Below are 57,671 nucleotides of genomic sequence, written 5' to 3'. Positions count from 1 at the left end.
ATCGAAACGGTGTTCGACACCCTGAATGCCAAAGCCGCGACCTTTGCGGTGGAGAGCGAATTCGAGGCGCTGGGCGTTGAACTGCCGGTGATGATCTCCGGCACCATTACCGATGCCTCCGGGCGCACGCTCTCAGGCCAGACCACCGAAGCGTTCTATAACTCCTTGCGCCATGTCCGGCCGCTCTCGTTTGGCCTGAACTGTGCGCTGGGGCCGGACGAGCTGCGCCAGTATGTGCAGGAGTTGTCGCGCATTGCCGAATGCTACGTGACGGCGCACCCCAACGCCGGGCTGCCCAACGCCTTTGGCGAGTACGATCTGGATGCCGGCGAGATGGCGGGCCAGATCGGTGAATGGGCGCGGTCGGGCTTCCTCAATATCGTCGGCGGCTGCTGCGGCACCACGCCCCAGCACATCGCCGCCATTGCCCGCGCGGTCGAAGGTGTTGCCCCGCGCCCGCTGCCGGTGATTCCGGTCGCCTGCCGCCTGGCGGGCCTGGAGCCGCTGACCATTGATGCCAACACCCTGTTTGTTAACGTCGGGGAACGTACCAACGTCACCGGTTCGGCGCGATTCAAGCGGCTGATCAAAGAAGAGAAGTATGCTGAGGCGCTGGAAGTGGCACGCCAGCAGGTGGAAAGCGGCGCGCAGATCATCGACATCAACATGGATGAAGGCATGCTGGATGCCGAAGCGGCGATGGTGCGTTTCCTCAACCTGATCGCCGGCGAGCCGGATATCGCCCGCGTGCCGATCATGATCGACTCCTCCAAGTGGGACGTGATTGAAAAAGGGCTGAAGTGCATCCAGGGCAAAGGCATCGTGAACTCCATCTCGATGAAAGAGGGCGAGGCCGCCTTTATCCACCATGCGAAGCTGGTGCGGCGCTATGGCGCGGCCGTCGTGGTGATGGCCTTTGATGAGGTCGGCCAGGCGGACACCCGCGCGCGCAAAATTGAGATCTGCCGCCGCGCCTACCACATCCTGACTGAGCAGGTCGGCTTCCCGCCGGAAGACATTATTTTCGACCCGAATATTTTCGCCGTAGCCACCGGCATTGAGGAGCACAACAACTACGCGGTGGATTTCATCGGTGCCTGTGGTGACATCAAAAACGAGCTGCCGCACGCGCTGATCTCCGGGGGCGTGTCTAACGTCTCCTTCTCGTTCCGCGGCAATGATCCGGTGCGCGAGGCGATTCACGCGGTGTTCCTCTACCACGCCATCCGCAACGGCATGGACATGGGCATCGTGAACGCCGGGCAACTGGCGATTTATGATGACCTCCCGGCCGAACTGCGGGACGCAGTGGAAGATGTGGTACTGAACCGCCGCGCTGACGGCACCGAACGGCTGCTCGATCTGGCGGAAAAATACCGCGGCAATAAAGAGGGCGGGGAAGCCACCAAAGTGCAGGCGGAGTGGCGCGCCTGGCCGGTGAACAAGCGCCTGGAGTATTCACTGGTCAAAGGTATTACCGAGTTTATAGAACTGGACACCGAAGAGGCGCGCCAGGCGGCAGATCGGCCGATTGAAGTCATCGAAGGCCCGCTGATGGACGGCATGAACGTGGTGGGTGACCTGTTCGGCGAGGGCAAAATGTTCCTGCCGCAGGTGGTGAAATCGGCGCGTGTGATGAAGCAGGCGGTGGCGTACCTCGAACCCTACATTGAAGCCAGCAAGCAGAAGGGCAGCACCAACGGCAAAATCCTGCTGGCGACAGTAAAAGGGGACGTGCACGACATCGGCAAAAACATCGTCGGCGTGGTGCTGCAGTGCAATAACTACGAAATTATCGATCTGGGCGTGATGGTGCCCACCGACAAGATCCTGAAAACCGCGATTGAACAGAAAGTGGATATCATCGGCCTCTCCGGGCTGATTACGCCGTCGCTGGATGAGATGGTCAATGTCGCCAAAGAGATGCAGCGTCAGGGCTTTACCCTGCCGCTGCTGATTGGCGGCGCGACCACCTCGAAAGCACATACGGCGGTGAAGATCGAACAGAACTACAGCGGCCCGACGGTCTATGTGCAGAACGCCTCACGTACCGTGGGCGTGGTATCGGCGCTGCTGTCTGAGACCCAGCATGATGATTTTGTGGCGCGCACCCGTAAAGAGTACGACACGGTGCGCATCCAGCACGGGCGCAAAAAGCCGCGCACCCCGCCGGTGACGCTGGCCGCGGCCCGTGAGAACGCGCTGGAGCTGGACTGGGAAGATTACACCCCGCCGGTGGCCCATCGCCTGGGCGTGCAGGAGGTCAGCGTGGGCATTGAGACCCTGCGCAACTACATCGACTGGACGCCATTCTTCATGACCTGGTCGCTGGCCGGCAAATACCCGCGCATCCTGGAAGATGAGGTAGTGGGGGAAGAGGCTAAGCGCCTGTTTGCAGACGCCAACGCGATGCTGGACAACCTGGCCGCCAATAAATCCCTGACGCCGCGTGGCGTGGTGGGCCTGTTCCCGGCCAACCGGGTGGGGGACGACGTCCACATCTACCAGGACGAGCGCCGCGATGAAGTGCTGCTGGTGAGCCATCATCTGCGCCAGCAAACCGAAAAGAACGATTTCCCGAATTACTGCCTGGCGGATTTCGTCGCGCCCAAATCAAGCGGCAAACGGGATTACCTCGGCGCGTTCGCGGTAACGGCCGGCCTTGAAGAGGATGCACTGGCCGCCGCCTATGACGCCCAACATGATGATTACAATAAAATCATGGTGAAAGCACTCTCTGACCGGCTGGCGGAGGCGTTCGCAGAATACCTGCATGAGCGGGTGCGTAAGGTGTACTGGGGCTATGCGCCGAATGAAAACCTGAGCAATGACGAGCTGATCCGGGAGAATTATCAGGGCATCCGCCCGGCACCGGGTTACCCGGCCTGCCCGGAGCACACGGAAAAGGGGCAGATCTGGCAACTGCTGGATGTTGAAAAACATACCGGCATGAAGCTCACCGAATCCTTCGCCATGTGGCCGGGGGCGGCGGTCTCCGGTTGGTACTTCAGCCACCCGGACAGCAAATATTTTGCCGTGGCTCAGCTTCAGCGCGATCAGGTCGAAGATTACGCCCGGCGTAAAGGGATGCCGGTGGCGGAGGTGGAGCGCTGGCTGGCGCCCAACCTCGGCTACGACGCAGATTGATCCTCATGCCCCCGGTTCGCGGGGGCATTTTTATCACTGAGCCATAATGAGAAAAATAATGCGGCCCGACGCACTGCCGCACCCGGTATGATTTTTCGCGACCCGCCCTGATTTCCCCGCCTCTGTCTTTTGTCTGATGCCCTTGCCGGGCATTAGCGGGATAACTGTTTATCACATTCTCTCACTGGGCCTGTGCCCTTGTGCGTTGCTGCGCATAATAGGTCACCAGAGCACCGGGAAAAGTCATCTTGGTCTACAGTTAAATGCGGATACCCTGCAACAGATGGCATATACCTTGCTTGTTTATCAAATAGATAGAAAAAGATGATGCTTCGCTATTGCCTGCGGGCGGCAAAAAGGGTGCCACTGCCCCCGGGTTGCCGGGCGTGCTCACCAGCAGGGCTGAACCCGTTATTTTGATTAATGCAACATTTACCGGGTTGGCGTGGGAAGGCGATCCCACGGCCACAATCCGGATGCCATCCTGCTCCGAACGTCAGGCAGGTGGGGTGGCCTGTTAATGCCTGGCGAAGGAGAACGTATTCCGTGTTAACCCTTCTTCATTTGCTTTCAGCCGTCTCCCTGCTGGTATGGGGGACGCATATTGTGCGTACCGGCATCATGCGGGTTTTTGGCGCTAACCTGCGCCAGATTCTCAGCAGCAGCGTGGAAAAGAAACCGCTGGCCTTTGTCTCCGGCATCGGCGTTACTGCGCTGGTGCAGAGCAGCAACGCCACGGCGCTGCTGGTTACCTCTTTTGTGGCACAAGGGCTGGTGGCGCTCTCCCCGGCGCTGGTGATCATGCTGGGGGCAGACGTCGGTACCGCGCTGATGGCGCGGATCCTGACCTTTGATCTCTCCTGGCTCTCACCGTTGCTGATCTTTGTCGGCGTGGCGATGTTCCTCAGCCGCAAACAGATGCGCGCCGGGCAGATAGGCCGGGTGGCGATCGGGCTGGGGCTGATTTTGCTGGCGCTGGAACTGATTGTCACCGCCGCAACGCCGATCACCCAGGCCTCGGGCGTGAAAGTGCTGTTCTCCTCGTTGACCGGGGATGTGCTGCTGGACGCCCTGACCGGCGCGCTGTTCGCCATCATCAGTTACTCCAGCCTGGCGGCCGTGCTGTTGACCGCCACGCTCACCGCCACCGGCGTGATCTCGCTTAAAGTCGCGCTCTGCCTGGTGATCGGTGCCAACTTCGGCAGCGGATTGCTGGCGATGATCAACGCCAGCAAACAGAATGCGGAAGCGCGGCGCGTGGCGCTCGGCAGCCTGCTGTTTAAGCTGATCGGCTGTGTGCTGGTGTTGCCGTTTGTCACCCTGCTGGCGAATGCCTTTGACCGGCTGCCGGTATCGGATGAGGAACTGGTGATCTATTTCCATGTCTTCTACAACCTGATCCGCTGTCTGGTGCTGGTACCGCTGACTGAGCCCATGGCGCGCCTCTGCCAGGTGCTGATCGTTGCCTCCCCGCAGGATGACCCGCGCCTCAGCCCGCGCCACCTTGATACCAGCGCGCTGGATACGCCGACGCTGGCGCTGGCCAACGCCGCACGCGAAACGCTGCGTATGGGCGACGTGGTGGAGCATATGCTGGTGCTGCACCATGAAGTGGTGCACGGCAATCTGACCCAGGAGCGTGAGGTGAGCCGGCTGGATGATGATGTGGATGTGCTCTATACCGCCATCAAACTTTATCTCGCCCAGATGCAGAAAGAGGATCTGGGGGAATCGGATTCACGCCGTTGGGCGGAAGTGATTGAGATGGCGCTCAACCTGGAACAGGCGGGCGATATTATTGAGCGGATGACCGGCGATGTGGCGGCGAAATCCCACGGTGCGCGCCGCGCCTTCTCCGCGGCCGGGCTGGCGGAACTGGATGAGCTGCATAAACGGCTGCTCGATAACCTGCGCCTCAGCATGTCGGTGTTTCTCTCCGGTGACATCACCAGTGCCCGCCGCCTGCGGCGTTCCAAACACCGTTTCCGCCTGATGGATCGCCGCTACGCCCACGCTCACGTTGACCGGCTGCACCAGCAGAATGTGCAGAGCATTGAAACCAGCTCCCTGCATCTGGGCCTGTTGGGTGACATGAAGCGCCTGAACTCGCTGTTCTGCGCGGTAGCCTACAGCGTGCTGGAGCAGGAGCTGGAAGATGATGAGCGTGACGAAGAGGAGCTGGTGACGCGCTGACGGCGGCAGCAGAAAAAACGAGGGCGCGGATGACCGCGCCCTTTTTTATGGCGAAGCCGCGGTTATTTATCCGTTTGCACGGTCGCCGCCGCATCAGGCTTCCCGACCGGTTTGCCCGACCAGTAACCGGCCAGCAGCGAGCCGGAAAGATTATGCCAGACTGAGAACAGCGCGCCGGGCAGGGCGGCCAGCGGCGAGAAGTAAAGTTTACCCAGTGTCGCAGCCAGCCCGGAGTTCTGCATCCCGACTTCCATCGCCAGCGTGCGGCAGGTGGTTTCATCAAAGCCGAACAGCTTACCGCCCCAGTAACCGCTCAGCAGCCCGATGCCGTTGTGCAGGATCACCGCCACAATCACCACCAGCCCCACCGACCCGATAAAGCCCTGGCTGCCCGCCACCACGGCACTGATGATCGCCAGGATACAGACCATGGAAAAGAGCGGCAGCACCGGTTCCAGCTTTTTCACCAGCCCGGTAAACAGGTGATGAATCACCAGCCCGGCGAAGATCGGGATCACCACAATTTTCAGGATGCTGAGCAGCATCCCTTCCACATCCACGCTAATGTGCGTATCCACATAGAGCCGCGTCAGCAGCGGGGTGGCAAACACCCCCACCAGCGTGGAGACGGCGGAGATGGTAACAGACAGCGCCACATCCCCTTTCGCCAGGTAGATCATCACGTTGGACGCGGTACCGCTGGCCACGCTGCCCACCAGCACCATGCCTGCTGACAGGTCAGGCGGCATCTGGAACAGCTTTGCCAGTACCCAGGCGGCCAGCGGCATGATCAGGTAGTGCAGGAAGGTGGCGGCGGCCACCGGGGCAGGGCGCGACAGCACCCGTTTGAAGTCGGCAAACTCCAGCGTAACGCCCATGCCGAACATAATCAGCATGAGCAGCGTGCTGACGTAGGGGCCGATGGGGGTAAAGGTGCCGGGCGTGTAATAGGCCGCGACGGAGAGCAGGACAGCCCATAACGGAAACAGGCGGGTGATTTTCGCTAACATGAGAGGTCGGTTCCTTCTTCTGGTTATGGCGGATGTTGTGTTTTTACAGATGTTGCATTTTTCTACAGGTCGTACATTTCCTTGCCGGTTTGCTGTGCGGCGGGCATAAAAAAGCCGGGCTTGCGCCCGGCTCCGCCCTGCGCGCCGCGGTATTACTCGAATAGGTTGCGGTGCAGGGTCTGCACCACCTGCTCGGCGTCATTGCCGGGCACCAGGAAGCAGAGGTTATAGCTGCTGGCACCGTAACAGATCATGCGGATGCTGAACGGGTCGAGCACGCCGAATACCTCTTTGCCGACGCCGCAGGCCTGCGACAGTTTGTTACCAATCAGCGCAATCAGCGCCAGGTTCTCCTCCACCTCGACCCGGCAAAGGGACGAGAGGTCGGTCAGCAGTGAAGTGGTCAGCAGGCTGTCACCGGTGGAGGTGGAACCGGTGGTGTCGAGCGTCAGCGCCACGCTCACTTCAGAGGTGGTGATCAGGTCAACCGAGATGTTGTGGCGCAGCAGGATGTTAAACACCTCAGACAGGAACCCGCGTGCGTGCAGCATGTTAAGGCTGTGCAGCGTCAGCAGCGTCTGTTTGCGGCGCAGTGCCAGCGCGCGGAACAGCGGCGGGTTTTTGGTGCTGTTGCACACCAGCGTGCCGCCGGCGGCCGGATCTTTACTGGAACCGACAAACACCGGGATGTCGCTGCGCACCGCCGGCAGCAGGGTGGCCGGGTGCAGCACTTTCGCGCCGAACGTCGCCATTTCAGCGGCTTCTTCGAAGGTGATTTTATCGATGCGTTTGGCCGTCGGCACCACGCGCGGGTCGGTGGTGTAAATCCCCGGTACATCCGTCCAGATATCAACGCGGCCGGCGTGCAGCGCTTCGCCCAGCAGGGCAGCGGTATAGTCACTGCCGCCGCGGCCCAGGGTGGTGGTGCGCCCCTTCTCTTCACTGCCGATAAAGCCCTGGGTAATCACCAGGGCGCGCTCCAGGCGCGGCAGCAGTTGCTGCGTGGTCAGTTCCGCCAGCTGCGCGGTGTCAGGTTCGGCGCGGCCGAAGCGGTCCGTGGTGCGCATTACTTTACGCACATCAAACCATTCCGCGGCCACATGGCGCTCACGCAGGATCTCAACAAACAGCAAGGTCGACATCAGTTCGCCATGGCTCACCAGCTCATCGGTCAGCGCCGCAGAGGTGGCCAGGCTGGCGCCTTCAGAGAGCATGGCGATGTTCTCCAGCAGGCGGTCAATCTCCTCGCGGATCACCTCAGGCTCCGTGAGCCGGTCTATGATGGCGTACTGAACCCGGCGGATTTCACCGAGTTTCACGTCACGCTGCTCCTGATCGCAGCCTTCCGCCAGGGCGACCAACAGGTTGGTAATGCCGGCGGAGGCAGACAGGATAACCAGGCGGTTGGCCGGGTTGGCCAGCACCACATCCGCGCTGCGGTTCATGGCATCAAAATCCGCGACGCTGGTGCCGCCGAATTTTGCCACGATCATCGGCTGACCGGCGGGCCAGGAGGAGGGAACTGCTTGATTCATGGTAAACCTCGTGTCAGGGGCCATTATTTTAATGGCAACAAATTCAAAACCTTGGCACAAGGGGAGAGCGATAGATAGGGGGCAGACGTAGGGGGCTACGATACTCCCAGAAGCGCTCCACCTTGCTGGCCGCCCGCGTTGGGCGATCCTGGTGACAACCCAGAGGATTCAGCCTCTGTAGCCGATACGGGGCATCCGCCTGCCCACGTACCTCGGCGTCGCTCCCCCTCAAGTGCCGTCAGTGGAATACGGTTCCTCTGACACCCTGCCTGGGCGACGCGCCTCTTCTGGCTCGCACACGGTTGCGCGAGTAGGGGGCTAGGATTACCGGTTCTGGCTGCGCTGTCAACGAAAGCATAAGGCTTTTCTATTTTTATTATTTACGGATGATGCGCATGTTCTGCCACACTTCATAACCGATTAATAAATAATCATTAACAGATGCGGCCTATTGCAAGAAAAGGGATATCATCGAAAGGATTACAGGCTACAATCGGCACCAGGCGGTACGTAAAGCGTATCCCAGCATGCCGTGTTTGCCCATTTTTCGCGCCTGCTGGGATAAGCTTTTAATCTCATTATGTGAAACTCAACCGAGAGCGTTACGATGAAAAATATCAATCCAAGTCAAACCGCTGCCTGGCAAGCCCTGCAGCAGCATTTTGAACAGATGAAAGATGTTCAGATCAGTGAGCTATTCGCCCAGGACAGCGCGCGATTCTCCTCCTTCTCCGCCACCTTTAACGATCAGATGCTGGTGGATTACTCCAAAAACCGCATCACCAAAGAAACGCTGGAGAAGTTGCAGGCCCTGGCCAAAGAGACTGACCTTCAGGGTGCCATCAAGGCAATGTTCTCCGGTGAGAAGATTAACCGCACTGAAGACCGCGCCGTGCTGCACGTGGCCCTGCGCAACCGCAGCAATACCCCGATTCTGGTGGACGGCAAAGATGTGATGCCGGAAGTGAACGCGGTGCTGGCGAAGATGAAGCAGTTCTGTGACCGCGTCATCGGCGGTGACTGGAAAGGCTACACCGGCAAACCGATTACCGACGTGGTGAACATCGGCATCGGCGGCTCTGACCTCGGCCCGTTCATGGTGACGGAGGCGCTGAAGCCGTACAAAAACCACCTCAACATGCATTTTGTCTCCAACGTTGACGGCACCCACATCGCGGAAACGCTGAAAACCCTCAGCCCGGAAACCACCCTGTTCCTGGTGGCCTCTAAAACCTTCACCACCCAGGAAACCATGACCAACGCCCACAGCGCGCGTGACTGGTTCCTGAATACCGCGGGCGATCAGCAGCACGTGGCCAAACACTTTGCGGCACTCTCCACCAACGCGAAAGCGGTGGGCGAGTTCGGCATCGACACCGACAACATGTTCGAATTCTGGGACTGGGTCGGCGGGCGTTACTCCCTGTGGTCAGCGATTGGCCTCTCCATCGCGCTCTCGCTGGGCTTTGAGAACTTCGAGAAGCTGCTGAGCGGCGCGCACGAGATGGACAAGCACTTCGCCAATACCCCGGCAGAACAGAACCTGCCGGTGCTGCTGGCGCTGATCGGCATCTGGTACAACAACTTCTTTGGTGCCGAAACCGAAGCGATCCTGCCGTATGACCAGTACATGCACCGCTTTGCCGCCTACTTCCAGCAGGGCAACATGGAATCCAACGGCAAATACGTTGACCGTAACGGCAACCCGGTGGACTACCAGACCGGCCCGATCATCTGGGGCGAGCCGGGTACCAACGGCCAGCACGCCTTCTACCAGCTGATCCACCAGGGCACCAAAATTGTCCCGTGTGATTTCATCGCGCCGGCCATCAGCCATAACCCGCTGAGCGACCACCACGCCAAGCTGCTCTCCAACTTCTTCGCCCAGACCGAAGCGCTGGCGTTCGGCAAATCCCTGGAGACGGTGGAAGAAGAGTTCGCGGCTCAGGGCAAAACCCCTGATGACGTGAAACACGTTGCGCCGTTTAAGGTGTTCGAAGGCAACCGCCCGACCAACTCCATCCTGCTGCGTGAAATCACCCCGGAAAGCCTCGGTGCGCTGATTGCGCTGTACGAGCACAAAATCTTTACCCAGGGCGTGATCCTCAACATCTTCACCTTTGACCAGTGGGGCGTTGAGCTGGGCAAACAGCTGGCAAACCGCATCCTGCCGGAACTGGCCGGGGATGAGGACGTCAGCAGCCATGACAGTTCCACCAACGCACTGATCAACCGCTTTAAAGCCTGGCGTTAATGTTGCCGGTGTGAGCAGAACCTTAACCTTTGGTTAAGGTTTGGTCACCAAAACGTAAAGGGCCCTGCAGGTTTTTGCCTGTCAGGGCCTTTTTATTGCCTGTCGCCGGCCGCCGGGCAGTAGGGTTTGTCTGAAAAACCGAAAATTCAGCCTTCGCTGAGTGTGCTTATAATTTCACCGCGCATTATCCGTTATTTTTCCTGAGATTAGCAAAACCAGCAGATATTATTCTTTTCATAAGTCGGGTTTCTGGCGTAAAAAACTGTTCGCCTGCTTTTTTGTTCACTTTCTGATGGTTTCTGAAAACGCGACAGCAAAGCGCCGGTGAAAAAGCGCTGAAGGCCGTTTAGCGAAAAATGCCTTAAATTCATTAAGTTAAGGCTACGGATAAAAACCGGGTTTCAGGGATGAAACCGCCCGCTGCCAGAACATTCACGCCATCAATGATGACACTCATTAACAGTTTATTGCATTATAAATAAGCAGCCCTTCCTGCCCGCCATACCTGAAAGACACCGGTATCCCTTTGAGGCAATGCATTAATTTGTCGCCGGGAACTCTCCAGTTTCTGGAATGTATGGCGCAGCTGAACGGCGCAATAAACTGGCCGCCTGACAAACGTGCCCCGCTTTTCGCATGGAATTCCAGCCCTTGTGCTGGCGAAAGGGGCCACCGGTGTTAACCGGTATACGTTTGCCCGCCGGGGTTCGCCCCGGTGAGGCCAATAATCATGCATCAGCCCGTCCTGTGCGCGGCTGGCTTCTGGGGGCCGCCTGACGTTGCCCCTGTTATGGGCCTGTTTATCCTGGGAAAAGAACGTGCGCTATTTTTCACTGTTATTGGCTTGTCTCCTGCTTTCGGCCTGTAGCCAGACGCAGCGGAGCATCGAGGATACGCTGGCGATCGCCACATTCGGCATGCCGGATGTCGAGCTGGATGCGCAGACGCTGCGCGATCTGCCGTACTCCAGCATTTATGCCCGGCTGAATGACGGCCCACAGATCTTTGTTGTGGCCGCCTTTGCAGAAGAGGGGCAGGTGAAATGGCTCTCCTCTGACCGTGTACTGCTGGTGACGCAAAACGGCCGCCTGACCAAAACCGTGGGCTACCGTGACAACCTGCTGGAAGTCACCGACCGCCGGCACGACCCGCTGCTCCACCCGCAAACCCTGAAAGACGGCGCAACCTGGACGCACACCCTGAGCTGGACAGAGGGGCAGCAGTTCCACAGCGCCACCGCCAACTCGGTATTCCACCTTGACGGCAGCGAGCCGCTGGAGATTGCGGGCACCACCCTGAATACGCTGCGCGTGGAGGAAGAGGTGACCGTGCCGTCGCTGGGCCGCCACTACCGCAACCACTTCTGGATCGACCCCGCCACCGGCATTGTCAGGAAAGCGGAGCAGTTCATCGGCCCGGATTTCATCCCCGTTAACATCACAATTTTGAAACCGTAAATACCATGAAAAAACGTCTCTTACTTGGAGTAAGCCTGAGCGTTGGCCTGGCTGCGTCCGCGTTCGCGGAGAGCCACGTCACGGTGTATTTACCGGAGCAGGCCGGCAGCGTCACGGTTGACGGCGCCCGGAACCTCAGTGAACTGGTGATGAATCCGGCGCTGTTTAACCGCACCTGGTGGCCGGGCACGGTGATCGCCGCGCCGCAGGCCACCGTGCAGCAGCAGGCGGTGAAACAGGCGGTGCTGGCTTCCTTAAGCGCGCTGGCCGCGGCGTTTCGGCAGGATGATGACGGCGACCTGGCCGCCGCTGCCGACAACCTGCATCAGCAGGTGTCGCAACTGACGGTGACCGGCCGCCAGTTTGTGCCGCTCGACCCGGACGACGTGCGTATTCATCCGGAGCATAACCGCCGCCTGGAAGGGGAGTACAGCGTCTATACCCTGCAACGGCCGACTACCGTGCGCCTGTTCGGGCTGGTGGAGAACAGCGGCCCGCAGCCGTTTGTCCCGGCGCAGGACGCAAAAACCTATCTCGATAACCACGCCCCGCTGGCGGGGTACGATAAAAACCAGGTCTGGCTGATTCAGCCCGACGGCACCACCCGGCAGGTGCCGGTCGCCTACTGGAACCACCGCCGCGCCGAACCGGCACCGGGCAGCACGCTCTTTGTGGGCTTCTCCGCCCAAGCCTTACCCAGCGCTTACCGCGATCTGAACCTGCGGATTCTGGCGCTGTTGACCAACCGGGTCCCTGACTAATGAAAAGATCCTATGTTATCAGCGCACTGGCGATGGCCGTGGCCGCAGGCGCGCAGGCTTCCCCTTATACCGAACCGCTGGGGCCGTCGCAGGGCGATTTCGGCGGCGTTGGCCTGATGCAGGTGCCGACCGGGCGGATGGCGAAAGAGGGCGAGTTCAGCCTTAACCTGCGCCACAACGACCAGTACCGCTTCTATTCGCTGGCGGTGCAGCCCTTCCCGTGGCTGGAAGCCACCATCCGCTACACCGACGTGCGCACCCGCAAATACAGCAGCGATGAGGCGTTCAGCGGTGACCAGACTTACAAAGACAAAGGCGTCGACCTGAAACTGCGGCTGTGGGAAGAGGGCTACTGGCTGCCGGAGACGTCAGTGGGTATCCGTGACTTCGGCGGTACCGGGCTGTTTGACAGCGAATTCATCGCCGCCAGCAAAGCCTGGGGGCCGCTCGACTTTACCCTCGGCCTCGGCTGGGGCTACCTCGGCAACAGCGGCAACGTGAAAAACCCGTTCTGTGAGGCCAAGGCGAGTTACTGCTACCGCAACAACGTGCAGGGCGACGCCGGGGAGTTCAACGGTAAAAACTTCTTCCATGGCCCGGCCTCGCTGTTTGGCGGCATCGAATACCAGACGCCGTGGCAGCCGCTGCGCCTGAAAGTGGAGTACGAAGGCAACGACTACCAGGGCGATTTCGCCGGCACCATCAAGCAGGATTCGAAAGTGAACGTCGGCGCGGTCTACCGCATGACCGACTGGGCCGACGTCAACCTGAGTTGGGAGCGCGGCAACACCCTGATGGCCGGCGTGACCCTGCGCACCAACTTCAACGAACTGTCGCAGCGCCATATTGACCCGCCGCCGCAGCCTTACCAGCCGCAACCGCAGGACGCCATCCTTGACCATCAGGTCATCGGCGGGCAACTGGCTGCCTTGCAGGACAACGCCGGCTACACCGCACCGCACATCCAGGTGAAAGACGGCACGCTCTACATGACCGGCGCACAGAACCGCTACCGCGACAATAACGCGGCAATTGAGCGTGCCAACCGCATCCTGATCAACCGGCTGCCGGACGGGGTGGATACCCTGAACGTCACCGATACCAGCATGAACATGCCGATCTCCAGCACCGTGACCAGCGTGGAGAGCCTGAAGCAGCAACTGGAAGGCTACCCGCTCGGGCAGGAGAAGCCGCTGTTGCAGCACCGCGCCGACCCGCACCTGCCTGAACGGGCAGAGCAGGGCTACTACGTGGAGAAAAGCACCTTCAGCGCCGGGCTGGCACCGGTGCTGAACCAGTCCATCGGCGGCCCGGAAGATTTCTACATGTATCAGGTCGGCATTCAGGGTAATGCCGACTGGTGGATGACCGAGCATCTGCTGGCGTCCGGCTCGCTGTTCCTGAACCTGTTCAACAACTATGACAAGTTCAACTACAAGGGGCCGCCGGCCGACAGCACCCTGCCGCGTGTGCGTACCCGCATCCGTGAGTATGTCGATAACAACGATCTCTACCTGAACAACGCGCAGCTGACCTATATGGATCGCCTGGGTGATGGCTGGTACGGCCAGATCTATGGCGGCTATCTGGAACAGATGTATGGCGGCGTAGGCGCGGAAGTGCTCTACCGCCCGCTGGACAGCCGCTGGGCATTCGGCGTGGACGGCAACTACGTGAAACAGCGTGACTGGGACAGCCCGCTGCATTTCACCAACTACAAAACCCAGACCGGCAACCTGACTGCCTACTGGCAGCCGCGTTTCCTGGACGGGGTGCTGGTCAAAGCCAGCGTCGGGCAGTATCTGGCGAAAGACAAAGGCGCCACGCTTGACGTCTCCAAACGTTTCGACAGCGGCGTGATTGTCGGGGCATTTGCCACCAAGACCAACGTCTCGGCAGAGGAGTATGGGGAAGGGGAGTTCACCAAAGGCTTCTACGTCTCGGTGCCGCTGGACATCCTGACCGTGCAGCCGAGCCGGACGCGCGCGCAGATCAACTGGGTGCCGCTGACCCGCGACGGCGGCCAGATGCTGGGCCGCAAATACCAGCTCTACAACATTACCGACAGCCGCTCGCCCTATTTCAACTAAGGGCACAGGCGTTCCCCATCAGACCCCGGCAATGCCGGGGTTTTTTATTGGCGTAAAAGGGAAAACGTGATGGGCTTAAGACGTTAATGAAACCCCAGAATGGCAGAAGCCCAGCGGTCAGGCTGGGCTTCGCAAGTCCCTCAAGGGGAGAAAATCTTAAAGGCCTCAATGGGCTACGACGATATTATCGCCGATAGAGTGAAGTGGGTCAACCGTCTCTTTTATCAGCCAGGAAGCATTTATTGCTTTGACTACAGCGCATTGAATTTCAGCAACAATTTCTCTTGAAAGGCATTGATCGAGATACCCTCTTTTCGTTCTTGCTTTATGCAGGCGATAACGGCTGACTTGCTGAACCAAATCGGCTTTTGCCCACCGGGTATGTTGAGAAAAGAAAGGAAGGTCTTCAATGATTTCTTCAGCAATTTCAACATGCAGACCTCGATTCAGCTTGTTTTGGTCGCGGGTAGTAGAAAGTGGAACAACAATACATGAACCACCGCTGATTTTTCCATTAAGCACCACCACTAACCGATTCTTAATCATTTCTGGTGGAAGATGACCATCATAAAAGTTTGTGACTACATGGCCATCCTGACCAACAGGATGTTTACCATAATTACATTCAAGGAGCGCGCCGACGTGGGGGCTGAAATTGATAGGCATCCAATTACCTTATGGCAGAAAAAGAGTTTTCATAAATTTTACGCCTGACAAAAATCCAGCGTAAGCCACACTTAATCTGTAAAATGTTGCGGGCAACGGGGTGTTATGACAAACCTGCTACATAGTCTTTCTATCATCCCTTGTCCCGCCCGGCCCGCATTCGGTATGCTGCTGAAACGATTTAATGACTAAAGAGAATCCTAATGGGTGGTTCACCACGCGGCATCATGATAGCCGTTATCATGCAGCGTATTTTGAATCTGTTTTTACTGGGGCTGGGTGCGATCCTGCTGCTGTTTCTGGGGAGGGAAACCTATCATCTGGCACTGGTACTGTTCGTGAACGGCGATGAGCCGTCCTCCTACCTGCTGATTGAAGGGATTGTGATCTACTTCCTCTATTTTGAGTTTATCGCGCTGATTGTGAAGTATTTCTCCTCCGGCTATCACTTCCCGTTACGCTATTTCATCTACATCGGCATTACGGCGATCGTCCGGCTGATCATCGTTGACCACAAAAACCCGCTGGATACGCTGATCTATTCCGGGGCCATTCTGGTGCTGGTGATCACGCTGTTCCTCGCCAATACCGACCGGTTAAAGCGCGAGTAAATGCCCTGACCCTGCCGGCACGCAGCCGGCAGGGGAACCCCCGGTTTTCCTCAGCGCAAAGGCGCGCCCATCAGCGCCAGCGCGCGTTCAAGAATGGCGTCGGCATTAATCCGGCCAAAATGCACCGGGTTGATCGCCTCCACCGGCAAACTGTGGTTAACCCGTTGCTGAATAGAGGCGGTGAGATAACCAATCTGCGGCCCGACCAAAATCACATCCGCCTCCTGATAACGGCCCTCCAGGGCGGATTCAGGAATGGCCCAGGCGCGCACGTCCAGCCCTTTTTCTTTCGCCACCGCATTCATTTTGTTGCATAAAAAACCTGTCGACATCCCTTCATTACAGACTAATAAAATACTTTTCATGGTTAACCGCCTTATTGTACATGGGGAGGAGGGGGCATGCCGGGTGCGGCCTGCTGCTCTGCGGTTGCCAGCACTTTTTCATACAGCAGCAAAAACGGCATATAGAGCAGCACGCCGATAACAATCAGCAGCGCCTGTAGGATCACGTTGCGGTAATCCCCGCCGCTGGCCAGGTAGCCTGACATCAACGGGGGCACTGACCAGGGCACATACACCACAATGCGTGACACCCACCCCCACGCGGTGGCGTACCAGGCCAGGGTGTAGAGCAGGGTGGGAATAAAGGTAAACGGAATCATCAGGATCGGGCTGAAGACAATCGGGAAACCGAAAATCACCGGCTCATTAATATTAAACAGCGTGGTGGGGATCACCGTTTTCGAGAAGGAGCGCAGATCGCTGCGGCGGCTTTTGATGAACACCGCCAGGATCAGGCAGAGCGTAATGCCGGTGCCGCCCATCCGCCCATACAGATCGCTGAACGGGCGCACAATGATGTTAGGGATCGCCCGCCCGGCGGCCCAGGCATCCATATTCTGCTGCATGGCGACCAGTAACGGCGGGTCAAGCACCGCGCCGGTGATACCGCCGGGGTTAATGCCGAGGGAAAACAGCGCATTGTTGATGATGTCGAGCAGCAGGAAACCGGGCAGGCTGGTGGTCAGCCCAAGCAGTGGGGCCTGGATCAGTACATTAATGGCCTCATGGAACTCATGGCCCGTCAGGGTTGTTATCAGATAAGAGCCGGTGGCAAACAGCAGAATCGTTATCATCACGGCAAACAGCGTATTGAAGGATTGCGTCACCGCCGGCGGCACATTGCCTTCAAGGCGGATCTGTAACCGCTGGTTTTTGCTTACCCAGACAAACAACTCCGTCGCCAGCGCCCCGCACATCAGCGCCACAAAGGTGCCGCTGGTGCCCAATAACGAATAGGCCGCCGCACCTGTGACCATCACGGCGCTGCCGCCGCTCACCGGCATAAACGGCAGCGCGACCGGCATCAGCACAAACAGGCAGGCGACCGTCACTAACGCAGACATTAAGGGGTTGCTGTACTGGCGGTTACGCGCCAGATTAAATGAAAAAAGAATGCCAATCAGCACCCCGAGTATATTCATCGTACCGTTAACCACTTTATCGCCCACGGTTTGCCAATCCGCCAGGCGGCCGGGGGCAATCAGGGAGGATAAAAAGCCGTCCGGGGCAATCACGACGTTATTAAATAAGATCATCATGCCTGACAACACAAGAAACGGAATCAAGGTGATAAAGGCGTCACGCATTGAACGTAAATGGATTTGTGACCCATTTTTTGGACGAGCCACATGATCTTCTGGAAGAGTTTCTCTTTCACCATGATCTCCGTGTTATTCAGCGAATGGCAAAACAGTGGCGGGGAGCGTTTCTGTATAAATAGGGCGAGGGTGAAATTCACCTGTAAATAAGTCAACTGTTTTTAGCGTAAACCGGGCGGCTTTTATGCTAAATGCGATATATTTATAATTTATCGCAATGATTTATCCGGCATGCCATACACACGGCGCAAAGTAACAGGTGACGATATATTAGGGCAGTGAATGTGATGATATAAAAACCATTGAATTTTATATAAAAGTAGATCTGCCGGCTGGGCCGGATAAATCAGTGTTTTTACGAAAAGTGTGATCACTATAGATTTAAATGAAAACTATAGGGTTTTAAATGGCTTGTTTATTACTTTTGGGTGGCAGGGAAAATAACGTCTTAATGATTTAAAGAAGTTATTTTCATTGCCTCGGTGTCGCGTTAATCAGGAAGTGTGATGATGAATATTGCCTATATTGCGTTTGGTAAAAGCACCACCCGTTATCATTTACCCTATGTGCTGACGCGCAAGGATAAATTTAACGTCAAATGGATTTATGCAAGAAGGCGCAAACCGCAGCTGGAATCCCAGCCCGCGTATCAGGGGATTCAGTTCACTGCTGAGCTTAATGATATTCTGCATGATGACACCATTACGTTAGTCACGGTCTGCACACCACCGGAAAGCCATTTCCATTACGCCCGGCTCTGCCTGGAGCACGGGAAACATGTGCTGGTCGAGAAGCCCTTTACCACCACCCTGGCGGAAGCGGAGGCGTTGTATGCGCTGGCGCGGGAAAAGGGGCTGACGGTGACGCCGTTTCAGAACCGCCGCTTTGACAGCTGTTTTCTCACCATGAAGCAGGCGATCGACAGCGGGAAACTCGGCGACATCGTGGAGATCGAAAGCCACTTTGACTATTTCCGGCCGGAGGCTGAAACCTGCCCCGGCAGCCCGGTTAACGGCGCGCTGTATGGCCTGGGCGTGCACACCCTCGATCAAATCATCGCTTTGCTGGGCAGGCCGCAAAAGGTGGGGTATGACCTGCGATCGGTACGCAATCCGGCCAACCCGGATGACACTTTTGAAGTACAGCTCTACTACCCGCGCACCAAAGCGATTGTGAAAACCAGCCATCTGGTCAAACTGGGTTACCCGAAATTTACCGTCCACGGCACCCGCGGCTCCTTTATCCGTTATGGCATCGACCAGCAGGAAACCAGCCTGAAAGCGGGCATCATGCCCGGCGACGCCGGGTTCGCAGAGGATAATGAAAAGGCGCTGCTTGAGTACCTGAACCCGCAGGGCGACTGCGTGCGGGAGGAGATTCCGGCAGTGCCGGGGGATTATGGCCGGGTTTACGATGCGCTGTATGAGACGCTGACCAGGGGCAAAGCCAGCTATGTCAGCGAGCAGGAAGCCCTGACCAACCTGGAGATTCTGGAGAAGGCGTTCCGCCAGCCATCTCCGGCGGTGGTGGCGCTGCGCTGAAAAGCCCTGATGCGGCTGTAGCCCATAAAAAAGGCGGCCCGCAACGGCCGCCCAAAATAGAAGTCAGTCAATAACGGCATAAAACGAGGGTTACCCCTTCACCCCCCCGGCAGTCAGGCCACCCACCAGCCAGCGTTGGGCCAGCAGGAAGATGGCGGTGATCGGGATGGCGGAGAGCACGGCAGAGGCGGCAAAATCGCCCCATAAATAGTTCTGCGGGTTGAGGTACTGTTGCATCCCCACGGCCAGGGTGTAGCTGTTCACATCCCGCAGCAGCAAGGAGGCCACCGGCACTTCAGTGATCGCGGCAATAAACGACAGAATAAACACCACTGCCAGAATCGGCACCGACAGCGGCAACAGCACCAGCCGGAACGCCTGCCACGGCGTGGCGCCGTCCAGGGAGGCGGCCTCCTCCAGCGAGTTATCAATCGTCTCGAAATAGCCCTTAATCGTCCACACATGCAGCGCGATGCCGCCCATATAGGCGAAGATCACGCCGCCGTGGGTATTCAGCCCGATAAACGGCAGATACTGGCCGATGCGGTCAAACAGCGCATACAGCGCCACCAGCGACAGCACCGCCGGGAACATCTGGAAAATCAGCATCCCTCTCAGCAAATTGCCTTTGCCGCGGAAACGCATCCGCGCAAAAGCGTAGGCGCAGGTGGTGGAGAGCGTGACAATGCCGATGGCGGTGATCACCGCAATCTTCACCGAGTTCCACAGCCACAGCAGCACCGGGAACGGCGGCGGTGTCACGCTGCCGTCGGCGTGGGTGACGCTGAAGCCCAGCGCCAGCCGCCAGTGGTCCCAGGAGATCTGATCGGGGATCAGGCTGCCGGTGGCGAAGTTGCCGGGGCGCAGCGAAATTGCCACCACCATCAGCAGCGGGAACATAATCATCGCCACAAACGCGATCAGCAGCAGGTGTGTCACCAGCAGGCGCACGCGCTGCGATTTTGGTTTTACCATGCCCATCGGCGGCTCTCCTTAGTCAAAGTTCATCTTGGTGGCTTTCAGGTTGAGGATCGCCAGCGCGCCCACCAGCAGGAAAATCAGCGTGGCAATCGCGGCCGCCAGCCCGAAGTCCTGCCCGCCGCCGCCTTCAAAGGCGATGCGGTAGGTGAAGCTCACCAGCAGGTCGGTATAGCCGGCCGGGGTGGTGGTGCCGAGCCGGTCAGGGCCGCCGTTGGTCAGCAGCTGGATCAGTACAAAGTTATTAAAGTTAAAGGCGAAGCTGGCGATCATCAGCGGCGTCAGCGGGGTGATCAGCAGCGGCAGCGTGATGCGGAAGAAGTTCTGGAACGGTGTTGCACCGTCCATCGCTGAGGCTTCATACAAATCTTCCGGAATCGCCTTCAGCAGCCCCATGCAGAGGATCATCATGTAGGGGTAGCCGAGCCAGGTGTTCACAATCAGGATCATCGCCTTGGCGGTGGTCGGGTCGCTGAACCAGGCGGGTTTAATGCCGAACAGCGTGCCGAGCATCAGGTTGATCTCACCAAAGCTCTGGTTAAACAGCCCCTTGAAGATCAGAATCGAAATAAACGACGGCACCGCGTAGGGCAGGATCAGCAGCACGCGGTAGAGCGCCTTGCCTTTCAGCGCTTCCCACTGCACCACACAGGCCAGCACCATGCCCACCGCCACGGTCAGCACCACCGTCAGCAGCGAGAACACAATCGTCCAGGCGAAAATCGACAGGAACGGTTTCTGGATGCCCTCATCCTGCATCACGCGCAGGAAGTTTTTCCAGCCGATGCCCACGGTAAAGCCGGGGCTAAGTTTCTCCGCCTGCCAGTTGCCCTGGGCGTCAACGGCCTGATAGAAGCCGGTCTCCGGGTTGGGTTTGTAGACCACCTGGGTCTGGTTGTTGGTCAGGGTGGCGGCATCATTCGCCAACGTATAGAGCGGCGCGGTGCCGGAGAACTGGCGCAGCGAGCTCATGCGCAGGTTAACGCCCTGCGGCAGGTGCGCCACCAGCGCGCTCATCACCTGCCGGTTCTGTGTAATCACGCGCAGGGTGGCTTTTTCCCCTTCCGGCGCGGTCTGTTGCGCCTGCATCTCCAGCGGCGGCGGGTTCGGCCCGAGGCTGAACGGCTGCGAAATCCACTGGGCATTTTTCGCCGGATCGGTGAGTTGCAGCCGCCACTTATCGCCCGCCGGGTAGAGCGCGAAGGCGTAGGTGTCGCCCGCCTGGTACTGGCGCTGCATCAGCACTGACTGCGCGCGCTCAAAGGTCAGCTGGTTGGTGCTGCTGTAGTTGGTAAAGGCGATGGCGATGGTCGCGACCAGCGGGAACAGCACAAACAGCCCCATCCCGGCCAGCCCAGGGTAAACGTAGCGCCAGGCGTAGGCGCGGCGGTTGGCAAACACATACAGCCCGGCGCTCAGCAGCACCAACGTAACAATGGCAAACAGGTATTCACCCTGGGCATACATCAGCACCACCAGATAAGCGGTGAACAGGGAGAACAGGCCAATAACCAACCACTTCAGCGGATCGCTCTGCCACCAGGCGGTGGGGCGGCGGTCGGCACGATCGGTACGGGTCAACTGCATAACGACGTTCCTTGCGATAAGACTGAGGGAGAGGGCACGCCCGCCGCCCGGCCGGGCGGCGGGACGGGGTATTACTTGGTGATGCGGGCCTGTACGTCATCCAGCGCCTGTTTCACGCTCTGGCGGCCGGAGACGGCGTTGATCACCGCGCTGCGTTCGGCATACCAGAAGGCGCTCATCTGCGGGATGTTCGGCATGATTTCGCCGTTTTTGGAGTTTTCCATGGTGGCGGCAATTTTCGGGTCCTTCTCCAGCTGCGCCTGATAAGACTTCAGCGCCACCGCGCCGAGCGGCTTGTCTTTGTTCACCTGCGCCAGCCCTTCGTCCGTCAGCAGGTAGTTCTCGAGGAACTCTGTCGCCAGCTCTTTGTTCGGGCTGGCGGCGTTGATCCCGGCGGTCAGCACGCCGACGAACGGTTTGGATGGCTTGCCTTTGAAGGTCGGCAGCACCGCCACGCCGTAGTTCACCTTGCTCTGCTCAATGTTGCCCCACGCCCACGGGCCGTTGATGGTCATCGCCGTCTGGCCTTTGTTAAAGGCCGCTTCCGCGATGGAGAAATCGGTGTCGGCGTTAATGTGCTTGTTCTTCACCAGATCGACGATGAATTGCAGCCCGGCCTGTGAGCCGGCGTTGTTCACCCCGACGTTTTTCACATCATATTTGCCGTTCTCCAGCTTGTAGGCGTAGCCGCCGTCCGCCGCGATGATAGGCCAGGTGAAGTAGGGCTCCTGAAGGTTCCACATGATGGCGCTCTTGCCTTTGGCGCGCAGTTCTTTGTCCAGCGCCGGGATCTCTTCCCAGGTTTTCGGCGGGGTTTTGATCAGATCTTTGTTGTAAATCAGTGACAGCGCTTCCACCGCCACCGGGTAGCCGATCACCTTGCCGTCAAATTTCACCGCGTCCCAGGTGAAGGGGAAAATCTTGTCCTGCGTCGCCTGGGACGGGTGGATCTCCGCCAGCAGGCCGGACTGGGCATAGCCGCCGAAACGGTCATGCGCCCAGAAGATGATGTCCGGGCCGTCGCCGGTGGCCGCCACCTGCGGGTATTTCTCTTCCAGCTTGTCCGGGTGCTCCACGGTGACCTTAATGCCGGTGTCTTTCTCAAAGCGTTTGCCCACCTCCGCCAGCCCGTTGTAGCCCTTGTCACCGTTGATCCAGATGACCAGTTTGCCCTCTTCAATTTTGGCCAGGGCCGGGGCAGAGAGCACCAGCGTTGCCAGCGCGGAGAGCGCCAGCGTACGGCTAAAGCGGGTGACGCCAGACTTGTTACGTGTGTGAGTCATAATCCTGTCCTGTTATCCGTGTCTGTAGGCAGCGACGCAGGCAGCCCTGAAAAGCTGATGCGGCCGGGGTGAGAGAGTTTCAGCGCCGTCATAGTCGTTCACAATCCGACATACACTCATCCTCCCCCCCTCTACGCCCCCGCAAACGGAGTTGTGACCGGCTTAACACTCCGGCCGGTTCTGTGGCATCCGGCACATAATCAACAGGCTATTTTTGTAAGCCAGATCACAAACTTGGCATTGGTGTGGAACTTTTGTACCCCGTGTATTCCTGCTCATCCTCCCGGCTCCTCCCCCATGAAAAACCTTGTTACGGATGATTACCGGCTGATTACAAACGCGCATCCTCACCACCAATTATTCACCACATAAATTATTGGCAGAAAGGAGTCTTGCATGGCGGGCGTTACGCTGCGGCACGTACATAAAGCCTACGGTGAAACCGTTATCTCCAAAGACATTAACCTCGCTATCGACGACGGGGAGTTTGTGGTGTTTGTCGGGCCGTCGGGCTGCGGGAAATCGACCCTGCTGCGGATGATTGCCGGGCTGGAGGAGATCACCTCCGGGGACCTGCTGATTGGTGAAAAACGCATGAATGAGGTGCCGCCCGCTGAGCGCGGCATCGGCATGGTGTTTCAGTCCTACGCCCTTTACCCCCACCTGTCGGTGGCAGACAACATGTCGTTTGGCCTGAAGCTGGCCGGCACCAAAAAAAGCCTGATCGGCCAGCGGGTCAATCAGGTGTCAGAAATCCTGCAACTGGCGCACCTGCTGGAGCGCCGCCCGAAAGCGCTCTCCGGCGGCCAGCGCCAGCGTGTCGCCATCGGCCGCACGCTGGTGGCAGAGCCGGACGTCTTCCTGCTGGATGAGCCGCTCTCCAACCTCGACGCCGCGCTGCGGGTGCAGATGCGCATTGAGATTTCACGCCTGCATAAGCGCCTGAAGCGCACGATGATTTACGTCACCCACGATCAGGTCGAGGCGATGACCCTGGCCGACAAAATCGTGGTGCTGGACGCCGGGCGCGTGGCGCAGGTGGGCAAGCCGCTGGCGCTTTACCACTACCCGGCCAACCGGTTTGTCGCCGGGTTTATCGGCTCGCCGAAGATGAACTTCCTGCCGGTGAAGGCGATTGCCGCCGAGGCGGAACGGGTACAGGTAGAACTGCCGAACCGCCAGCTGGTCTGGCTGCCGGTGGCCGGGCAGGGTGTGCAGCCCGGCAGCAACCTTTCGCTCGGCATCCGGCCGGAGCACCTGCTGCCGAGCGACGTCTCGGAAGTGACGCTCGCCGGTGAGGTGCAGGTAGTCGAGCAGCTGGGCAACGAGACCCAAATCCATATCCAAATCCCTGCGCTGCGTCAGAACCTGGTCTACCGCCAGAATGACGTCGTGCTGGTAGAAGAAGGTGCAACATTCGCTATCGGCCTGCCGCCGCATCGCTGTCATCTGTTCCGTGAGGATGGCTCGGCATGCCAACGGCTGCATGACGAGCCGGGCGTTTAAAGCACGCACATGCCATCAGGCAAATCCATAACAGGAGATTTTAGATGTCTACTCTGCGCATTGTACCTCTGGCACTGGCGGTTGCAGCCGGTGTGATCTCTACTCAGGCGGCGGCGGTTGATTTCACCGGCTACGCGCGTTCCGGCATTGGCTGGAGCGGCAGCGGCGGTGAGCAACAATGTTTTCAGGCGACCGGCGCCCAGAGCAAGTACCGTCTCGGTAACGAGTGCGAAACCTATGCTGAACTGAAACTCGGCCAGGAAGTGTGGAAAGAGGGCGACAAGAGCTTCTACTTCGACACCAACGTGGCCTACTCCGTTTCCCAGGAGAATGACTGGGAAGCCACTGAACCGGCCTTCCGTGAAGCCAACATCAAAGGGAAAAACCTGATCGACGCCCTGCCGGGTGCCACCATCTGGGCCGGTAAGCGCTTCTACCAGCGCCATGACGTGCACATGATCGACTTCTACTACTGGGACATCTCCGGCCCGGGTGCCGGCCTGGAAGATATCGATCTCGGCTTCGGCAAACTTTCGCTGGCGGCCACCCGCAACACCGAAAGCGGCGGCTCCATCGGCTATATCAATAATGACCGTGAAGAAGTCCCGACCTCCAACGACGTGTTTGACGTGCGCCTGGCAGGCCTCGCCGTAAACCCGGGCGGTACGCTGGAACTCGGCCTCGACTACGGCCGCGCCAATGCGCGTGACGGCTACTCGCTGGACGACAACGCCAGCAAAGACGGCTTCCTGGTCACCGCTGAGCACGTCCAGAGCTACATGGACGGCTTCAACAAATTTGTGCTGCAGTACGCGACCGACGGCATGAGCACCAACAACGCCAACGCCGGGCATTCGCAGGGCGCACTGGTGAATAACGACGGCCATATGATCCGCGTGCTGGACCACGGCGCCATCACCCTGGCAGAAAAATGGGACCTGATGTACGTCGCCATGTATCAGGACGTTGACCGCGATAACAACAACGGCACCACCTGGTACACCGTGGGTGTGCGCCCAATGTACAAATGGACGCCGATCATGAGCACCCTGCTGGAAGTGGGCTATGACAACGTGAAATCGCAGGAGACCGGCGACCGCAACAGCCAGTACAAAGTCACCCTGGCGCAACAGTGGCAGGCGGGTAACACCATCTGGTCACGCCCGGCGATCCGTGTGTTTGCCACCTACGCCAAATGGGATGAGAAATGGGGTTATGACGATGCCGGTACGGCAATGCGTGACACCGACCTGACCACCTTCAGCCGCGGCGATGATGACGAAGTCACCTTCGGTGCGCAGATGGAGATCTGGTGGTAACACCGCGCGCCGCCGGGCAAACCCGGCGGCCGTGACCGCGCCTGCAAGGCCGGTCAGCCTGTTATGGATGGTTTCAGAGATTAGCCGGCGCAGTGCATTGCCTGCCTGACGCCGGCGCTCCCGTTCCACAAAAAGGGTTTCATCATGAAAAAAACACTGCTTTCCCTCTGCCTTACCCTGAGCATCGGGGCGATGGCACCGATGGCGGCACACGCCATCTCCCTGACCTCTTCACCTTCCCCGGCGGTATCCAGTGATGTCTCTACCGCCCCAACGATTTCCGCTGAGGCGTTGCAGCAGCTCCCCTGGGTGCCGCTGGTACCGCCTGCCAATGAAACCATTACCCTGAGCGGCAGCAGCAGCCGCATCAACCAGGGCGATGTGCAGGGCGCCGTGGCGGCCTTTGCCCTGCCTGCCGATCGCGGCTCGCTGGAGATCCGGCTGAGCAGCGTGGCAGAGAACCGCTCGGTCTATGCGCCGAACGTGCTGGTGCTGGACGAACAGATGCGCCCGGCAGCCTTTTACCCCAGCAGCTATTTCCCCTATCAGCAGCCGGGCGTGATCTCCAGCGACCGGCTGGAAGGCACACTGAAACTGACCCCGGCACTGGGCCAGAAGCAGATCTACCTGCTGGTCTACACCACCCGGCAGGATCTGGCGCGCACCACCCAGATGGTGGACCCGGCCAAAGCCTATGCGGCAGGCGTCGGTAATGCGGTGCCGGACATCCCCGATCCGGTGGCACGCCACAGTGACGGCGGTACGTTGAAAATCAAAATCAGCGCTGAACAGCAGTCCGGCAATATCATGATTGGGCAGGCGTTTACCGCCCCGGCCCCGGCACCGGTGGTGGTCGGTAACACGGCGCGGCCGGCCCCGGCAGCACCAGCGCCCGCGGCGGCCCCGGCCAAACCCACGGAGCCGATGCTCAACGACACCGAAAGCTACTTTAATCAGGCCATTACCAAAGCCGTGAAAGCCGGTGAGATTGATAAAGCCCTGAAACTGCTGGATGAAGCGGAACGCCTCGGTTCGAAAACCGCGCGTCAAACATTTATCGGCAGCGTGAAAGGCAAGGGGTAACTCCCCACGCCGCCGGTTGTGGCTGGATGATTGGTGCGCCCAGGCGCACCTTTTTTCGTGGCCGCCTGGTAGCCGGGCCCCGTGCTGGTATTGCCGCCAGGTTAGTAGCTTGTTAACACACCCATTCCCCCCAGCCTTTTCTGCGTTACAATAGCGCCCTGTGATTTTCCAGCCCGCTTTAAAAGGGTACCCATGCCTGACGCGCTCCTGATTCCTGCTTCCCTGCACTGGCTCGCCCCGGATGATCCGGTGCCGCCCCACATTGCCGACTGGCTGGGCGAAATCGGCTCCATGACCCGGCGCTTTGAACAGCATTGCCGGGAGGTGACGGTGCAGCCGGTGCAGGAGGGCTTCATCAGCCGGGCGCACCTGCGGCCGGAAGAGGCCGCCGCCTTGCCCGACAGCCCGCGCTACTGGCTGCGCGAAATTGTGCTGCTGGGCGACGGCGTGCCCTGGTTGCTGGGGCGCACGCTGATCCCGGAAGAGACGCTGACCGGGCCGGATCGCGCGCTGGTGGACCTCGGCACCGTGCCGCTGGGGCGTTACCTGTTCGGCGGCGCGGCGTTGACGCGTGACTACATCCATTTCGGCCTGACGAAAGGGGACAGCGGCCTGCCGGGCGAAGGCGGCACGGCCAGCTGGGTGCGGCGCTCGCGCCTGCGCCTGTCGGGCAAGCCCTTGCTGCTCACGGAACTTTTTCTTGCGGACGCACCGGTCTACCGTGCGCCGCAGCCAACACACCAGGAGGGGAGATAAGGTGGAGGCAACTGTAATGCAGAGCAAATGGCGGGCATATTGCCGCCTGATGCGGATTGATAAACCGATTGGTTCCCTGCTGCTGCTGTGGCCGACCCTCTGGGCGCTGTGGCTGGCGGCCGGGGGGGTGCCGTCGCTGAAGCTGCTGCTGGTGTTTGTGCTGGGGGTATTTTTCATGCGCGCCGCCGGGTGCGTGGTGAATGACTACGCCGACCGCAAATTTGACGGCCATGTGAAGCGTACCGCCGGGCGGCCGCTGCCGAGCGGGCAGATCACCTCCGGGCAGGCCAAGCGGCTGTTTGCAGGGCTGGTGCTGATTTCCTTCGGGCTGGTATTAACCCTGAACGGCATGACGATTGCCCTGTCGCTGGTGGCGCTGGCATTGGCCTGGATGTACCCGTTTATGAAGCGGGTGACGCACCTGCCGCAGGTGGTGCTGGGCGCGGCGTTTGGCTGGGCGATCCCGATGGCGTTCTCCGCGGTTGGGGAGAGCCTGCCGCTGACCTGCTGGCTGCTGTTCATCGCCAACCTCTGCTGGACGGTGGCCTACGACACGCAATACGCAATGGTTGACCGGGATGATGACCTGAAGATTGGCGTGAAATCCACCGCCATTTTGTTCGGCGCACAGGACAAGCTGATCATCGGCCTGCTGCAACTGGCGACGCTGGGGTTGATGGTGGCGGTAGGCCGGCTGATGCAGCTTGGCGCGGTCTATTATGGCGGGCTGGTGCTGGCCGGGGCGCTGTTTGTGTACCAGCAGAAGATGATTGCCGGGCGCCAGCGCGATCTCTGTTTCCGGGCATTTTTGAACAATAACGCAGTGGGGATGGTGCTGTTCCTCGGCATTCTGGCGAGTTACCCGCCGTTCAGCGGTTAGCCGCAGGCTTTCCCGGCCACCCCGAAAACGGGTAACACGGCGCAAAGCGGCAAAGCGGCAAAGTGGCAAAGTGGCAAAGTGGCAAAGTGGCAACGCGGTAAACACCGGCTATCCGGTGAACACCAACAACACGGCGAATGCCAACAACATGGCGAACACCAATAAAAAAGGGCACTGCGAACAGTGCCCTTTTTGCTGCCTGCGGCCCGGCAAGGCGGGCAAGGCGCGATCAGTTGGCGTCCGGGTCGGCCGCCGCCTGGGTTTCCGCCGCCACCAGCAGTGCGTCGGCCGGGGTCATCACGCTTTCAATCGTCAGGCGCACTTCCGGCGTCATCAGGTCGCTCAGCATGTTATAGACCGCCAGCGTATGCTCCTGGATCGCGTCACCCACATCGTTGATGTAGCCTTCGGCGCGCAGCGTCCCGACCAGCGTCGAGAAGACCGCCTTGTCGAAGAACTCCGGCGCGTTGATGCCGTGCAGCACGGAGAGGCGTTGCGCCATGATCCGGCTCTCTTTCTCCAGCGCGCCCCGGCTGATGCTGGGGTTGGCGCTGAGCAGCGAGAGGGTAATGGCGTAGCGTTGCAGCGTCTCACGCACCCCGGCGGCCAGCAGTTGCAGCGGGCGGATGCGGGTCGGGTTGATCGCCAGCTCGTCGCGGTCGGTGATGATCAGGTGCTGGCGCGCCAGCTCATCGCAGAGCGTGTCGAGCACCGCCGGTAACTGCTCCTTGGTGATGTGCAGGAACAGTTCCGCTTTCACCATCGGGTAGATCAGGCCAATCTGGCGCAGCAGCTCCGCCCGGCTGACGCGGCGGTGGTGCATCACAATACTGGCAATCAGCGACGGCAGCACCAGCAGGTGGTGGATGTTGTTACGGTAGTAGGTCATCAGCACTGCCTGCTCACGCGGCAGGATGATGATGTCACCGATGTTGTCCTTCTCCACCTGGAACTTGTTCATCTTCAGCGCGTGGTCCAGCAGTTCCGCCGGGGTCTGGTCCGGTACCGTGACATCCCCGGCATAGGGCACATTGCGCATCAGTTGCAGGTAGCACTCCAGCTGCTCCAGCAGCTGTTCACGGGTCAGTGACCGCTGGCGGGAGGCGAGCAGGGCGGTGGAGCAGAGGTTCATGGCGTTGGCGGCGGCCGCATTGTTGATGCGCACCATGATCTTGTCCGCCAAATCCTGCACCGTCGGCGTCAGCCAGCTTGGGCGCTGCGCCTCAATCGGGTCGATGGCGTCACGCCAGGTCGGGACATGCTGGTTCAGGTAGGTGGTCAGGGGCAGCGGTTCGCCGAAGTTCACATAGCCTTCACCCAGGTTACGCAGCTTGCGCAGGCCACGCAGCATCTGCAACAGGCTCTCTTTCTCTTTGGTCGCGCCGCGCAGCTCTTTGGCGTAAGTGCCCACTTCCATCACATGCTCATACCCGATGTAGATCGGCACCAGCGTGATCGGGCGGGTGCCGCCGCGCAGCATCGCCTGAATGGTCATCGCCAGCGTGCCGGTTTTCGGCTCCAGCAACCGGCCGGTACGGGAGCGCCCGCCCTCTACAAAGTATTCCACCGAGTAACCACGGGTGAACAGCTCGCCCAGGTATTCGCGGAACACGGTGGAGTAGAGCTTATTGCCCTTGAAAGTCCGGCGGATAAAGAACGCGCCGAGGCGGCGGAAAATCGGGCCGGCCGGCCAGAAGTTCAGGTTAATCCCGGCCGCGATGTGCGGCGGCACCAGCCCCTGGTGGTAGAGCACGTAAGAGAGCAGCAGGTAGTCCATGTGGCTGCGGTGGCACGGCACATAGACGATCTCCTGGCCGTCCTGCGCCAGCTGGCGCACGCGCTCGGCGTTACTGACGTTGATGCCCTGATAGAGGCGGTTCCACGTCCAGCTCAGCACACGGTCAGAGAGGCGCACCGTCTCGTAGGAGAAGTCAGCGGCGATCTCTTCCATCAGCGCGATGGCGTTCTGCTGCGCCTTGTCATGGGAGATCTTTTTGCTGCGCGCCTCATCTTCCACCGCTTTTTCAATCGCTTTGGACGCGAGCAGCTTATTGAACAGATCCTGGCGGGCGGGCAGGCGCGGGCCGACGGCGGCCAGCCGCTGGCGGGCGAAATGCATCCGCGCAACGCGCGCCAGCTTCTGCGCGATAGTCTTGTCGGTGCCGTGCTCGGTGGCCATATAGCGCAGCGACACGGTATTAGAGAAGCGGACGAAGCTGTCGCGCCCCAGCCAGAGCACGGCAAAAAACTTCTGGATGCCGTTCAGCAGGCGCAGGTGCGGCATCATCTGCCCCTCGCCCTCGCGCCCCGGCGAGCGGCCGAACATCACCGACACCGGCAACATCTGGATGTCGAGCGTCGGGTTGCTGCGGTGCAGGTCGAGGTAGTCGTGGAACAGTTTCACCGACTCATGCTGCGGGGTGTAGTAACGGAAGAACCGCGGCCCCTGGCCGATAAACACATGGCTCGGCAGCAGATGGCCGTCAATCTCCAGCGGAATCAGCGGATCGGGCAGGTTCTGCGCCAGGCACTGCTGGCGGAGGGTAAGCAGATCCGCATCCGAATCATAGGGCAATACATAAAGTATCGGCCGGGTCGGGTCCAGGCGGAACTCCGTGACCGGATCGGCAGGGATCACTTTGCTTCTTACCAATAATTTGAGCGGTAAGTTTAAAAGGGAGTAATAAAGTTTGCGCCAACCTGACATAAAAATGTGAAGCCTCATAGTAGCAATGCGCCGCAAGGATAGCAGAAAGCCGCATGGAGATCTTTCGTGCCGAGCAGGGGAATTCCCGCTAAAATGTTGTTAATTCATCCTAAGGTGCAGAAAATATGGCAAATCAGACGACCGGGTTGATCCGCATCTACAAAGCTGCCGGCTACTCGGTAAAAGGAGTGATCGCGGCCTGGAAAAATGAAGCCGCTTTCCGGCAGGAAGCCATTGTGGTCATCCCGGCTATGTTACTGGCTTTCTGGCTGGATGTGAGCACCGTCGAGCGCATTCTGATGGTCTGTTCACTGGGGCTTATCCTCATCGTTGAAATTATCAACAGCGCCATTGAAGCCATTGTTGACCGTATCGGGCCGGAACTTCATCCGCTCTCCGGCCGCGCCAAAGATTTAGGCTCGGCGGCCGTTGCGCTGGCTATCATACTGACACTTTTCGTCTGGGCAATGGTGCTGCTGCCACGATTGTTCTGAGTTGCGATGTTTTACGCAAAAGTAACCTGTAAAGCAGGTAAATCGCGTCATAAGCGGGCTTTTTCTCGTTTGTGCGGTTTTCAAGTGCGTGATAGCTGTATATACTCCCAGCAAGACTGTATAAACAACCAGGGGGCGGGATGAAAGCATTAACAGCCAGACAGCAAGAGGTCTATGACCTTATTCGCGACCATATTTCTCAGACCGGCATGCCGCCAACGCGTGCTGAAATTGCGCAGCGTCTGGGTTTCCGCTCACCCAACGCCGCCGAAGAGCACCTCAAGGCGCTGGCGCGTAAAGGGGTGATTGAGATCGTTTCCGGTGCCTCACGCGGCATCCGCCTGCTGATGGAAGAGGAAGACGGCCTGCCGTTGATTGGCCGGGTAGCCGCCGGTGAGCCGCTGCTGGCCCAGCAACATATTGAGAGCCATTATCAGGTTGATCCGGCCATGTTTAAGCCGAACGCCGATTTTCTGCTGCGCGTCAGCGGCATGTCGATGAAAGACATCGGCATTCTGGATGGTGACCTGCTGGCAGTGCACAAAACGCAGGATGCGCGCAACGGCCAGGTGGTGGTAGCGCGTATTGATGACGAAGTGACTGTCAAGCGTTTGAAAAAGCAGGGGAACATCGTTCACCTGCTGCCGGAAAACAAAGAGTTTTCCCCGATTGTGGTTGATCTGCGCCAGCAGGCTTTCTCTATTGAAGGGCTGGCCGTGGGCGTGATCCGCAACGGCGACTGGAGCTGACCAGTCAGGGGCGCGGTTAACGGATCGGCCGCGCTTATACAGTCCTCCAGCTGTACCTCATCGCCCCTTTATTGGGGCGATGTCGTTTCCGGCATTCCGCATGCCGGTATGTTTACGCCTGCGAGATAAGTGAGCCATTCTGATGCGACGTACTGTTGCTGCCTGTTTTGGACAAACTGACCGGGATCTCTGGCGGCTGGCGCTGCCGATGATCTTTTCTAATATCACTGTGCCGCTGCTCGGGCTGGTGGACACCGCCGTGATCGGCCATCTCGACAGCCCGGACTACCTGGGCGGGGTGGCGGTGGGCGCGATGGCGACCAGCTTCTTGTTTATGCTGCTGCTGTTCCTGCGGATGAGCACCACCGGCATGGCGGCGCAGGCGTTTGGCGCGCAGAGCCCCGCCCGCCTGGCGCGCGCCTTTATCCAGCCGTTGCTGCTGGCGTTGCTGGCCGGGCTGGCGATTCTGCTGTTGCGCCATCCGTTGATCGATCTCCTGCTGAACATCGTGCTCGACCTCTGGCTGGTGATGGGCCTGCACTGGAACGTGCGCGGCGCGGCCTGGGCCACGGTGACGGCAGAGTACGCCACGCTGCTGCTCGGCCTGTGGCTGGTGTGGCGGGTGATGCAGCGGCGCGGTATTGGCTGGCCGCTGCTGAAGCAGGGCTGGCACGGCGACCTGCGGCGGTTGCTGACGCTGAACCGCGACATCATGTTGCGCTCGCTGCTGTTACAGCTCTGCTTCGCCTCATTGACGATTATCGGTGCCCGGCTGGGCAGTGAGATAGTGGCGGTCAATGCGCTGCTGATGAATCTGCTGACCTTCACCGCCTACGCGCTGGACGGCTTTGCCTACGCGGTGGAAGCCCACTCCGGCGAGGCGTTCGGCGCACGCAACCGCGAACGGCTGCTCGCGGTGTGGTATGCCGCCTGCCGGCAGGCGGGCATGGTAGCGCTGGGGTTTGCCGCCATCTACGCGCTGTTCGGCATGCAGATTGTCCATGCGCTGACGTCGCTGCCCGCCTTACGGCAACTGGCGCAACACTATCTGGGCTGGCAGGTGGTGTTGCCGCTGGCCGGGGTCTGGTGTTATCTGCTGGATGGGATGTTTGTCGGGGCGACGCGAGGCCGGGAGATGCGTAACAGCATGGCGGTCGCCGCCGCCGGTTACGGCCTGACCCTGCTGGCGCTGCCGTGGCTGGGCAACCACGCGCTGTGGCTGGCGCTGACGGTGTTCCTGGCCTTGCGCGGGGCGGCACTGGGGTGGGTCTGGCACCGCCACCAGCAGCGTGATAGCTGGTTTACGGCTGCCCCGGCCCCGCACTGATGGCGGTCGTGGAGGGCTGTATCCGCCCCACCTGCGCACGGACATATTGGTTTACACCTGCTGACAGTTATTATCACTCCCGGTTACCGCCTGTTTTCGTTGCGTTTTTATAGCGGTTACCCACCGTGCCGGGGCGTTTTTAAGGTTAATCTGACTGGAAAGACGCCCATAATCCGCATTACCTACTATAGTTATCTCTACGGCAGGCGCAGAGACAGCCATAAATACCAGGCTGACACCAGCACCCACGGGTTTTGTGAAGGATGAATTCTGAACCCGGTAAACAGGTTTCCTGCCGTGAGTATCGGTAACAGGCGGTGGCATAGTGTCCATCACGCCTCATCTGAATGAGATTGAGATAAGGAGATTACGATGAATAAAGATCAAGCCGGCGGTAACTGGAAACAGTTTAAAGGCACCGTAAAAGAGAAATGGGGCAAGCTGACGGATGACGACATGACGGTCATCGAAGGTAAACGCGATCAGCTGGTCGGTAAAATTCAGGAGCGCTACGGCTACGGCAAAGAGGCTGCTGAAAAAGAAGTGAAAACCTGGGAAGACAGCAACGACTACAAATGGTAGTTCGGCGATAAACACCGGGCGTACTTGTACGCTGTGGCGATAGCTGTCGCCTCCCCGTTCGGGCCTGCTCATTCCAGGCGTGATGCCACTCACGCCGGGGCAGGCCAGAAGTAAAGAATCCAAGGGCTCTTCTGCTGCTCCTACCCCGATAAGCGAAGAAGCGGATGATAAGGTACAAGGACGTACCCTTTCTTTACCCTGCCAGCCTTTCTTCTTTCTGAAATCCTTCTTGAAACCTCTGCCAACCGCCTGAAAACCTAACGCTTCTTAACGGCAATGCTGTGATCGTGTTCACAGGCGTGCTGATCGTCGCAGGCTTCCACTTCCTTGCAGGGCGCGCACAGCCCATGAGCTTCCACCACGCTGTGGCGCAGGGTAAAGCCGGAGACCTGGGCCAGTTTCATCAGAATTTCTTCAATCCCTTCGGTGGTTTTTTCCGTGACCTGGCCGCAGCGGTCACAAATAAACATCGCGGATGCGTGGGTCGGTTCTTCAAAGTGGTGGCAAAGCACATAACTGTTGGCGGACTCGACCCGGTGGATAAAGCCTTGCTCCAGCAGGAAATCCAGGGCGCGATACACCGTGGGGGGTTTGGCCTGCGGTTCCGATTCACGCAGCAGATCCAGCAGGTCATACGCACTGATTGCGCCGGGCTGAAGCGCCATCAGGCGCAGCACTTCCAGTCGCTGGGGGGTCAGGCGCACATTGCGCTGCTGGCACAGCTGCTCAGCCTGAGCAAGGAGCTTTTCCTGGTTTGGGGAATCCTGGATGGAAGAGTTCATGGCAAATGTCCCGGCACAAAAGAAGGGAGGATTTTACCACGTTTAGTGCAAATCGACGAACCTCCCGGCAGAAGGGCGGCGTGGCCTGTTAAATCGCCGCAATCGCTGTACAATAGGCGCTTGCCTGCGGCGATGCGCCGCTGTGTTGTGCCTGTTGCTGACAGGCGATCTTTTGACCTTCCGGAACCGCCCAATCTCGTTATGACAACTTCACGCACCGCGCCGACCCGTCCGGCACACACTTTTTCTGTGGCGCCCATGCTCGACTGGACCGATCGCCACTGCCGCTATTTTCACCGTTTACTGAGCCGCCAGACGCTGCTCTATACCGAAATGGTGACCACCGGGGCCATCATCCACGGCAAAGGTGACTACCTGGCGTACAGCGAGGCGGAGCACCCGGTGGCGCTGCAACTGGGCGGCAGTGACCCGGCCGCACTGGCGCACTGCGCGAAGCTGGCAGAGGAACGGGGTTACGACGAAGTAAACCTGAACGTCGGTTGCCCCTCTGACCGGGTGCAGAACGGCATGTTCGGCGCCTGCCTGATGGGGCAGGCCGGGCTGGTGGCGGACTGCATCAAAGCGATGCGCGACGTGGTCTCGATTCCGGTCACGGTCAAAACCCGCATTGGCATTGACGATCAGGACAGCTACGCCTTCCTGTGTGACTTTATCGATACGGTCTCCGGGCGCGGCGAATGTGAGATGTTCACCATCCATGCGCGCAAAGCCTGGCTCTCCGGCCTCAGCCCGAAAGAGAACCGCGAGATCCCGCCGCTGGATTACCCGCGCGTTTATCAACTGAAACAGGATTTCCCGCACCTGACGGTCGCGATCAACGGCGGGGTAAAAACGCTGGACGAAGCGAAAGCGCACCTGAATCACCTGGACGGCGTGATGATGGGCCGCGAAGCCTACCAGAACCCGGGCATCCTGCTGCAGGTTGACCGCGAAATTTTCGGCAGTGATGAAGAGCTGCGCGCCGGGATGGACGTGGTGCGGGCGCTCTATCCGTACATTGAAGCGGAACTGGCGCGCGGCACCTACCTCGGCCACATTACCCGCCACATTCTCGGCTTGTTCCAGGGTATTCCGGGTGCGCGCCAGTGGCGCCGCTACCTGAGCGAAAACGCCCATAAAGCCGGGGCGGACGTAGACGTGGTAGAGCGCGCCCTGCAATGCGTAATCGCCCCGCACGGCAGCGTATAGCCGGCAGGATGTCGTTATAGTTAATAAGGTGTAGTCAGTTTCGCCACTGTTTCGCGCTTTCCACCAACACCCGCCGCCAGCCGCTGCGGGTGTTTCGTTTTATCAGTGACTTAGCAAAGCCAGGAGTTGGCACGCTTCTTGTAATATCCGGGAAGACCTTTTTCTTTCCGGAGCCTTGCCATGATCGAGCTTTTCTTTGTTATCGGCTTCTTTGCCATGCTGTTATTTACCGGCGTTTCGCTGATCGGCATTGTGGCGGCGCTGGTGGTTGCCACCCTGTTTATGATGGTCGGCGGCTTGTTCACAATGGTTATAAAATTGTTACCGTGGTTGCTGCTGGCGGTCGTGATCGTGTGGATTTATCGCGCAACGCAGAAGCCAAAACTACGCCGCTATTAACGGAACCCGTAACGGCAGCGCATGGTTGCTCAAAAAATAGCGTTACATTTCAGGGTGGTAAATCGTCGGTTAGGTAACAGGATAGTGAAAAAATCTGCTGACCTGGGGCGCTAATCTGCGGTGACGATCACAGCCCGGCAGATTTCCTGGTGTTTTAGGACATTATCCATATTTTTTAACAAAGCGGGCTGTTAGGATGTGTCCAGCTTTCCATTACCGGCTGTGCCGCGGCCTGTAATAACGGATTCATCCAGCCTGATGGGATAGACAATAGTCGCTGAAGTGACACCATCCTCCAGGTTTGCCGCTGTAACCCTACTGCTACAGTGTATGAATTATCGTGAAAGCGTTTATCGTTACGCGATAGCATCAGAGGGCTTCTTCGGAAGCCCTCTTTGCTTTTCTGGGAGGGCGGTCAGTGGCCGGGAATCAGCAGGCTGGAACCCTGCGTGCGGCGGCTTTGCAGCAGTTCATGAGCACGCTTCGCTTCGGAAAGCGGGAACTTCTGGCTTTCCGGCACCTCCACATGAATCGCCCCGCTGGCCAGCATGGCGAACAGCTCCTGGCTGGCACTCAGCAGCTCCTGGTAATTCGTGACATAACCGTTAAGCGACGGGCGGGTGACAAACAGCGAGCCTTTCTGGTTCAGGATGCCGAGATCCACCCCGGTCACCGGGCCGGACGCGTTGCCGAAGCTCACCATCAGGCCGCGGCGTTTCAGGCTGTTGAGGGAATCCAGCCAGGTCTCTTTGCCCACCGAGTCAAACACCACGCCCACTTTTTCACCCTGCGTCAGCTCCGCCACGCGCGCCGCGATGTCCTCCCGCTGGGAGTTGATCACCGCCCAGGCCCCGGCCTGTTTCGCCCGTTCGGCTTTCTCATCACTGCTCACGGTGCCGATCAGTTTCGCGCCCAGCGCTTTCGCCCACTGGCAGGCGATAAGCCCGACGCCCCCGGCCGCCGCATGGAACAGGAACACTTCGCCCGGCTGCACTTCGTGGGTCTGGCGCAGCAGGTAGTAGACGGTCAGCCCTTTCAGGAATGAGGCCGCCGCCAGCTCGAAGCTTATCCCCTGCGGCAGCGGCGCGGCCTTGTCTGCCGGCACGTTGTGCACCTCGCTGTAGGCCCCCAGCCCCGATTGCGCATACACCACGCGGTCGCCCGCTTTCAGGTGGCTGACGCCCCGGCCAACTTTGGTGACCACGCCCGCCGCCTCGGTGCCCAGCCCGGAGGGCAGGGTGGCCGGGGCATACAGGCCGCTGCGCACATAGGTGTCAATGTAGTTGATGCCGATTGCCCGGTTCTCCACCTGAATTTCCTGATCGCCGGGGTCGGCCGGGGTAAAGTCCACATATTCCAGCACGTCCGGCCCGCCGGTGGCGGAAAACTGAATGCGTTTAGCCATGTCACTCTTCTCCGTTAAGGGTTTCCTTCACGCTACGCCAAAGCGGGGCACCTTTCCAGCCTGTGCTTTTCACAATACCGCAGAGGGATAGTGCAGAAAGCACTAAGAGAATTGAGTATACTGACGCGTCGAATTTCTGCTGCGCCTGCCGCAGCCCTCCTCACAGGCAGGAACCCTTTACCCCAGGAAACAAATCTACCCATGTCAGCCAAAAAACCCTTCAGCAAACCCACCGAAACCCGAGACCGCCAGATGGAAGGGCTGAAACTCCCACCGCACTCGCTGGAGGCGGAGCAGTCCGTGCTGGGCGGGTTAATGCTGGACAACGAACGCTGGGACAACGTATCAGAGCGCGTGGCGGCGAACGATTTCTTCAGCCGCCCGCACCGGTTGATCTTCACCGAGATGCAGCGCCTGCTGGAGATGAGCAAGCCGATTGACCTGATCACGCTCTCGGAATCGCTGGAGCAGCGCGGCGATCTGGAGTCGGTGGGCGGCTTCGCTTACCTGGCGGAGCTCTCTAAAAACACGCCGAGCGCTGCCAACATTTCCGCCTATGCCGACATCGTGCGCGAGCGTGCGGTGGTGCGTGAGATGATCTCGGTGGCCAATGAGATCGCCGACGCGGGCTACGACCCGCAAGGCCGCAGCAGTGAAGACCTGCTCGATCTCGCCGAGTCGCGCGTGTTCCAGATTGCGGAAAACCGTGCCAACAAGGATGAAGGGCCGAAAAGCATTGACCAGATCCTGGAAGCGACCGTGTCGCGCATTGAGTCGCTTTACCAGACGCCGCACGACGGCGTCACCGGCGTGGATACCGGCTACCAGGATCTCAACAAAAAAACCGCCGGTTTGCAGAAATCGGATCTGATCATCGTGGCGGCGCGTCCGTCGATGGGTAAAACCACCTTCGCCATGAACCTGTGCGAAAACGCCGCGATGTTGCAGGAGAAACCGGTGCTGATCTTCAGCCTGGAGATGCCCGGCGAGCAGCTGATGATGCGTATGCTGGCGTCGCTCTCCCGCGTGGACCAGACGCGCATCCGTACCGGCCAGCTCGATGATGAGGACTGGGCGCGCATCTCCAGCACCATGGGCATCCTGCTGGAAAAACGCAACATGTACATCGATGACTCCTCCGGCCTGACGCCGACCGAGGTGCGCTCCCGCGCGCGCCGCGTGTTCCGCGAGCACGGCGGTCTGAGCATGATCATGATCGACTACCTCCAGCTGATGCGCGTGCCGTCGCTCTCTGACAACCGCACGCTGGAGATCGCCGAGATCTCCCGCTCGCTGAAGGCGCTGGCGAAAGAGTTGCAGGTGCCGGTGGTGGCGCTGTCGCAGCTTAACCGCTCCCTGGAGCAGCGCGCCGACAAGCGCCCGGTCAACTCCGACCTGCGTGAATCCGGCTCCATCGAGCAGGATGCGGACCTTATCATGTTCATCTACCGTGATGAGGTCTACCACGAGAACAGTGACCTGAAAGGCATCGCGGAGATTATCATTGGTAAACAGCGTAACGGCCCGATTGGCTCAGTGCGGCTGACCTTTAACGGCCAGTGGTCGCGCTTTGACAACTACGCCGGCCCGCAATACGACGACGAATAACGGCACCCCCTCACTAAGGAAGAGACATGAAAGCGGCAACCGCGGTGATTGACCGCCGCGCCCTGCGGCATAACCTGCAACAGGTGCGCCGTCTGGCCCCGCAAAGCCATCTGGTGGCCGTGGTCAAAGCCAATGCCTACGGGCATGGGCTGCTGGAAACGGCGCACACCCTGCAAGACGCCGACTGCTACGGCGTGGCGCGCATCGGCGAGGCGCTGACCCTGCGCTCCGGCGGCATCGTGAAACCGATCCTGCTGCTGGAGGGCTTCTTCAGTGCGGATGACCTGCCGGTGCTGGTGGCGAATAACATCGACACCGCCGTGCACAGCGAGGAGCAGCTTCAGGCGCTGGAACAGGCGGATCTGCCGCGGCCGGTGAAAGTCTGGATGAAGCTCGACAGCGGCATGCACCGCCTCGGTGTGCGCCCGGAGGAGGCGGAGGCCTTCTACCGCCGCCTGTGCGCCTGCCGCAACGTCAGCCGGCCGGTCAACATCATGAGCCACTTCAGCAGCGCGGATGAGCCGGAAAAGCGCACCACGCTTGACCAGCTCGCCTGTTTTGACCGCTTCGTCCAGGGCAAACCGGGCGAACAGTCGATCGCCGCGTCCGGCGGCATTCTGCTGTGGGCGGACGCGCACCGGCACTGGGTGCGGCCCGGTATTGTGCTGTACGGCGTGTCGCCGCTGGCGCAGGGCCAGGCCGCAGACCACGGTTTCCACCCGGCGATGACGCTGAAAGCCAGCCTGATCGCAGTGCGGGAACACCGCGCCGGTGAGCCGGTCGGCTATAACGGCATCTGGCAGAGTGAGCGTGACACCCGCCTCGGTGTGATCGCCATCGGCTACGGTGACGGCTACCCGCGCAGCGCGCCGACCGGCACGCCGGTGTGGATCAACGGGCGCGAGGTGGCGATTGTCGGCCGGGTGTCGATGGACATGATCTCGGTCGATCTCGGCCCGGATGCCCAGGATCGGGTCGGGGATGATGCGATCCTCTGGGGCGACGTGCTGCCGGTTGAGCGCGTGGCCGCCGCGACCGGCATCAGCGCCTATGAACTGATTACCAAACTGACATCGCGCGTGGCGATGGAGTACCTGGAAGAATAGATGGCTTCCGGTGAGTGAAAATTTTCCCAGGCGGCCCCGAGCCGCCTGTTTATTTATCCCCTTTAACGCTTTTTATTTCCCGCCGTGCGCCCCCTCTTATCGATCTTTATCCGCGTAGCTTGCTTTCCTCCCTATCAGGGCATTTTTATTAATTACATTAGCGGCTTGAATTTAACATGATAAAACCGGGATGATTAACAGGCGTAACCAGTCAGCAGGGGAATGATTAAGTTTATTTTTTGCGTCACGATTAAATTATTAATAGCCGTTCCGCTTATGCGGATAAAAATGTGAAGTGAGCCTGATTTTTATTCCCGGTTAATGTCTCTAAACTTTTCACAGAAATAGAGCGTTAATTGAAATAAGGATAAAATTAAGACTTTATTAATTTTTAAAAAACAAGTAGTTGCTGTAGCTTGATAAAAGATTTCTTGTGCCGGTGCGCGCCGTGCAGAGAAATTAACACAGCACAGAAAACGGCGTTAAAAATAAACAGTGACGTTTGACAGCATTAATTAAAGACTATACGTTTATGGTCAGATAAATCTTGTTACGTTTACCTTTTCTTGTGGTGCCGGGCGGTGCCGGCTATTCATCGCCTTTATATGCAGTGGTCTGTTTTCCAGAAGCGGCCGGAATTAACCGGTCGCTTATTCCCGTGTGAGTGCGTGCTGATAAAGACGCGGGCCAGCTTTATTTTAAATTCGGTAAACAGGGTGGGATATAACAATGAACCTTTCCTCCGGCACGTCTCTTCTTGGGGCGGTGCGCGCGCATCGCTGTCTGTTGCTGTGCACCGCATGGCTGCAAATTTTCCTTCAGCTGTTACTTATGTTGCTGCCGCTCCAGGCACGCGCCGCCCCCGCCCCCCGGCCGGGCGTGCAGCTGGAGGAGCAGACCCTCAGCCGCGCCAGTATGTACACCCTGCAGCCCGGTGAAAATGCGACGCTGGTGGCCCAGCGTAAACACCTGACCCTGGACGACCTCTGGAAACTGAACCAGTACCGCCAGCCCAACCGCGAGGCGATGCTGCGTCTCAGCGGCGGCGATATTCTGCTGATCCCGATGAGTGAGCGCGATCAGGCGCTGCCGCAACTGGGCGGCACCCCGCTCAGTGAGGAAAAAGCGCCGGATGAGCGCGTCTTCGCCCAGCAGGCCAAAGCCTTCGGCCAGGCCACCGGCGGCCGCTACAGCAACGGTGACGCTGCCCAGAACTTTGTGCAGGCGCAGGCCGCGCAGGCCGCCACCTCCACCGTAGAGGGCTGGCTCAGCCAGTTCGGCACCGTGCGCGCCAACCTGGCGGTGGCTGACGGCAGTGACCTCGACAGCAGCTCGCTGGATATGCTCTCCCCGCTCTGGCAGAGCCGCTCACGCATCTTCTTCACCCAGTTCGGCGTGCGTGACGTCAGCGACCGGGTGATCGCCAACCTCGGCTTCGGCCAGCGCCACTTTACCGACAACGGCTGGATGTTCGGTTACAACGCTTTCTACGACCAGGAAATCACCAACAATAATGCCCGCATGGGGCTGGGGCTGGAGGCGTGGCGCGACTACCTGAAACTCTCCACCAACGTCTATATGCGCCTCACTAACTGGGTGGATTCCAAAGAGCTGGAAGATTATGAGGAGCGCCCGGCCAACGGCTGGGACGTGATGGCGCAGGGCTATATTCCGGCCTATCCGCAGGTGGGCGGCAAACTGGCGTATGAACAGTACTACGGTAACAGCGTGGCGCTGTTCGGCATCGACAACCGGCAGAAAGATCCGCACGCCATCACCGTTGGGGTGAACTACACCCCGGTACCGCTGGTGAGTTTCGGTGTGGACTACCGCCAGGGCAAAGGCGGGATGGACGACACCCGCTACAGCATGATGTTTAACTACACCTTCGGCGTGCCGTGGGATGAACAGGTCTCGTCAGAAAATGTGGCGCTGAAGCGCAGCCTGGCGGGCAGCCGGCTTGATCTGGTGGACCGCAACAACGAGATCGTGATGGAGTTCCGCAAAAAGATCCTGATCACCCTCGGCCTGCCGCCGGAAATCAGCGGCCGCAGCGGGCAGTTGTATGACATCGGCTATACCCTGCAATCGAAATATGCGCTGTCACGCATTGAGTGGCAGCAGAGTGAACTGGTGGCCGCGGGCGGCGCGGTGGTCGATCTCGGCGGCGGGCGCTATCAGGTGAAAATGCCGTCGTTCAAATATGACGGCAGCCCGAACAGCTACCCGCTTTCCGGCATCGCGGCGGACAGCAAAGGCAACCGCTCCAATAGCGCCTCGTCGCTGATCACCGTAAACGGCGCGGCGATCGATAATGTGAAATCCACCACCACCGCCACCCCCACCGACATTATGGCCGACGGCCAGAGCACCTCGCTGGTGGAGGTGAAAGTGGTGGACACCGAGGGCAATCCGGTCTCCGGGCTGGGGGCCGACCTGAAATTCTCCCTGGCGGAAACCCTCACCGACAGCAGCACCCAACCGGCGATCGCAGCCCGGCTCGGCAACGTCAATGAAACCGCGCCGGGCGTCTATCAGGTGCTGCTCACCGCCGGCAACAACCCCGGCAGTGTGGTGGTGACGCCGTCAGTAGGTGAGGTGACACTGGCTGCCGTTACGGTGAATGAAACCGTGGCAGTGCGTAATGCACGGATCGTCAGCCTGACGGTGAATAAGAACCGGGCGATCGCCAACGGGGAAGACCCGGTTATCTACAGCGCCCGCGTACTGGATGACAACGATCAGCCAGTGAAGGGGGTACTGGTGCGCTGGGCCACCTCGCTCGGTGAGGATGCCGCGCCGGCCAGCACCACCAATGAAGAGGGCATTGCCACCGTGACGCTGACCAGTACCCAGGCCGGGGTGGCAATAGAGAGTGCGCAGGTGAGCCTGGCGGGGCAACCAACGGGTTCCGAGCCGGTGCAGGCACCGCCGGTGCTGTTCGTGCCGGATGCCGCCACCGCCACCTTCAGCCAGATAACCGAAGATAAAACCCAGGCGCTGGCCAACGGCGCGGACGCTGTCACCCTCACCGTGACGGTGGTGGATGCCAACGGCAACCTGATCCCGGCGCAGACCGTGAACTGGGCGACCACGCTCGGCAATATGTCTGCCGGGAGCACCACCACCGGCGCAAACGGCACCAGCAGTATTACGTTGACCAGTGCGGCGGCGGGCAGTGCGCTGGTGTCGGCGCGGCTCGGCAATAATGCGGCGATCACTGCTGATCCGATCACCTTCAGCGGCGATCCGTCCACCGCGGTGGTCAGCACGCTGACGCCGGATAAGCTCACCGCCATCGCCAACGGCAGTGACCCGGTGACCTACGACGCGCTGGTGCTGGACGCCAATAACAACCCGGTAAGCGGTGTGGCGATCACGCTGAACACCGATCGCGGCACGCTGGCGGCACCCACCGGCGTCACCAACGCCCAGGGGCATTACCTCACCACGCTGACCAGTACCGAACGCGGCGAGGCGATTGTCTCTGCCACCATCCCGAACCAGCCGGCAAAAACCGCGCAGACCGTGACCTTTACCGCCGATACCAGCAGCGCCACCGTCACCGCACTCACCGTGGATAAACGACTGGTACTGGCGAACGGCACCGATCAGGCGATCTACACCGCGACGGTGACCGATGCGCAGGGCAACCCGGTGGCTAACCAGACCGTGAGCTGGACGACCAATTTCGCCACGCTCTCCGCGCCCACCAGCACCACCGGGCCGGACGGCACCGCCACCATCACCCTCACCAGCCTGCAAGCCGGGGCAGCCGTGGTGAATGCGCAAGTCGGCAGCAGTGCCGCCAGGGTGGCGGAAGAGGTAACCTTTACCGGCGACCCGGCCACCGTCACCATCGCCAGTATCTCGCATGACAAATCCACTGCGCTGGCAAACGGCAGCGACACCATCACCTATACCGCCAACGTCCGGGACATCAATGATAACCCGGTGCCCGGGCAGACGGTGACCTTCACCACCAACCTCGGCACGCTGGGTACCCTCACCGCAGTGACAAACGCCGCCGGGCAGGCACAGACCACGGCGACCAGCACGGTAGCGGGCACGATTAATGCCGGGGCCTCGCTGGCGAACGGTGCATCCATTACCGCGACCCCGGCGGCCTTTACCGCCGACCCCTCCACCGCGCGGATAAGTACGGTGACGGTGGACAGAACCACGGCGCTGGCGAACGGCAGCGATGCCGTGACCTACACCGCGACCGTGACTGACGCCAATAATAACCCGCTCTCTGATATCGCGGTAAATTGGGCCACCACCCTCGGTACCCTGGCGGGCGCGCAGAGCAGCACCGGCGCGGATGGGCTGGCAACCATCACCCTGAGCAGCACCACCGCCGGGCCGGCGCAGGTTAACGCGCAGCTCAGCGGCGGCACAGCCTCGGCCGCACCGGTGGTGACCTTCGCAGCAGATGCCGGGACGGCGCAGATCACCTCGCTCACAGTGGACAAAACCACGGCAGTGGCGAACGGCACCGACCCGCTGACCTACACCGCCACCGTCGCGGATGCCAACGGCAACCTGCTGGCCAACCAGACGGTAACGCTGGTCACCGATCGCGGCACCTTCGGCAGCGGCGGTACCGGGCAGACCAACGCCGCCGGGCAGGTGGTGCTGCCGCTGGTGAGCACCCAGGCGGGGCCGGTGGCGGTCAGCGGCAGCGTCAACGGCGGAACGGCAGTGGGTGCCCCAGCGGCCGCCTTTATCGCTGACGCCTCTACCGCCAACATCGCCAGCCTGACGGTAGACCGCACCACCGCGATTGCCAACGGCAGCGACAGCGTGACTTACACCGCCACGGTGCTCGACGCCAACAGCAACCCGGTGGCGGATCAGGCGATCACCTGGAATAGCTCGCTCGGCACGCTCTCCGCCCCCGGCGGCAATACCGGCAGTGACGGCGTACTGACCGTGAGCCTGAGCAGCCTGGCGGCCGGGGTGGCGAACCTCACCGCGACCCTGAACGGCACGGCAACCGGGGCCGATCCGGTGACCTTCACGGCGGACATCTCCACCGCCGTGGTCACGGTGCAGGCCAATACCAGCACCGTCCCGGCAGATGGCGTCACGCCGGTTATCGTCACTGCCACAGTGCGCGATGCCAACAACAACGTGCTGCCGGATCTGCCGGTGACCTACACCACCGACTTCGGCCAGCTCTCGGTACCGGGCGGCACCACCGACGCCAACGGGCAGGTGACCTTCAACCTCACCAGCCAGCAGGCAGGCACGGCCACAGCAGTGGCGGCGCGCCTGAGTAACGGCGTGACCGGCACCGGCGGGCCGTACCAGTTCGTGCCGGATCTGAACACTGCGGTGGTCACACTGACGCCGTCCGGCAACGGCATCTACACCACCGACAGCGACAACCCGGTGGCGGTATCGGTGGTAGATGCATTCGGCAATCCGATTGTCGGTACTGTCACCCTGACGGCGGATAACCCCGCGGTGAGCGTTACCGGCAGCCCGGTAACGCTGGACGCAAGCGGCAACGGCACGGCCACCGTGCGCAGCGCCACTACGCTGCCCGCCGTGGTGCTCACGGCGACGCTGGACCCGAACCCGGCGAAAACCGCCGCTGCCAACGTCAGCTTCACCACGCCGATCGTGGTGGTGTCGCGTGAAGCGGTGGATGCCAACGGCGGCAATGCCAACGGCAAAACCTTCGGGCAGGGGCCGGGCATCGCCTGGCCGGGGGCGAGCTTCCACATCACGCTGGCCGGGGGATCGGGCAACCTGAGCTGGGCAAGCAGTAACCCGGCGTTAACGGTAGACAATGACGGCACCGTCACCTTCAACAGCAACCCCGGAGACGGCGCGCTCACCATTACCATCACCGACAACCTGACCCAGCAGGTGGTCACGGAGAACTGGAACTTCGTCAGCTGGTTCAACACTGCCGGTTCCAGTACGCAGGGCGATCATCCCACTGCGGTGGCCGCATGCGTAGGCAACGGTGGGTTGCCGACACTGGGCAATATGAGCAGCCTGGTCAGCTTGTGGGGCAATATGAGCGCCTATAACTGGGATACCTCCAGTGACTACTGGACCAATGAAAGCGATCTCTCGCAGGCCAACTACTACTTCGCGTCTGACCTCTCATTGGGCGTGCAGAATTCATACCCAGAAACCACCCCAGCGGCCTATGTATGCGGGGGTGAATAAGAATATCCCTGGCTGAAAGGGAAAAAAATGTACCTCTGCTGCCCTTCCACGCCCTCCCGTGGAAGGGCTTTTTTTGGCAAAACCGGGTGACCCGCGCGATCTTCCGGCCGCAAAATCCCCTGACGGTACACAGTTATGTGGGAAAAGCGGCGGCGACTCAGTGGGATCGCCCGTTTTCCGTTCCAGGCGTTAAAGACGCAGCGCCCACGGCTGAAAAACAGGTAGGCTGTGTGACCACCCACACCCTATAACCCTCCAAAAAAACAGGCCGGGATGATGTACAACATTGACGATTTCGATTTGAAAATTCTGACCCTGTTACAGGGCAACGGGCGGCTGACCAATCAGGAGCTGAGCGAGCTGGTGGGGCTGTCGGCGTCACAGTGTTCGCGCCGCCGCATCAGCCTGGAGCAGGCGCAGCTTATCCTCGGTTACCATGCGCGGCTGGCACCGGAAGCGGTGGGGCTGGGGATGATCGGGCTGATTGAGGTGCGGCTGATTAACCACACGCCGCCCTATGTGGCGAGCTTCCACACCATGCTCGGCGAAGTGGACGCAATTATCGACGCCTATAAAACTACCGGCGATGCCGATTACCTGCTGAAGGTGGCAGTGGCGGATCTGGCCGGTTTAAGCGATCTCATCAGCAAAATCCTCTCAAGCCATGAAAGTGTCGCCCATATCAAGACCTCGGTGGTACTGAACCGGCTTAAAGAGAACGGGTTACTGACACCGCCTCAGTGAGGTGCGTTGCACCGTTTTGGTGCCGGGCGTGCGCGAAAACGGTGCGTAATAAGCGGAGATTGTGCGGGTTCTGTGTGGCATAGAGGGAAAAACTGCGCAATCTGCGCATAAAGCAGGGAAGGGATGCAAAAGATGTTGCCGCAGGATGTCGAATGTTAACAAGAGATTGCTGACTGCGGAAAATCAGAAAAGCGCCGCTTCCTCTGAAACCAGCGGCGAGGGCGCTGTTTCCTACAAATCTGGCGCGCTTTTTGCTGAATAAAGGGGTCCGCAGCCCGGCTGCCCCCTTATCTGATGAAGTGACCGACCCGATGGATAATGTCATTACCCCTGAACCGCAAAACGTGTCCCATACTCTGCTGGAAGATGTGCTGGCGATTGTGATGGGCACACTGATGGTCTCGTTCGGCGTGATCCTGCTGCGCCAGTCCGGCGCACTCACCGGCGGCACCGCCGGGATGGCGTTCCTGCTGCACTACCTGACCCACGTTTCGTTCGGCACCGCCTTTTTCCTGATCAACCTGCCGTTCTACTGGCTGGCGATCCGCCGCATGGGTTGGCAGTTCACCCTGAAAACCTTCTGCGCGGTCGGGCTGGTGTCGCTGTTTTCCGGCCTGCACCCGCTGTTCATCCACGTTGACCATTTGCAGCCGTTTTACGCCACGCTGTTCGGCAATATGATCATGGGCATCGGGTTTATTGTGTTATTCCGCCACAAAGCGAGCCTGGGCGGGGTAAATATCCTGGCACTTTTCCTACAGGACAAATATGGTATCCGTGCCGGGAAATTTCAGATGGGCGTGGATGCGGTGATTGTGCTGGCGTCACTGTTTGTGGTGAGCCTGCCGATGCTGCTGGCCTCCATTGCGGGTGCCTTCCTGCTGAACCTGATCATCGCCATGAACCATCGCCCCGGCCGCTACAGCGTATAAACAGAGGCGCATAACACCGCCCCTTCATAAAGCCAGACCAGACAATTCAAGGAGTGCAGCACCGTGTTCCACAATGTTGATGCCTATGCGGGTGATCCCATCCTGTCGCTGATGGAAAGTTTCAAACTGGATCCGAGAGAACAGAAGGTTAACCTGAGCATCGGGCTTTACTATAACGAGCAGGGTGTGATCCCGCAGATGCAGGCCGTTGAGCAGGCGGAGAAGGTGCTGGCGAACACGCCGCACGGTGCCTCTGTTTACCTGCCGATGGAAGGGCTGGCGGGTTACCGTGCCGCCATCCAGACGCTGCTGTTTGGTGACGACCACCCGATGCTGGCACAGGGGCGCATCGCCACCATCCAGACGGTGGGCGGCTCCGGCGCGCTGAAAGTGGGCGCGGATTTCCTCAAGCGCTACTTCCCGGACTCCGAAGTATGGGTCAGTGACCCGACCTGGGAAAACCACATCGCCATCTTCGCGGGCGCGGGCTTCAACGTGCACACCTACCCGTACTACGACGCAGAGCGCCTGGGCGTGAACGTCCCGGCGATGCTGGAAAGCCTGCAACAGCTGCCGCCGAAAAGCATCGTGCTGCTGCACCCGTGCTGCCACAACCCGACCGGCGCTGACCTGACCCACGCCGAGTGGGACGAGGTGATTGCGCTGGTCAAAGCGCGTGAGCTGATCCCGTTCCTCGACATCGCCTACCAGGGTTTTGGCGGCGGTATGGACGACGACGCCTACGCCATCCGTGAAATGGCACGTGCCGGGCTGCCGTGCCTGGTCAGCAACTCCTTCTCTAAAATCTTCTCGCTGTATGGCGAGCGCGTCGGTGGCCTGTCAGTGGTGTGCGAAAGCGATGACGCCGCCGCCCGCGTGCTGGGCCAGCTCAAAGCCACCGTGCGCCGCAACTACTCCAGCCCGCCGAACTTCGGCGCGCAGGTGGTGGCGAAAGTGCTGAATGACGCCGATCTGAAAGCCCAGTGGCTGGCAGAAGTGGAAGCGATGCGCACCCGCATCCTGGAGATGCGTGAAACGCTGGTGGCCAGCCTGAAGACCTCCCTGCCGGGGCGTGACTTCAGCTACCTGCTGGCGCAGCGCGGCATGTTCAGCTACACCGGCTTCAGCGAAGCGCAGGTGGATCGCCTGCGTAATGAGTTCGGCGTCTACCTGATCGCCAGCGGCCGCGTCTGCATGGCCGGGCTGAACCACGGCAACGTGCAACGGGTGGCCGACGCCTTCGCCGCCGTGCAGTAACCCTATACCGGCAGGCCGCCCGGCCTGCCGGCTTCCTGCCTTTACCGCGCCGCCCGCCTTTACGCCCTCTCTTTACGTCCCCATGCCGATATATTCCGCCCGTCGCCTTTATCTTTCACTCAGTTGATGCACACTTAGGGAACCGAGTGAAAAATGGAGGATGTATGTGGCATCAGCAAACCCTGACCCTGAGCGCCAGAGCGCGTGGGTTTCACCTGATCACCGATGAGGTGACCGGCAAACTGGACAGGTTAGCGCAGCTGGAGACCGGCCTGTTGCACCTGTTGCTTATGCACACGTCCGCCTCGCTGACCCTGAATGAGAATTGCGATCCCACCGTGCGTGCAGATATGGAGCACCATTTCCTGCGGCAGGTGCCGGAAAACGCCGACTACCAGCACGATTATGAAGGGCCGGATGATATGCCCGCCCACATCAAATCCTCGCTGCTGGGCGTGTCACTGACGCTGCCGGTACAGCATGGGAAACTGCTGCTGGGCACCTGGCAGGGCATCTGGCTGGGTGAGCACCGCAACCACGGCGGCCAGCGCCGCATCGTCGCTACCTTACAAGGAGAAACACAATGAACAGTTCGGACCTGCTCGACTACTGTATGTCCAAGCCGGGCGCGGAACAGAGCGTAGATAACCAATGGAACGCCAACCAGATCAAGGTCGGTGACATGATGTTTGCGATGGTGAGCGCAGTGCAGGAACGGCCTGCGATCTCGCTGAAAACCAGCCCGGAGCTGGCCGAAGAGTTGCGAGCCAGACACCCGGATATCGTCCCCGGCGAGCACCTGAACAAAGCGCACTGGAACACCCTGTTCCTTGACGGCGATCTGCCCGATTCCCAGTTTTACTTCCTGATCGACAGCTCCTACCAACTGGTGGTGGAGAGCCTGCCGGAAGCAGTGCGGCACGATCTGGGGGTTTGACGGCTCCCCGCGCGATGGGGCGAGGTTCTGCGCGTAAATTAACCGGCGGGGTTAACCGCGCACTGCCCGCCGGGTGGGGTAAATTCTACGGCCGCCCGGTTAACTCACGCATCAGATCCATCTCCGTCTGGCGGAACGGGACGCCGTGCTCGTCAAACACATCGTGGAACCAGAGATGCGGATTGTCGCGCTTCTCTTTGCGCATCAGCGGCCACGGCAGCCAGGTCTGGGTTTTGCCGCGCACCAGCCCCCACTGGTAACAGCCGACCCGCAGGGTGTGGAACTGCGGGAGCTGCTCTTCCATCAGGCTGCCGATATGGCGTGCCAGCCACTCGGTGCACATCACCGGGCGGCGCATCTGCTGCCAGTAGCCGAGGATCGGCAGCAGCGCCGGGGTGTCCACGTAGGCGTGGAAAGTGATGATGTCTGAAAGCTGCGCCGCCGCGACGTCAATCGGGTGCTGGTACCAGCTCGGCGTTGCCTGGCCGGGGTTAAGCGGCAGGTGCCACGCCGCCACGGTGAGCGGCTGCGCCGGGTCTTCGGCGCGCGCCCAGTCAAACACGTGATGCATCAGCTCCAGCGAGAAAGTCTCCAGCTCCTGCTCAAACAGCACTTCCTCCGACGGGCTGATAAAAATCGCCCGGTTGCCCGGCTCGTTATAGAGATCCCACATAAATACGCGCGTATCGTCGCGGAAATGGCGGACAACGTCCCGGATATAGTGCTCAATCTGCGGCCACCACTCGCGGTTCATCACCGTGCGACGGCCGGGGCTGGCAGCCGCCTGGCTGTTGTGGATCTCCGGCACCGGGGGCTTTTGCGGCCCGAGGAACGGCTCATCACCGGAGAAGCCACAGTCATCCAGCAGCGTCAGGATCACCTTAATCTGGTGGCTTTCCGCCAGCGTCAGAAAGTGGTCAATCCGCGCCAGCAGGCCGTCACGGTCCACCTGCCAGACAATAAACGGCAGGTTGATGCGCAGGTGGTTATAGCCTACCGCCTGCGCCCAGCCAAGTTCCTGATCAATGGTCTGTGGGTCAAAGGTGTCGCCTTGCCAGAGTTCAGTCCAGTTCACGGCCGTGCGCGGCAGGTAATTAAACCCGCAAGGCCATATCTGTTGCTGGTACCAATCATTGGCTTGTTGCTCACTCCATTGCTGACGCATTGCCGGGCTCCTGATAAATAGATTGAGCGGTGGGAGGGGGCAGAGCAGAACAATCCTGTCTCTGTAGACTTGAGCGTAGCAACCTGCTGGGAAAAGCACGGCTTTTTACCGCACTCTGTGCCATAAACCGGGGAAAACCGCGTTAAACCGATAAAAAAGGCCACGCAATATCGCGTGGCCTGGTGATGGCTTCATCAGGCAGACTTTCTCTGCTTCTGCTGATGGTGCGCCAGAATCGGCTTCAGGAAGCGGGCGGTGTGGGACGCCTCGCAGTCGGCCACCGTTTCCGGTGTGCCGGAGACCAGAATCTCCCCGCCGCCGCTGCCGCCTTCCGGCCCCAGATCCACAATCCAGTCTGCGGTTTTAATCACATCCAGGTTGTGTTCAATCACCACAATGGTGTTGCCCTGGTCACGCAGCTGATGCAGCACCTGCAACAGCTGGGCGATGTCCGCGAAGTGCAGGCCGGTGGTCGGCTCATCCAGAATGTAGAGCGTCTGCCCGGTGCCGCGTTTCGACAGCTCACGCGCCAGTTTCACGCGCTGCGCCTCCCCGCCGGAGAGCGTGGTGGCCGACTGCCCCAGACGGATGTAGGAGAGGCCGACGTCGATCAGCGTCTGGAGCTTACGCGCCAGCGCCGGCACCGCGTCGAAGAACTCGCGCGCCTCTTCGATGGTCATCTCCAGCACTTCGTGGATGCTCTTGCCCTTGTAGCGGATCTCCAGCGTCTCACGGTTATAGCGCTTGCCGCGGCACTGGTCGCACGGCACGTAGATGTCCGGCAGGAAGTGCATCTCCACCTTGATCACGCCGTCGCCCTGGCAGGCCTCACAGCGCCCACCGCGCACGTTAAAGCTGAACCGCCCCGGCGTGTAACCGCGGGTACGGGATTCCGGTACCCCGGCGAACAGTTCACGCACCGGCGTGAAGATGCCGGTATAGGTGGCCGGGTTGGAGCGTGGCGTGCGGCCGATCGGGCTCTGGTCGATGTCGATCACCTTGTCGAACTGATCCAGCCCGTGCACTTCACGGTATGGGGCCGGTTCGATGATGGTGGCACCGTTAAGCTGGCGTTGCGCAATCGGGAACAGCGTGTCGTTAATCAGCGTTGACTTGCCGGAGCCGGACACCCCGGTGATGCAGGTGAACAGCCCCACCGGCAGCGTCAGGGTAACATCTTTCAGGTTGTTGCCTTTCGCGCCCACCAGCTTCAGCACGCGCGACGGGTCAGCCGGCACGCGCTCCACCGGCACGGAGATTTCCCGCTCGCCGCTGAGGAACTGGCCGGTCAGGGAGTCGGCATTCGCCATGATGTCCGCCGCCGTGCCTTCGGCCACCACCTGGCCGCCATGCACCCCGGCACCGGGGCCGATGTCAATGATGTGGTCGGCGGCGCGGATTGCGTCTTCGTCGTGCTCCACCACAATCACCGTGTTGCCGAGATCGCGCAGGTGGATCAGCGTCTCCAGCAGGCGTTCGTTGTCGCGCTGGTGCAGGCCGATGGACGGCTCATCCAGCACGTACATCACGCCCACCAGCCCGGCACCAATCTGGCTCGCCAGGCGGATACGCTGCGCCTCACCGCCGGAGAGCGTCTCCGCCGAACGCGACAGCGACAGGTAGTTCAGGCCAACATTAACCAGGAACTTCAGGCGGTCGCCGATCTCTTTCAGCACTTTTTCCGCAATCTTGGCGCGCTGGCCGCTGAGCTTCATGTTCTGGAAGAAGGTCATGGCGTGGCCGATGCTGAAGTCCGAAATCTCCGGCAGCGTGGTGTTCTCCACAAACACATGGCGCGCCTCTTCCCGCAGGCGGGTGCCGTGGCAGGTGGTGCAGGGGCGGTTGCTGATGTATTTCGCCAGATCTTCGCGCACCGCCGACGACTCGGTCTCTTTGTAGCGGCGTTCCATGTTGTTCAGCACGCCTTCAAACGGATGGCGGCGCACCGAGGTATCGCCCCGGTCATTGATGTATTTGAACTCAATGGTCTCACGGCCGGAGCCGCTGAGGATCGCCTTCTGCACCGTGGCGCTCAGCGATTCAAACGGGGCTTCAATATCAAACTTGTAGTGCTCCGCCAGCGAGCGCAGCATCTGGAAATAGTAGAAGTTGCGGCGGTCCCAGCCACGGATCGCGCCGCCGGCCAGCGACAGCTCCGGGTTCTGCACTACGCGGTCCGGGTCGAAGAACTGCTGCACGCCCAGGCCGTCACAGGTCGGGCAGGCACCGGCCGGGTTGTTGAAGGAGAACAGGCGCGGTTCCAGTTCACGCATGCTGTAGCCGCAGATCGGGCAGGCGAAGTTCGCGGAGAACAGCAGCTCAGGGGCGTTGGCGTCATCCATGTCGGCCACCACGGCAGTGCCGCCCGACAGCTCCAGCGCCGTCTCAAACGACTCGGCCAGGCGCTGCGCCAGATCCTCACGCACTTTGAAGCGGTCAACCACCACTTCGATGGTGTGCTTCTTCTGCAACTCCAGTTTCGGCGGGTCGGAGAGGTCACACACTTCGCCGTCGATACGGGCGCGGATGTAGCCCTGCGCCGCCAGGTTCTCCAGCGTTTTGGTGTGCTCGCCTTTACGGTCTTTCACCACCGGGGCCAGCAGCATCAGGCGGCGGCCCTCCGGCTGGGTGACCACGTTGTCCACCATCTGGCTCACCGTCTGCGCCGCCAGCGGCACGTCATGCTGCGGGCAGCGCGGCTCACCCACGCGGGCAAACAACAGGCGCAGGTAGTCATGGATCTCGGTAATGGTACCCACGGTGGAGCGCGGGTTGTGCGAGGTGGATTTCTGCTCAATCGAGATCGCCGGTGACAGCCCCTCGATATGGTCAACGTCCGGCTTTTCCATCAATGACAGGAACTGGCGCGCGTAAGCCGACAGCGACTCCACGTAACGGCGCTGCCCTTCGGCGTACAGGGTGTCAAAAGCCAGTGAGGATTTGCCCGAACCAGACAGGCCGGTGACAACGATCAGTTTGTCGCGCGGGATGATCAGGTTGATATTCTTGAGATTATGGGTGCGTGCGCCCCGAACTTCGATCTTATCCATTCATATTTCCCGGATTAAACACGATCTCTCACTATGCCGGTCACTGGTTTCCGGTGCGGGATGCGACGATGCACCGGAAGAAAAAGCAGGGGGCACAGAAAGTACGAAACGTATAATTATGACACAAAAAAACCTGAATGGATATCCAGTATAATGAGGCAAGATTGTTTATACTCTATCCAATTCTGGGGCGCACTTCGCAGGTATGATCAGGCGCGGTGGCGTGCTAAAATGATTGGTTTAGTATCGTAAAAATTAACTCATTGTGGAGAGTCGACATGGCCAGCAGAGGCGTAAATAAAGTGATTCTTGTCGGGAATCTGGGCCAGGATCCGGAAGTGCGCTACATGCCGAGTGGCGGCGCTGTGGCGAACATCACCCTGGCAACATCTGAATCCTGGCGTGACAAAGCCACCGGCGAGCAGAAAGAGAAAACAGAATGGCACCGCGTGGTGCTGTTCGGCAAACTGGCGGAAGTGGCGGGTGAATACCTGCGCAAGGGTTCCCAGGTCTACATTGAAGGCTCCCTGCAAACCCGTAAATGGACGGATCAGTCCGGCCAGGAAAAATACACCACCGAAGTGGTGGTAAACGTGGGCGGCACCATGCAGATGCTCGGCGGCCGTCAGGGCGGCGGTGCACCGGCAGGCGGCGGCCAGGCTTCCGGCGGCGGCAACGGCGGCTGGGGCCAGCCTCAGCAGCCGCAGCAGAATAACAACCAGTTCAGCGGCGGCCAGCAGTCCCGCCCGGCACCGCAGCAGAACCACGGTGCTTCGAACAATGCCCCGATGAACAACGAACCGCCGATGGATTTCGACGACGACATCCCGTTCTGATAAGGCGTTGTGCGTGCACTACCCACAAAGCCCCGAAAGGGGCTTTGTTGTTTTTGGCCGTCATGTAAAAAGCGTATGCCCTGTTCCAGAGACAAAAAACAGAGTCAAAAAAGCCCCTCGCGGGGCTTTTTCTGTTTTATGTATCGATGTGTTGCAACGCCTGCCGGGTTAACGCCGTGACGCCGCCATCTGCCCGGCGGGGGCGCGAACCTCGTGTTTTTTGCGGTGTACCCAGAAGGAGCTGGCGACTACCACCGCGGCGAGGATCAGGGTGGCGAGCACCTGTTCGCGCTGGTCAGGCATAAACAGCATGCAGGTCAGCATCACCACGATAAAGGCAATCACCGCCAGCGTCACCCACGGGTAGCCCCACATGCGGATCGGCATCTGCGATTTATGCAGTTGGGTACGCATCCGCAACTGCGACACCGCAATCACCAGATAGACCAGCAGGGCGATGGAGCCGGTGCTGGCGATCAGGAAATCGAACACGTTTTTCGGCGCGTAGTAGTTGGCGACCACCGTCAGGAAGGCCGCGACGGTAGAGAGCATCACCGCCATGTACGGGGTTTTCACTTTGTTGATCTTACGGGCAGCGGCCGGGGCGTCACCACGTTTGCTCAGGGAGTAGAGCATCCGTGAGGCGGTATAGAGCGCGGAGTTCAGGCAGCTGCACACTGCCAGCAGGATGATGCCGTCCATGATCGGTTTGGCATACGGAATATGCAGCGATTCCAGCACCGACTGGTAAGAGCCGAGGGTGGTCAGGTCGTGGCTGTTCCACGGCACCAGCGTCACCACCATAAAGATCGAGCCGAGGTAGAACACCGAAATGCGGCCAATCACCGAGCGGGTGGAGCGCACCACATGCTCCGCCGGGGAGGCGGTTTCGGCGGCGGCGATGGTGACGATCTCGGTGCCCATAAAGGAGAACATGGTGATCAGCACCGCGGCCAGTACCGCGCCCATGCCGTGCGGCATAAAGCCGCCCTGGCTCCACATCAGGGAGATCCCGGCATGTTCGCCTTTCGGCAGCACGCCGGTCAGCGCCAGCGCACCCAGCACGATAAACGCCAGAATGGCGATCACTTTGGTCAGCGCGAACCAGAACTCAAACTCACCGTAATTTTTCACGTTCAGCAGGTTGCTGCCGGTCAGCGCCAGGGTAATCAGCAACGAAAACGTCCAGACCGGGACGCCGGCAAACCAGCTGTGCAGGATGGTGGCGGCGACGTTGGCTTCGAGCGGGATCACCAGCACCCAGAACCACCAGTAGAGCCAGCCGATGGTGTACCCGGCCCACTTGCCGATGGCGCGATCCGCGTAGGTGGAGAAGGAGCCGCTGTCCGGTGAGGCGGCGGCCATCTCGCCCAGCATCCGCATAATCAGCACCACCAGCAGCCCGGCGATGGCATAAGCGATAATAGCGGCCGGGCCTGCTAACGCCACGGCGCTGCCGGAGCCGACAAACAGACCGGCACCGATCACACCGCCAATCGACAGCATGGTGATGTGGCGGGACTTGAGGTTGGTATTTAATTCACTGGCTGGTTGGCTCATAAAACTCCCTTACTTTCCTGTTTGTGCCCTACACGCAAACAGGAAAATGTCGTGATGTGGTTAATGGCGTCGTGCGGTGAATCACTGCCTGCCGGAACCGGGCGCGGTGCGCCCGGGGGCGGTTTACTCGCTGGTGTCAAAGCAGAGGTATTTCATTTCGAGGTACTCCTCCAGCCCATAGCGCGAGCCTTCACGGCCCAGCCCGGACTGCTTCACCCCGCCGAACGGCGCAACTTCATTGGAGATGGCGCCGGTATTGACCCCGACCATGCCGCTCTCCAGCGCCTCGCTGACCCGCCACTGGCGGTTGGGG

General features: G+C 59.9%; 43 protein-coding genes and 1 riboswitch (1 of these 44 running past the window's edge). Of the genes, 28 read left to right on the top strand and 15 right to left on the bottom strand.

Annotation, left to right across the window (positions count from 1 at the left end; all coding sequences use genetic code 11):
- Both metH and CYR55_RS21290 read left to right on the top strand, forming a co-directional pair.
- On the top strand, window positions 1-3,147 hold the 3' portion of the coding sequence (gene metH / locus CYR55_RS21295) for a methionine synthase (protein WP_101818350.1). The gene continues 537 nt to the left of window position 1, outside the view; only the last 3,147 of its 3,684 coding nucleotides appear in the window; its start codon lies off the left edge, out of view; its stop codon occupies window positions 3,145-3,147.
- A 546-nt stretch (window positions 3,148-3,693) separates the two neighbouring features.
- Window positions 3,694-5,340: a Na/Pi cotransporter family protein gene (locus CYR55_RS21290; protein ID WP_101818349.1), complete on the top strand. Its 1,647-nt coding sequence runs from the start codon at window positions 3,694-3,696 to the stop codon at window positions 5,338-5,340.
- A 62-nt stretch (window positions 5,341-5,402) separates the two neighbouring features.
- Here CYR55_RS21290 and panS read toward each other — a convergent pair whose 3' ends face one another.
- Together panS and lysC are read right to left on the bottom strand one after the other, a co-directional pair.
- Entirely contained in the window at window positions 5,403-6,350 is a 948-nt protein-coding gene (panS, locus tag CYR55_RS21285; protein WP_101818348.1) for a ketopantoate/pantoate/pantothenate transporter PanS, read from the bottom strand.
- 152 nt (window positions 6,351-6,502) lie between these two features.
- Window positions 6,503-7,885 carry a lysine-sensitive aspartokinase 3 gene (gene lysC / locus CYR55_RS21280; protein ID WP_101818347.1) on the bottom strand — a complete coding sequence of 461 codons (1,383 nt, stop codon included), beginning with the start codon at window positions 7,883-7,885 and terminating at the stop codon, window positions 6,503-6,505.
- Between the two features lie 102 nt (window positions 7,886-7,987).
- Window positions 7,988-8,180, bottom strand: a riboswitch (Lysine riboswitch).
- Window positions 8,181-8,492: 312 nt separating this feature from the next.
- Here lysC and pgi point away from each other — a divergent pair.
- The 4 genes from pgi (at window position 8,493) to CYR55_RS21260 (ending at window position 14,447) form a co-directional block, all read left to right on the top strand.
- Window positions 8,493-10,139: a glucose-6-phosphate isomerase gene (gene pgi, locus CYR55_RS21275; RefSeq protein WP_101818346.1), complete on the top strand. Its 1,647-nt coding sequence runs from the start codon at window positions 8,493-8,495 to the stop codon at window positions 10,137-10,139.
- 818 nt (window positions 10,140-10,957) lie between these two features.
- Window positions 10,958-11,596, top strand: coding sequence for a YjbF family lipoprotein (locus CYR55_RS21270; protein ID WP_165699640.1), 639 nt, complete (start codon window positions 10,958-10,960; stop codon window positions 11,594-11,596).
- Between the two features lie 5 nt (window positions 11,597-11,601).
- Window positions 11,602-12,357 carry a capsule biosynthesis GfcC D2 domain-containing protein gene (locus CYR55_RS21265; RefSeq protein ID WP_101818344.1) on the top strand — a complete coding sequence of 252 codons (756 nt, stop codon included), beginning with the start codon at window positions 11,602-11,604 and terminating at the stop codon, window positions 12,355-12,357.
- Entirely contained in the window at window positions 12,357-14,447 is a 2,091-nt protein-coding gene (locus CYR55_RS21260; RefSeq protein WP_101818343.1) for a YjbH domain-containing protein, read from the top strand. Before CYR55_RS21265 ends, CYR55_RS21260 begins: the two co-directional genes overlap by 1 nt.
- Before the next feature lie 165 nt (window positions 14,448-14,612).
- Here CYR55_RS21260 and CYR55_RS21255 read toward each other — a convergent pair whose 3' ends face one another.
- On the bottom strand, window positions 14,613-15,113 hold the full coding sequence (locus CYR55_RS21255) for a type II toxin-antitoxin system PemK/MazF family toxin (protein ID WP_101818342.1): 501 nt from the start codon (window positions 15,111-15,113) through the stop codon (window positions 14,613-14,615).
- A 203-nt stretch (window positions 15,114-15,316) separates the two neighbouring features.
- Between CYR55_RS21255 and psiE the strand changes: the two genes are divergently transcribed.
- Window positions 15,317-15,724, top strand: coding sequence for a phosphate-starvation-inducible protein PsiE (gene psiE / locus CYR55_RS21250; RefSeq protein WP_101818341.1), 408 nt, complete (start codon window positions 15,317-15,319; stop codon window positions 15,722-15,724).
- A gap of 50 nt (window positions 15,725-15,774) precedes the next feature.
- Here psiE and CYR55_RS21245 read toward each other — a convergent pair whose 3' ends face one another.
- Window positions 15,775-16,089, bottom strand: coding sequence for a PTS sugar transporter subunit IIB (locus CYR55_RS21245; RefSeq protein WP_101818340.1), 315 nt, complete (start codon window positions 16,087-16,089; stop codon window positions 15,775-15,777).
- Between the two features lie 11 nt (window positions 16,090-16,100).
- On the bottom strand, window positions 16,101-17,417 hold the full coding sequence (locus tag CYR55_RS21240) for a PTS sugar transporter subunit IIC (RefSeq protein WP_146001017.1): 1,317 nt from the start codon (window positions 17,415-17,417) through the stop codon (window positions 16,101-16,103).
- Window positions 17,418-17,890: 473 nt separating this feature from the next.
- Between CYR55_RS21240 and CYR55_RS21235 the strand changes: the two genes are divergently transcribed.
- Window positions 17,891-18,928 (top strand): oxidoreductase, encoded by a 1,038-nt coding sequence (locus tag CYR55_RS21235; RefSeq protein WP_101818338.1) that lies wholly within the window; start codon window positions 17,891-17,893, stop codon window positions 18,926-18,928.
- A gap of 90 nt (window positions 18,929-19,018) precedes the next feature.
- Here CYR55_RS21235 and malG read toward each other — a convergent pair whose 3' ends face one another.
- From malG to malE, 3 genes are all read right to left on the bottom strand, one after another.
- On the bottom strand, window positions 19,019-19,909 hold the full coding sequence (malG, locus tag CYR55_RS21230; RefSeq protein WP_101818337.1) for a maltose ABC transporter permease MalG: 891 nt from the start codon (window positions 19,907-19,909) through the stop codon (window positions 19,019-19,021).
- A gap of 12 nt (window positions 19,910-19,921) precedes the next feature.
- Window positions 19,922-21,493, bottom strand: coding sequence for a maltose ABC transporter permease MalF (gene malF, locus CYR55_RS21225; RefSeq protein WP_101818336.1), 1,572 nt, complete (start codon window positions 21,491-21,493; stop codon window positions 19,922-19,924).
- A gap of 71 nt (window positions 21,494-21,564) precedes the next feature.
- Entirely contained in the window at window positions 21,565-22,776 is a 1,212-nt protein-coding gene (malE, locus tag CYR55_RS21220; protein ID WP_101818335.1) for a maltose/maltodextrin ABC transporter substrate-binding protein MalE, read from the bottom strand.
- Window positions 22,777-23,172: 396 nt separating this feature from the next.
- On the opposite strand from malE, the gene malK reads away from it, so the two are divergent.
- The 5 genes from malK to ubiA all read left to right on the top strand — a co-directional run bounded on the left by malK (window position 23,173) and on the right by ubiA (window position 28,320).
- On the top strand, window positions 23,173-24,282 hold the full coding sequence (gene malK, locus CYR55_RS21215) for a maltose/maltodextrin ABC transporter ATP-binding protein MalK (RefSeq protein ID WP_101818334.1): 1,110 nt from the start codon (window positions 23,173-23,175) through the stop codon (window positions 24,280-24,282).
- A gap of 44 nt (window positions 24,283-24,326) precedes the next feature.
- A complete protein-coding gene (locus CYR55_RS21210) occupies window positions 24,327-25,601 on the top strand; it encodes a maltoporin (RefSeq protein WP_101818333.1) in 1,275 nt (424 codons plus the stop codon).
- 144 nt (window positions 25,602-25,745) lie between these two features.
- Window positions 25,746-26,684, top strand: coding sequence for a maltose operon protein MalM (gene malM, locus CYR55_RS21205; RefSeq protein ID WP_101818332.1), 939 nt, complete (start codon window positions 25,746-25,748; stop codon window positions 26,682-26,684).
- A 192-nt stretch (window positions 26,685-26,876) separates the two neighbouring features.
- Window positions 26,877-27,440 (top strand): chorismate lyase, encoded by a 564-nt coding sequence (gene ubiC / locus CYR55_RS21200; RefSeq protein ID WP_101818331.1) that lies wholly within the window; start codon window positions 26,877-26,879, stop codon window positions 27,438-27,440.
- Between the two features lie 16 nt (window positions 27,441-27,456).
- Window positions 27,457-28,320 carry a 4-hydroxybenzoate octaprenyltransferase gene (gene ubiA / locus CYR55_RS21195; RefSeq protein WP_420912748.1) on the top strand — a complete coding sequence of 288 codons (864 nt, stop codon included), beginning with the start codon at window positions 27,457-27,459 and terminating at the stop codon, window positions 28,318-28,320.
- Between the two features lie 229 nt (window positions 28,321-28,549).
- On the opposite strand, the gene plsB is transcribed toward ubiA, so the two are convergent.
- A complete protein-coding gene (gene plsB / locus CYR55_RS21190) occupies window positions 28,550-31,027 on the bottom strand; it encodes a glycerol-3-phosphate 1-O-acyltransferase PlsB (protein ID WP_101818329.1) in 2,478 nt (825 codons plus the stop codon).
- A gap of 125 nt (window positions 31,028-31,152) precedes the next feature.
- On the opposite strand from plsB, the gene CYR55_RS21185 reads away from it, so the two are divergent.
- The 4 genes from CYR55_RS21185 to CYR55_RS21170 all read left to right on the top strand — a co-directional run bounded on the left by CYR55_RS21185 (window position 31,153) and on the right by CYR55_RS21170 (window position 34,179).
- Complete coding sequence (locus CYR55_RS21185; RefSeq protein ID WP_101818328.1) at window positions 31,153-31,521, top strand: diacylglycerol kinase; 369 nt, start codon at window positions 31,153-31,155, stop codon at window positions 31,519-31,521.
- 140 nt (window positions 31,522-31,661) lie between these two features.
- On the top strand, window positions 31,662-32,270 hold the full coding sequence (lexA, locus tag CYR55_RS21180) for a transcriptional repressor LexA (RefSeq protein ID WP_101818327.1): 609 nt from the start codon (window positions 31,662-31,664) through the stop codon (window positions 32,268-32,270).
- A 142-nt stretch (window positions 32,271-32,412) separates the two neighbouring features.
- The gene (gene dinF / locus CYR55_RS21175) at window positions 32,413-33,597 is read left to right on the top strand and encodes an MATE family efflux transporter DinF (RefSeq protein WP_101818326.1); all 1,185 of its coding nucleotides are present in this window, start codon (window positions 32,413-32,415) and stop codon (window positions 33,595-33,597) included.
- Between the two features lie 372 nt (window positions 33,598-33,969).
- Window positions 33,970-34,179 (top strand): CsbD family protein, encoded by a 210-nt coding sequence (locus CYR55_RS21170; RefSeq protein WP_101818325.1) that lies wholly within the window; start codon window positions 33,970-33,972, stop codon window positions 34,177-34,179.
- A gap of 257 nt (window positions 34,180-34,436) precedes the next feature.
- On the opposite strand, the gene zur is transcribed toward CYR55_RS21170, so the two are convergent.
- Complete coding sequence (gene zur, locus CYR55_RS21165; RefSeq protein ID WP_101818324.1) at window positions 34,437-34,961, bottom strand: zinc uptake transcriptional repressor Zur; 525 nt, start codon at window positions 34,959-34,961, stop codon at window positions 34,437-34,439.
- Between the two features lie 201 nt (window positions 34,962-35,162).
- Here zur and dusA point away from each other — a divergent pair, with 201 nt between their 5' ends.
- Window positions 35,163-36,170, top strand: a complete 1,008-nt coding sequence (gene dusA / locus CYR55_RS21160) for a tRNA dihydrouridine(20/20a) synthase DusA (RefSeq protein ID WP_101818323.1) — start codon at window positions 35,163-35,165, stop codon at window positions 36,168-36,170.
- A 180-nt stretch (window positions 36,171-36,350) separates the two neighbouring features.
- Entirely contained in the window at window positions 36,351-36,569 is a 219-nt protein-coding gene (gene pspG, locus CYR55_RS21155) for an envelope stress response protein PspG (RefSeq protein WP_101818322.1), read from the top strand.
- A gap of 415 nt (window positions 36,570-36,984) precedes the next feature.
- Here the strand turns inward: pspG and CYR55_RS21150 are convergent, their stop codons facing one another.
- Window positions 36,985-37,974 carry a quinone oxidoreductase gene (locus CYR55_RS21150; protein ID WP_101818321.1) on the bottom strand — a complete coding sequence of 330 codons (990 nt, stop codon included), beginning with the start codon at window positions 37,972-37,974 and terminating at the stop codon, window positions 36,985-36,987.
- Window positions 37,975-38,175: 201 nt separating this feature from the next.
- Here CYR55_RS21150 and dnaB point away from each other — a divergent pair, with 201 nt between their 5' ends.
- The 8 genes from dnaB to CYR55_RS21110 all read left to right on the top strand — a co-directional run bounded on the left by dnaB (window position 38,176) and on the right by CYR55_RS21110 (window position 50,747).
- Window positions 38,176-39,582: a replicative DNA helicase gene (dnaB, locus tag CYR55_RS21145; protein WP_101818320.1), complete on the top strand. Its 1,407-nt coding sequence runs from the start codon at window positions 38,176-38,178 to the stop codon at window positions 39,580-39,582.
- Between the two features lie 26 nt (window positions 39,583-39,608).
- The gene (gene alr, locus CYR55_RS21140; protein WP_101818319.1) at window positions 39,609-40,688 is read left to right on the top strand and encodes an alanine racemase; all 1,080 of its coding nucleotides are present in this window, start codon (window positions 39,609-39,611) and stop codon (window positions 40,686-40,688) included.
- An 831-nt stretch (window positions 40,689-41,519) separates the two neighbouring features.
- Window positions 41,520-46,877: an Ig-like domain-containing protein gene (locus CYR55_RS21135; protein ID WP_165699639.1), complete on the top strand. Its 5,358-nt coding sequence runs from the start codon at window positions 41,520-41,522 to the stop codon at window positions 46,875-46,877.
- A gap of 276 nt (window positions 46,878-47,153) precedes the next feature.
- On the top strand, window positions 47,154-47,621 hold the full coding sequence (locus tag CYR55_RS21130; protein ID WP_072933005.1) for an Lrp/AsnC family transcriptional regulator: 468 nt from the start codon (window positions 47,154-47,156) through the stop codon (window positions 47,619-47,621).
- A gap of 311 nt (window positions 47,622-47,932) precedes the next feature.
- Complete coding sequence (locus tag CYR55_RS21125; protein ID WP_101818357.1) at window positions 47,933-48,553, top strand: YitT family protein; 621 nt, start codon at window positions 47,933-47,935, stop codon at window positions 48,551-48,553.
- Window positions 48,554-48,616: 63 nt separating this feature from the next.
- Window positions 48,617-49,810: an amino acid aminotransferase gene (locus tag CYR55_RS21120; protein WP_101818317.1), complete on the top strand. Its 1,194-nt coding sequence runs from the start codon at window positions 48,617-48,619 to the stop codon at window positions 49,808-49,810.
- Between the two features lie 164 nt (window positions 49,811-49,974).
- A complete protein-coding gene (locus CYR55_RS21115; protein WP_101818316.1) occupies window positions 49,975-50,397 on the top strand; it encodes a secondary thiamine-phosphate synthase enzyme YjbQ in 423 nt (140 codons plus the stop codon).
- Window positions 50,394-50,747 (top strand): MmcQ/YjbR family DNA-binding protein, encoded by a 354-nt coding sequence (locus CYR55_RS21110; protein WP_101818315.1) that lies wholly within the window; start codon window positions 50,394-50,396, stop codon window positions 50,745-50,747. Before CYR55_RS21115 ends, CYR55_RS21110 begins: the two co-directional genes overlap by 4 nt.
- Window positions 50,748-50,832: 85 nt before the next feature.
- On the opposite strand, the gene CYR55_RS21105 is transcribed toward CYR55_RS21110, so the two are convergent.
- Both CYR55_RS21105 and uvrA read right to left on the bottom strand, forming a co-directional pair.
- Window positions 50,833-51,912 (bottom strand): glycoside hydrolase 5 family protein, encoded by a 1,080-nt coding sequence (locus CYR55_RS21105; protein WP_101818314.1) that lies wholly within the window; start codon window positions 51,910-51,912, stop codon window positions 50,833-50,835.
- Window positions 51,913-52,106: 194 nt separating this feature from the next.
- A complete protein-coding gene (uvrA, locus tag CYR55_RS21100) occupies window positions 52,107-54,962 on the bottom strand; it encodes an excinuclease ABC subunit UvrA (RefSeq protein ID WP_101818313.1) in 2,856 nt (951 codons plus the stop codon).
- A 278-nt stretch (window positions 54,963-55,240) separates the two neighbouring features.
- On the opposite strand from uvrA, the gene CYR55_RS21090 reads away from it, so the two are divergent.
- The gene (locus CYR55_RS21090) at window positions 55,241-55,798 is read left to right on the top strand and encodes a single-stranded DNA-binding protein (RefSeq protein ID WP_101818312.1); all 558 of its coding nucleotides are present in this window, start codon (window positions 55,241-55,243) and stop codon (window positions 55,796-55,798) included.
- A 168-nt stretch (window positions 55,799-55,966) separates the two neighbouring features.
- Here CYR55_RS21090 and gabP read toward each other — a convergent pair whose 3' ends face one another.
- The gene (gabP, locus tag CYR55_RS21085; protein WP_101818311.1) at window positions 55,967-57,358 is read right to left on the bottom strand and encodes a GABA permease; all 1,392 of its coding nucleotides are present in this window, start codon (window positions 57,356-57,358) and stop codon (window positions 55,967-55,969) included.
- Window positions 57,359-57,481: 123 nt separating this feature from the next.
- A partial coding sequence (locus CYR55_RS21080; protein ID WP_146001016.1) for an aldehyde dehydrogenase family protein occupies window positions 57,482-57,671 on the bottom strand: 190 nt, incomplete at its 5' end.

The organism is Chimaeribacter californicus, from assembly GCF_002858675.1.
In the GTDB taxonomy this organism is placed as follows: Bacteria; Pseudomonadota; Gammaproteobacteria; order Enterobacterales; family Enterobacteriaceae; genus Chimaeribacter; species Chimaeribacter californicus.
Note: the sequence above shows the minus strand (reverse complement) of the source record. Positions and strands in the feature narration are given on the sequence as shown.

Bases quoted from the DNA above. Each gene is read 5' to 3' on its own strand.
- malK (WP_101818334.1), top strand. From the start codon at position 23,173: ATGGCGGGCGTTACGCTGCGGCACGTACATAAAGCCTACGGTGAAACC.
- malF (WP_101818336.1), bottom strand. From the start codon at position 21,493: ATGCAGTTGACCCGTACCGATCGTGCCGACCGCCGCCCCACCGCCTGG.
- CYR55_RS21150 (WP_101818321.1), bottom strand. From the start codon at position 37,974: ATGGCTAAACGCATTCAGTTTTCCGCCACCGGCGGGCCGGACGTGCTG.
- CYR55_RS21185 (WP_101818328.1), top strand. From the start codon at position 31,153: ATGGCAAATCAGACGACCGGGTTGATCCGCATCTACAAAGCTGCCGGC.
- pgi (WP_101818346.1), top strand. From the start codon at position 8,493: ATGAAAAATATCAATCCAAGTCAAACCGCTGCCTGGCAAGCCCTGCAG.
- lexA (WP_101818327.1), top strand. From the start codon at position 31,662: ATGAAAGCATTAACAGCCAGACAGCAAGAGGTCTATGACCTTATTCGC.
- dnaB (WP_101818320.1), top strand. From the start codon at position 38,176: ATGTCAGCCAAAAAACCCTTCAGCAAACCCACCGAAACCCGAGACCGC.
- CYR55_RS21135 (WP_165699639.1), top strand. From the start codon at position 41,520: ATGTTGCTGCCGCTCCAGGCACGCGCCGCCCCCGCCCCCCGGCCGGGC.
- CYR55_RS21110 (WP_101818315.1), top strand. From the start codon at position 50,394: ATGAACAGTTCGGACCTGCTCGACTACTGTATGTCCAAGCCGGGCGCG.
- alr (WP_101818319.1), top strand. From the start codon at position 39,609: ATGAAAGCGGCAACCGCGGTGATTGACCGCCGCGCCCTGCGGCATAAC.
- CYR55_RS21265 (WP_101818344.1), top strand. From the start codon at position 11,602: ATGAAAAAACGTCTCTTACTTGGAGTAAGCCTGAGCGTTGGCCTGGCT.
- ubiA (WP_420912748.1), top strand. From the start codon at position 27,457: ATGCAGAGCAAATGGCGGGCATATTGCCGCCTGATGCGGATTGATAAA.
- dusA (WP_101818323.1), top strand. From the start codon at position 35,163: ATGACAACTTCACGCACCGCGCCGACCCGTCCGGCACACACTTTTTCT.
- gabP (WP_101818311.1), bottom strand. From the start codon at position 57,358: ATGAGCCAACCAGCCAGTGAATTAAATACCAACCTCAAGTCCCGCCAC.
- CYR55_RS21125 (WP_101818357.1), top strand. From the start codon at position 47,933: ATGGATAATGTCATTACCCCTGAACCGCAAAACGTGTCCCATACTCTG.
- plsB (WP_101818329.1), bottom strand. From the start codon at position 31,027: ATGTCAGGTTGGCGCAAACTTTATTACTCCCTTTTAAACTTACCGCTC.
- ubiC (WP_101818331.1), top strand. From the start codon at position 26,877: ATGCCTGACGCGCTCCTGATTCCTGCTTCCCTGCACTGGCTCGCCCCG.
- panS (WP_101818348.1), bottom strand. From the start codon at position 6,350: ATGTTAGCGAAAATCACCCGCCTGTTTCCGTTATGGGCTGTCCTGCTC.
- psiE (WP_101818341.1), top strand. From the start codon at position 15,317: ATGGGTGGTTCACCACGCGGCATCATGATAGCCGTTATCATGCAGCGT.
- CYR55_RS21090 (WP_101818312.1), top strand. From the start codon at position 55,241: ATGGCCAGCAGAGGCGTAAATAAAGTGATTCTTGTCGGGAATCTGGGC.
- lysC (WP_101818347.1), bottom strand. From the start codon at position 7,885: ATGAATCAAGCAGTTCCCTCCTCCTGGCCCGCCGGTCAGCCGATGATC.
- pspG (WP_101818322.1), top strand. From the start codon at position 36,351: ATGATCGAGCTTTTCTTTGTTATCGGCTTCTTTGCCATGCTGTTATTT.
- CYR55_RS21115 (WP_101818316.1), top strand. From the start codon at position 49,975: ATGTGGCATCAGCAAACCCTGACCCTGAGCGCCAGAGCGCGTGGGTTT.
- malE (WP_101818335.1), bottom strand. From the start codon at position 22,776: ATGACTCACACACGTAACAAGTCTGGCGTCACCCGCTTTAGCCGTACG.
- CYR55_RS21105 (WP_101818314.1), bottom strand. From the start codon at position 51,912: ATGCGTCAGCAATGGAGTGAGCAACAAGCCAATGATTGGTACCAGCAA.
- malG (WP_101818337.1), bottom strand. From the start codon at position 19,909: ATGGGCATGGTAAAACCAAAATCGCAGCGCGTGCGCCTGCTGGTGACA.
- CYR55_RS21255 (WP_101818342.1), bottom strand. From the start codon at position 15,113: ATGCCTATCAATTTCAGCCCCCACGTCGGCGCGCTCCTTGAATGTAAT.
- uvrA (WP_101818313.1), bottom strand. From the start codon at position 54,962: ATGGATAAGATCGAAGTTCGGGGCGCACGCACCCATAATCTCAAGAAT.
- zur (WP_101818324.1), bottom strand. From the start codon at position 34,961: ATGAACTCTTCCATCCAGGATTCCCCAAACCAGGAAAAGCTCCTTGCT.
- CYR55_RS21170 (WP_101818325.1), top strand. From the start codon at position 33,970: ATGAATAAAGATCAAGCCGGCGGTAACTGGAAACAGTTTAAAGGCACC.
- CYR55_RS21130 (WP_072933005.1), top strand. From the start codon at position 47,154: ATGTACAACATTGACGATTTCGATTTGAAAATTCTGACCCTGTTACAG.
- CYR55_RS21260 (WP_101818343.1), top strand. From the start codon at position 12,357: ATGAAAAGATCCTATGTTATCAGCGCACTGGCGATGGCCGTGGCCGCA.
- dinF (WP_101818326.1), top strand. From the start codon at position 32,413: ATGCGACGTACTGTTGCTGCCTGTTTTGGACAAACTGACCGGGATCTC.
- CYR55_RS21245 (WP_101818340.1), bottom strand. From the start codon at position 16,089: ATGAAAAGTATTTTATTAGTCTGTAATGAAGGGATGTCGACAGGTTTT.
- malM (WP_101818332.1), top strand. From the start codon at position 25,746: ATGAAAAAAACACTGCTTTCCCTCTGCCTTACCCTGAGCATCGGGGCG.
- CYR55_RS21210 (WP_101818333.1), top strand. From the start codon at position 24,327: ATGTCTACTCTGCGCATTGTACCTCTGGCACTGGCGGTTGCAGCCGGT.